Source organism: Psychroserpens algicola, from assembly GCF_014526325.1.
Lineage (GTDB): Bacteria > Bacteroidota > Bacteroidia > Flavobacteriales > Flavobacteriaceae > Psychroserpens > Psychroserpens algicola.
Window position 1 is genome coordinate 1,153,112 of sequence record NZ_JACNMJ010000001.1, and the last position, 57,671, is coordinate 1,210,782.

At 32.8% G+C, this 57,671-nt stretch carries 49 protein-coding genes, 1 tRNA gene and 1 pseudogene (2 of these 51 running past the window's edge); 38 read left to right on the top strand and 13 right to left on the bottom strand.

Annotation, left to right across the window (positions count from 1 at the left end; all coding sequences use genetic code 11):
• Positions 1-952 carry the 5' portion of an HTTM domain-containing protein gene (locus H7350_RS04855; protein ID WP_204344734.1) on the bottom strand. It extends 371 nt beyond the left edge of the window, so the window shows 952 of its 1,323 coding nt (coding positions 1-952); its start codon is at positions 950-952; the stop codon falls past the left edge of the window.
• Positions 945-1,943: a bifunctional riboflavin kinase/FAD synthetase gene (locus H7350_RS04860; RefSeq protein ID WP_204344735.1), complete on the bottom strand. Its 999-nt coding sequence runs from the start codon at positions 1,941-1,943 to the stop codon at positions 945-947. Before H7350_RS04860 ends, H7350_RS04855 begins: the two co-directional genes overlap by 8 nt.
• A 161-nt stretch (positions 1,944-2,104) precedes the next feature.
• On the opposite strand from H7350_RS04860, the gene H7350_RS04865 reads away from it, so the two are divergent.
• The gene (locus tag H7350_RS04865; protein WP_204344736.1) at positions 2,105-4,159 is read left to right on the top strand and encodes a T9SS type A sorting domain-containing protein; all 2,055 of its coding nucleotides are present in this window, start codon (positions 2,105-2,107) and stop codon (positions 4,157-4,159) included.
• 51 nt (positions 4,160-4,210) lie between these two features.
• Here the strand turns inward: H7350_RS04865 and pth are convergent, their stop codons facing one another.
• The 3 genes from pth to H7350_RS04880 form a co-directional block, all read right to left on the bottom strand.
• Positions 4,211-4,777, bottom strand: coding sequence for an aminoacyl-tRNA hydrolase (gene pth / locus H7350_RS04870; protein ID WP_204344737.1), 567 nt, complete (start codon positions 4,775-4,777; stop codon positions 4,211-4,213).
• A 159-nt stretch (positions 4,778-4,936) separates the two neighbouring features.
• Positions 4,937-5,596, bottom strand: coding sequence for a 50S ribosomal protein L25/general stress protein Ctc (locus H7350_RS04875; protein ID WP_204344738.1), 660 nt, complete (start codon positions 5,594-5,596; stop codon positions 4,937-4,939).
• 25 nt (positions 5,597-5,621) lie between these two features.
• On the bottom strand, positions 5,622-6,563 hold the full coding sequence (locus H7350_RS04880) for a ribose-phosphate pyrophosphokinase (protein WP_204344739.1): 942 nt from the start codon (positions 6,561-6,563) through the stop codon (positions 5,622-5,624).
• 144 nt (positions 6,564-6,707) lie between these two features.
• On the opposite strand from H7350_RS04880, the gene H7350_RS04885 reads away from it, so the two are divergent.
• A tRNA-Leu gene (locus H7350_RS04885) sits at positions 6,708-6,789 on the top strand.
• Between the two features lie 733 nt (positions 6,790-7,522).
• On the opposite strand, the pseudogene H7350_RS17160 reads toward H7350_RS04885, so the two are convergent.
• From H7350_RS17160 to H7350_RS04900, 3 genes and pseudogenes are all read right to left on the bottom strand, one after another.
• Positions 7,523-8,296, bottom strand: a pseudogene (locus H7350_RS17160) (recombinase family protein); the annotation flags it as partial.
• A gap of 4 nt (positions 8,297-8,300) precedes the next feature.
• On the bottom strand, positions 8,301-8,453 hold the full coding sequence (locus H7350_RS04895) for a hypothetical protein (protein ID WP_204344740.1): 153 nt from the start codon (positions 8,451-8,453) through the stop codon (positions 8,301-8,303).
• Positions 8,454-8,521: 68 nt separating this feature from the next.
• The gene (locus H7350_RS04900; protein WP_204344741.1) at positions 8,522-9,376 is read right to left on the bottom strand and encodes a hypothetical protein; all 855 of its coding nucleotides are present in this window, start codon (positions 9,374-9,376) and stop codon (positions 8,522-8,524) included.
• 95 nt (positions 9,377-9,471) lie between these two features.
• Between H7350_RS04900 and H7350_RS04905 the strand changes: the two genes are divergently transcribed.
• The 34 genes from H7350_RS04905 to H7350_RS05070 all read left to right on the top strand — a co-directional run bounded on the left by H7350_RS04905 (position 9,472) and on the right by H7350_RS05070 (position 52,492).
• Positions 9,472-9,843 carry a hypothetical protein gene (locus tag H7350_RS04905; protein ID WP_204344742.1) on the top strand — a complete coding sequence of 124 codons (372 nt, stop codon included), beginning with the start codon at positions 9,472-9,474 and terminating at the stop codon, positions 9,841-9,843.
• Entirely contained in the window at positions 9,836-10,039 is a 204-nt protein-coding gene (locus tag H7350_RS04910; RefSeq protein ID WP_204344743.1) for a hypothetical protein, read from the top strand. Before H7350_RS04905 ends, H7350_RS04910 begins: the two co-directional genes overlap by 8 nt.
• Before the next feature lie 78 nt (positions 10,040-10,117).
• Complete coding sequence (locus H7350_RS04915) at positions 10,118-12,805, top strand: DUF4365 domain-containing protein (RefSeq protein WP_204344744.1); 2,688 nt, start codon at positions 10,118-10,120, stop codon at positions 12,803-12,805.
• A gap of 198 nt (positions 12,806-13,003) precedes the next feature.
• Positions 13,004-13,246 carry a hypothetical protein gene (locus H7350_RS04920; protein WP_204344745.1) on the top strand — a complete coding sequence of 81 codons (243 nt, stop codon included), beginning with the start codon at positions 13,004-13,006 and terminating at the stop codon, positions 13,244-13,246.
• Between the two features lie 4 nt (positions 13,247-13,250).
• Positions 13,251-14,354 (top strand): DUF4238 domain-containing protein, encoded by a 1,104-nt coding sequence (locus H7350_RS04925; RefSeq protein WP_204344746.1) that lies wholly within the window; start codon positions 13,251-13,253, stop codon positions 14,352-14,354.
• An 89-nt stretch (positions 14,355-14,443) separates the two neighbouring features.
• The gene (locus tag H7350_RS04930) at positions 14,444-14,857 is read left to right on the top strand and encodes an HYC_CC_PP family protein (RefSeq protein ID WP_204344747.1); all 414 of its coding nucleotides are present in this window, start codon (positions 14,444-14,446) and stop codon (positions 14,855-14,857) included.
• Positions 14,858-14,968: 111 nt separating this feature from the next.
• Positions 14,969-18,697, top strand: coding sequence for an efflux RND transporter permease subunit (locus H7350_RS04935; protein WP_204344748.1), 3,729 nt, complete (start codon positions 14,969-14,971; stop codon positions 18,695-18,697).
• A complete protein-coding gene (locus H7350_RS04940) occupies positions 18,694-19,911 on the top strand; it encodes a TolC family protein (RefSeq protein ID WP_204344749.1) in 1,218 nt (405 codons plus the stop codon). The genes H7350_RS04935 and H7350_RS04940 overlap by 4 nt, the downstream gene beginning before the upstream one ends.
• 3 nt (positions 19,912-19,914) lie before the next feature.
• Positions 19,915-20,640 (top strand): acetolactate decarboxylase, encoded by a 726-nt coding sequence (locus H7350_RS04945; RefSeq protein WP_204344750.1) that lies wholly within the window; start codon positions 19,915-19,917, stop codon positions 20,638-20,640.
• Positions 20,637-22,970: a multicopper oxidase domain-containing protein gene (locus H7350_RS04950; protein WP_204344751.1), complete on the top strand. Its 2,334-nt coding sequence runs from the start codon at positions 20,637-20,639 to the stop codon at positions 22,968-22,970. Before H7350_RS04945 ends, H7350_RS04950 begins: the two co-directional genes overlap by 4 nt.
• A 32-nt stretch (positions 22,971-23,002) precedes the next feature.
• Positions 23,003-23,611: a DUF3347 domain-containing protein gene (locus H7350_RS04955; RefSeq protein ID WP_204344752.1), complete on the top strand. Its 609-nt coding sequence runs from the start codon at positions 23,003-23,005 to the stop codon at positions 23,609-23,611.
• Complete coding sequence (locus H7350_RS04960; RefSeq protein WP_204344753.1) at positions 23,612-24,067, top strand: heme-binding domain-containing protein; 456 nt, start codon at positions 23,612-23,614, stop codon at positions 24,065-24,067.
• 49 nt (positions 24,068-24,116) lie between these two features.
• Positions 24,117-24,626 (top strand): helix-turn-helix domain-containing protein, encoded by a 510-nt coding sequence (locus H7350_RS04965; protein ID WP_235989259.1) that lies wholly within the window; start codon positions 24,117-24,119, stop codon positions 24,624-24,626.
• Between the two features lie 76 nt (positions 24,627-24,702).
• Entirely contained in the window at positions 24,703-27,426 is a 2,724-nt protein-coding gene (locus tag H7350_RS04970; RefSeq protein WP_204344755.1) for a heavy metal translocating P-type ATPase, read from the top strand.
• Between the two features lie 2 nt (positions 27,427-27,428).
• Positions 27,429-28,013: a DUF2911 domain-containing protein gene (locus H7350_RS04975; RefSeq protein WP_204344756.1), complete on the top strand. Its 585-nt coding sequence runs from the start codon at positions 27,429-27,431 to the stop codon at positions 28,011-28,013.
• A gap of 1 nt (position 28,014) precedes the next feature.
• Positions 28,015-28,722, top strand: a complete 708-nt coding sequence (locus H7350_RS04980) for a PepSY domain-containing protein (protein ID WP_204344757.1) — start codon at positions 28,015-28,017, stop codon at positions 28,720-28,722.
• A 23-nt stretch (positions 28,723-28,745) separates the two neighbouring features.
• Positions 28,746-29,240, top strand: a complete 495-nt coding sequence (locus H7350_RS04985; RefSeq protein ID WP_204344758.1) for a DUF305 domain-containing protein — start codon at positions 28,746-28,748, stop codon at positions 29,238-29,240.
• Positions 29,230-31,008: an efflux RND transporter periplasmic adaptor subunit gene (locus H7350_RS04990; RefSeq protein ID WP_204344759.1), complete on the top strand. Its 1,779-nt coding sequence runs from the start codon at positions 29,230-29,232 to the stop codon at positions 31,006-31,008. Before H7350_RS04985 ends, H7350_RS04990 begins: the two co-directional genes overlap by 11 nt.
• Positions 31,009-31,044: 36 nt before the next feature.
• Positions 31,045-31,485 carry a heavy-metal-associated domain-containing protein gene (locus tag H7350_RS04995; RefSeq protein WP_204344760.1) on the top strand — a complete coding sequence of 147 codons (441 nt, stop codon included), beginning with the start codon at positions 31,045-31,047 and terminating at the stop codon, positions 31,483-31,485.
• A 175-nt stretch (positions 31,486-31,660) separates the two neighbouring features.
• Complete coding sequence (locus H7350_RS05000) at positions 31,661-31,993, top strand: hypothetical protein (protein ID WP_235989260.1); 333 nt, start codon at positions 31,661-31,663, stop codon at positions 31,991-31,993.
• A gap of 123 nt (positions 31,994-32,116) precedes the next feature.
• On the top strand, positions 32,117-36,451 hold the full coding sequence (locus H7350_RS05005; RefSeq protein WP_204344762.1) for a CusA/CzcA family heavy metal efflux RND transporter: 4,335 nt from the start codon (positions 32,117-32,119) through the stop codon (positions 36,449-36,451).
• Between the two features lie 65 nt (positions 36,452-36,516).
• Complete coding sequence (locus H7350_RS05010) at positions 36,517-37,722, top strand: efflux RND transporter periplasmic adaptor subunit (protein WP_204344763.1); 1,206 nt, start codon at positions 36,517-36,519, stop codon at positions 37,720-37,722.
• A 2-nt stretch (positions 37,723-37,724) separates the two neighbouring features.
• On the top strand, positions 37,725-38,138 hold the full coding sequence (locus tag H7350_RS05015) for a Fur family transcriptional regulator (RefSeq protein ID WP_204344764.1): 414 nt from the start codon (positions 37,725-37,727) through the stop codon (positions 38,136-38,138).
• A gap of 56 nt (positions 38,139-38,194) precedes the next feature.
• Positions 38,195-38,557 (top strand): DUF3703 domain-containing protein, encoded by a 363-nt coding sequence (locus tag H7350_RS05020; protein ID WP_204344765.1) that lies wholly within the window; start codon positions 38,195-38,197, stop codon positions 38,555-38,557.
• A complete protein-coding gene (locus H7350_RS05025; protein ID WP_204344766.1) occupies positions 38,554-40,506 on the top strand; it encodes a heavy metal translocating P-type ATPase in 1,953 nt (650 codons plus the stop codon). Before H7350_RS05020 ends, H7350_RS05025 begins: the two co-directional genes overlap by 4 nt.
• 311 nt (positions 40,507-40,817) lie before the next feature.
• Positions 40,818-43,064 (top strand): S8 family serine peptidase, encoded by a 2,247-nt coding sequence (locus H7350_RS05030; protein WP_204344767.1) that lies wholly within the window; start codon positions 40,818-40,820, stop codon positions 43,062-43,064.
• Between the two features lie 723 nt (positions 43,065-43,787).
• Positions 43,788-45,629, top strand: a complete 1,842-nt coding sequence (locus H7350_RS05035) for a KAP family P-loop NTPase fold protein (RefSeq protein ID WP_204344768.1) — start codon at positions 43,788-43,790, stop codon at positions 45,627-45,629.
• A 6-nt stretch (positions 45,630-45,635) separates the two neighbouring features.
• Complete coding sequence (gene qatB, locus H7350_RS05040) at positions 45,636-46,478, top strand: Qat anti-phage system associated protein QatB (RefSeq protein WP_204344769.1); 843 nt, start codon at positions 45,636-45,638, stop codon at positions 46,476-46,478.
• The gene (gene qatC, locus H7350_RS05045; protein WP_204344770.1) at positions 46,475-47,812 is read left to right on the top strand and encodes a Qat anti-phage system QueC-like protein QatC; all 1,338 of its coding nucleotides are present in this window, start codon (positions 46,475-46,477) and stop codon (positions 47,810-47,812) included. The genes qatB and qatC overlap by 4 nt, the downstream gene beginning before the upstream one ends.
• Positions 47,809-48,543, top strand: a complete 735-nt coding sequence (gene qatD / locus H7350_RS05050; protein ID WP_204344771.1) for a Qat anti-phage system TatD family nuclease QatD — start codon at positions 47,809-47,811, stop codon at positions 48,541-48,543. The genes qatC and qatD overlap by 4 nt, the downstream gene beginning before the upstream one ends.
• 211 nt (positions 48,544-48,754) lie before the next feature.
• Positions 48,755-49,522: an HNH endonuclease signature motif containing protein gene (locus H7350_RS05055; protein WP_204344772.1), complete on the top strand. Its 768-nt coding sequence runs from the start codon at positions 48,755-48,757 to the stop codon at positions 49,520-49,522.
• A 160-nt stretch (positions 49,523-49,682) separates the two neighbouring features.
• Positions 49,683-50,273, top strand: a complete 591-nt coding sequence (locus H7350_RS05060) for a HupE/UreJ family protein (RefSeq protein WP_204344773.1) — start codon at positions 49,683-49,685, stop codon at positions 50,271-50,273.
• 155 nt (positions 50,274-50,428) lie between these two features.
• Complete coding sequence (locus H7350_RS05065; RefSeq protein ID WP_204344774.1) at positions 50,429-50,860, top strand: deoxycytidylate deaminase; 432 nt, start codon at positions 50,429-50,431, stop codon at positions 50,858-50,860.
• Positions 50,861-52,492, top strand: a complete 1,632-nt coding sequence (locus H7350_RS05070) for a S41 family peptidase (protein ID WP_204344775.1) — start codon at positions 50,861-50,863, stop codon at positions 52,490-52,492.
• Here H7350_RS05070 and H7350_RS05075 read toward each other — a convergent pair.
• The 4 genes from H7350_RS05075 to H7350_RS05090 are packed head-to-tail and all read right to left on the bottom strand — an operon-like array spanning position 52,489 to position 54,383.
• Complete coding sequence (locus tag H7350_RS05075; protein ID WP_204344776.1) at positions 52,489-52,974, bottom strand: hypothetical protein; 486 nt, start codon at positions 52,972-52,974, stop codon at positions 52,489-52,491. The two genes, H7350_RS05070 and H7350_RS05075, sit on opposite strands and share 4 nt — an antisense overlap.
• On the bottom strand, positions 52,974-53,576 hold the full coding sequence (locus H7350_RS05080) for an NAD(P)-binding domain-containing protein (protein WP_204344777.1): 603 nt from the start codon (positions 53,574-53,576) through the stop codon (positions 52,974-52,976). Before H7350_RS05080 ends, H7350_RS05075 begins: the two co-directional genes overlap by 1 nt.
• Positions 53,576-53,779 carry a hypothetical protein gene (locus H7350_RS05085; RefSeq protein WP_204344778.1) on the bottom strand — a complete coding sequence of 68 codons (204 nt, stop codon included), beginning with the start codon at positions 53,777-53,779 and terminating at the stop codon, positions 53,576-53,578. The genes H7350_RS05080 and H7350_RS05085 overlap by 1 nt, the downstream gene beginning before the upstream one ends.
• A 16-nt stretch (positions 53,780-53,795) precedes the next feature.
• Positions 53,796-54,383 carry a MarC family protein gene (locus tag H7350_RS05090; RefSeq protein WP_204344958.1) on the bottom strand — a complete coding sequence of 196 codons (588 nt, stop codon included), beginning with the start codon at positions 54,381-54,383 and terminating at the stop codon, positions 53,796-53,798.
• A 111-nt stretch (positions 54,384-54,494) separates the two neighbouring features.
• On the opposite strand from H7350_RS05090, the gene H7350_RS05095 reads away from it, so the two are divergent.
• Positions 54,495-55,061: a DUF3109 family protein gene (locus H7350_RS05095; protein WP_204344779.1), complete on the top strand. Its 567-nt coding sequence runs from the start codon at positions 54,495-54,497 to the stop codon at positions 55,059-55,061.
• A 123-nt stretch (positions 55,062-55,184) separates the two neighbouring features.
• Positions 55,185-55,898 carry a DUF4412 domain-containing protein gene (locus H7350_RS05100; RefSeq protein ID WP_204344780.1) on the top strand — a complete coding sequence of 238 codons (714 nt, stop codon included), beginning with the start codon at positions 55,185-55,187 and terminating at the stop codon, positions 55,896-55,898.
• Here H7350_RS05100 and H7350_RS05105 read toward each other — a convergent pair.
• Positions 55,895-57,671, bottom strand: partial view of a tetratricopeptide repeat-containing sensor histidine kinase gene (locus tag H7350_RS05105; protein ID WP_235989262.1) — the 3' portion only. It continues 203 nt past the right edge of the window; the window shows 1,777 of its 1,980 coding nt (coding positions 204-1,980); its start codon lies beyond the right edge, outside the window; it ends in the stop codon at positions 55,895-55,897. The two genes, H7350_RS05100 and H7350_RS05105, sit on opposite strands and share 4 nt — an antisense overlap.

Sequence of the window (57,671 nt, forward strand, 5' to 3'; positions counted from 1 at the left end):
ATAAGACATCGTCTGCAATGACATGGTGACGTAAAGGCAATGCTATTTGAATAATAAAGTAGAGTACAAATACAACTTTAAACACTGAAGCGTAGCCAGGAACATTGATTTTATTATCAGTATATAGGGGTTTTTGTTTTAAAAATAGGCCTTTAATGACTTTTGGTTCAAAAAAGAAGACTGCAAATGCTAATGATAAATACGGAAATATGCCAACTTGAAAAACAATGGAGTTAAATAGATGGAAAAATATAGAAGCGAAAAAGGCAATTTTACGCGTACGTTTCCATAATAATAAAGGAATGATAAGACCGTCAAATAAAATACCGCCATAGGCAATAAGGTAATGCATAAATTTATGCTGAAGCAGATTTCCGATGAGCGCATAATGCTTTTTGGCTTTCATCAATAATTCAGGAACACTCAGGTCTAACCAGTCTGGGTACATTTTGGCTATAGAGGCATAACTGTATAAAATGAATAACTGGATAATAAATATCCAGCGACACCAATTAGGCATGGAAATGCTTTTTATTTTCGGGTTGAATTTTGCATCAAGAGAGGCATATCTATGAGCAGGTAAAATACACATGATTGCATTTAAAATCATTAAAAAATAATAATGATTATTGTATGAGGATTTTTGCATAAAATACGTGCCTGCCCACAACAATGTAAATCCGAGCATGCTCATTTTATACTTATATCCTAGCATAACGCCAATTCCAAATAATCCCATAATAACATAATAGACATACATCCATTGACCAGGAAGAGGCTGTAACCAATCAAAACCAATAAAGTTAAATGTAAATTGAGGTTCGATTAATGTTCGCCTGAGCCATCCAGTAAAGATTGCACCAACACTTTCTAGAAAAATTAAAGCACCAAAGAGGATTCTAAATACAATGAGAGCACTATTGTCGATATGTTTAAATAAGAATTTATTCATGGTGCGTTTTTATGTATGTTAGAGCATTAATTTTGTCGTTTTCAAGTTGTGACTGAAGTTGCTTTACAGATTCAAATTTTTGTTCATCACGTAAACGATGTAGGATTTCAATTTTTAATACAGCATTATAAAGATCTTTGTCAAAGTTGAAAAAATGAACTTCAATAGATCGTTTGGTTTCGTTAAATGTTGGATTAGTTCCAATATTCATCATACCAAAAACAGTGCGCTTATCGATGGTTGACTTGACAACATAAACACCGTGTTTAGGAATAAGTTTATAAGATTTTTCGATAGCGATGTTAGCCGTTGGAAACATGATGGTTTTTCCAAGTCCTTTACCTTTAATGACTTTACCTGTTAAAAAATAAGGGTATCCTAAATAGGTGTTTGTGGTTTTTATATCACCATGTTGAAGGGCTTGTCTGATTTTGGTAGAACTCACAGCAACATCAGCAATATCCTGAGCAGAAATTTCTTCGACAGTAAAGTTAAATACTTTGCCAAAAGATTTGAGGTCATCTATATTTGCGGTTCTGTCTTTTCCAAAGTGATGGTCATATCCAATGATTATATGTTTGGCATTGAGTTCATCAACAAGCACTTTTTTCACATAATCGTAGGCAGACAAATTAGCAAAGTCTTTAGTGAATTCTTTGATAACTAAATCATCTAAACCAAATTGAGATAAAATATCTTGCCGCTCTTCAATAGTGTGGAGTAATTGTAACTTAAAGTCGGGTTGTAAAACCATTCTGGGATGTGGGAAAAAAGTTAAAACCACAGATTTTAGGTGTTTTTCTAATCCGGTTTTGACTAATCGCTTAATAATTTTTTGGTGTCCGATATGAACACCATCAAAAGTTCCAATGGTTATAACAGAGCCATTTTTATATTTAGTATTGGGAGCGTTTAAATTCAATCCTTGTTTTTTTGGTAAAAATAACGATAAACCTATAATCCATAAAAAAAAGGTCAGTTTTAAGGTCATAATAAATTTTAAAGAAAACAATGCCCAATAAGTCTCAGTTTGAGGTGCTTATTTATTGTTAATGTTCTGTTTTTGTTAAAGAAAACCTAATAAAATCTCTAATTTTCATTAGATTTGGAAAAATTTTATACCTATTACAGTTTAATTTATTCGTTTATAATATGAAAAAGAACTTTACTTTTAAATCAATTTTCGCTGTGATTATGCTTGTTTGCGCTATGAGTAGCTATTCTCAAAATAGAACTTGTGGAATGGATGAGTATATGGAAGAGATGCTGAAAGATCCAGTATTAGCGAAGGAATACAAAGAAAATCAAAAGAAGTTTAAAGCAGAACTTACTAGACGTCAAAATGGCGATTTAAGTAAAAGAGGTGTAGGCACTATTGTAATTCCTGTTGCAGTACACTTTCCTTCTGGAAACGAAGCCGACAGAGCTTGTTTAGTTGCTCTTGCTCAAAGCCAGGTAGATGTTTTAAACGCTGATTATTCAGCAACTAATGCTGATATCTCTCAATGGGCTTCAGCGAGTGCATTTTATCCAGGGTTACAACCAGGATCTGCAAATATTCAATTTTGTTTGGCTGTATCTAACCATCCAGTTGATGGAAGCACAGGTATGATTGTTGACCCAGAGTTGCTTGAAGGCGAGCCTGCAGTTACAATAGGTTATAATTTTGCAAATGGATCTGGTTTCCCTGAGCAAGATTCAAACTGGATTGGATATATGAATTTTGTAGTAAAAAATATCGGCGGCCTTTTAGGATATTCTCCAGGAGGAGGTAGCCTTGCTAATGGTGGCGCAGTTGTTATGAATTTAGGTGCTTTTGGTACAGGTTCTGGATGTTTTGGGTCTGGTATTGTACCACAAGCTCCATTTAACTTAGGACGTACTGTAACGCATGAATTAGGACATTTTTATAGTTTAAATCATCCTTGGGGACCTGGAGGGCCTTCTTGTGCAGCAGATGATGGTTTTACTGATACACCTAACACAGGTCAGGAAACATATAACTGTCCATCTGCAGGATCTTTAACTGCATGCGTCCCTACGGAAAATATTTTATCGATGAATTATATGGATTATGTAAACGACGCCTGTATGTATATGTTTACGCCTCAGCAAATGGTAGCTGTAGATGCTTATGTAGCTAGTGTTATTGCCCCAGCAATCAAACCAGGTGTATGTGATCCAGTAGAGCCAACATTTATTATTGCTGCCAATGATAGTGAAGTGTATAGTTGTCCTGCGACAGATACTGAAGCGGTGTTTAATTTTTCTTATACCACTATACAAGATTTTGCAGAGAATACGACATTTTCAGCAACAGGTGAACCTGCAGGAACTACTGTGACATTTAATCCAACGTCACGAAGTGATGATGGTGATTTCACAATGACCATTAATAATTTATCTGGAAGTGCTTTAGGGGATTACGTTATTACAGTTACAGGAACTTCAAATACAGTAACAAAATCAATAGATGTATTACTATCTAATAACTGTGTTGAATGTAACACATATACAGCGACTGATACGCCTATAGCAATTTCAGCCTCTGGAACACCTACGATTACTTCGACAATTACTGTTGTGCCTGATGCACCAATATTAGATGTAAATGTAACGATTGATATTACGCATACTTGGGTCAACGATTTAGATATAACTTTAACTAGTCCAAACGGAACAGTTGTAGAATTAACCTCTGATAATGGTGCTGCTGGTGCTGACGACTATACCAATACGGTTTTTGATCAGGAAGCTGCAACTCCAATCACAAGTGGGACAGCTCCTTTTACAGGTTCATTTATTCCTGAAGGAGACTTATCACTGATTTATGGTGAAATGTCTGCAGGTGATTGGGTTTTAACTGTTTTTGATGATGCTAATCAGGATGGTGGTTCATTGATGAATTTTGAGTTGGAAATATGTACGGAACAAGAGTTAAGTGTTTCTGATTTTTCAAGCGATGAGTTCTCAATATTCCCTAATCCAAATAAGGGAGAATTTACAATTTTACTAAACTCGTCTTCTACCGAAGATATTAATATTGATGTATTTGATATTAGAGGACGACAAATTTTTTCTAATAGCTATGTAAACACTTCTGAATTTAGAGAAGTAGTGAATTTAAATAGCGTACAATCTGGAATGTATCTAGTTACTGTTAGTGATGGATTAAAGAAAACTACCAGAAAAATTATTGTCGAATAGTGTTATGACTTAATTCGAAGATAAAAAAAGAGAGGCAATTGCCTCTCTTTTTTATTTTCCATTAAATGAGTTCATGGTATTGTTTACACCTGCTGTGCCAAATGATTTTATAAGCTCAATAGATTTATCCAATCGTTCGGGTAATTTTTCTGACTCAAGCTCTGTCCATTCACCCAAAACGTAGTCTACTTGTCTGCCTTTACTAAATTGGTCGCTAATACCAAATCTAAATCGGTTATACTTAGTAGTTTGTAGTTTGTCTTGAATATCCTTTAAGCCATTATGACCACCATCGCTACCTTTGCTTTTTAATCTGATATTTCCGAAGGGAAGATTGAGATCATCTGTAATGATGAGTAAGTTTTCTAAAGGGATTTTTTCTTTTGTTAACCAGTAGAGTACAGCTTTGCCACTCAAATTCATATAGGTGCTCGGTTTTAAAAGTATAAAAGTTCGTCCTTTAAATCTATAGGTGGAAACATCTCCAAGTTTAAGTGTTTCAAATTTTAAATCTTCTTTTTCAGCTAAAGCATCTAAAACTTTAAAGCCAATATTATGTCTGGTATTGGCATATTTTTCACCAATATTCCCAAGTCCGACGATAAGAAATTTTTTCATAGGATTTTCATGCGCAATAGGATGAGGTGTTGCGTTCCAATTAAACAGGTTACATATAAACGTCCAGATAGCAGAATGTATTAATAATTTATGTATTCAAAAATAAAAAAGCATTCTAAATAAATAGAATGCTTTTGTATTTAAAAGAATGTAAGTGATTTATTCCTGAGTTTCAGACCCTTCTGCCGCAGGAGCATCTCCTCCATCAGTTGCAGTAGTTTCTGCTCCTTCTTCTAATTCATCTTCATCTTCATCTTCATCATCAACAATAGCAGTTCTAGCAGTTTTAATTTGTACTACAACTGTATTATCTGTATGAAGTAATTTATAGCCTTCACCTTCTAAGGCTGTTACATAAAGTTTTCCACCGATTTTAAGAGGCGTAATATCTGCTTCTAAGAAATCTGGTAAGTTTTTAGGTAAAGCTTTAACTCTTAATTTACGTCTGTTTCTACGAAGAACACCACCATTAAGAACACCTCTAGAAGTACCAATGATATGTACAGGAATGTCCATAGCAATTTCTTTGTCTTCAAATAAACGGTAGAAATCTATGTGTAAGATTCTATCGGTTACAGGGTGAAACTGGATGTCTTGTAAAACAGCATCGTAAGTGTCTCCATTGTCTAAGGCAATCACAACTGTATGCGCATTAGGCGTGTATACAAGTTTTGAGAAAGCCAATTCTGGTGCAGAGAAATGCACGTTTTGGTCTCCTCCGTATAATACGCAAGGAACCTGACCAGCATTACGTAAGGCCTTTGTTGACTTTTTGCCCACGCTTTCTCTTTGAGATCCATTGATTGTAATTGATTTCATTGTTTGTGTTTATATTAATATTAAATTACATTAAAAATTTAGAACTAATTGACTTGTTGTAATGCACATTATGCATGACTTCGGCAAATAAATTAGCACAACTTAAAACTCTTATCTTTTCACTTTTTTGTTTAAGAGGAATAGAATCAGTCACTATTAATTCCTGAAGTTTAGAGTTCTCAAGTTTCTTATAAGCATCTCCAGATAAGATAGGATGCGTACAAATAGCTCTCACACTAAGTGCTCCTTTTTCTATCATTAAATCTGCAGCTTTCGTTAAAGTTCCCGCTGTGTCAACCATATCATCAACAAGCACCACATTTTTCCCCGTAACATCACCAATTAATTCCATATGAGAAATTACATTAGCTTTTGCACGTTGTTTGTAACAAATAACAACATCGCTTTCTAATGCCTTAGAATAGGCATAAGCTCTTTTTGATCCACCCATATCAGGTGATGCAATCGTTAAGTTGTCTAGTGCTAAAGATTTTAAATAAGGTAAAAAGATGGTTGATGCAAATAAGTGATCTACAGGTTTTTCAAAGAACCCTTGAATCTGATCGGCATGCAAATCCATTGTAATGATACGTGTAGCACCTGCAGCTTCTAGCATTTTAGCTACTAATTTTGCAGCAATGGGCACTCTGGGCTTGTCTTTACGATCTTGTCTTGCCCAACCAAAATATGGAAGTACAGCTGTAATATGTCTTGCCGATGCACGTTTTGCAGCATCAATCATTAACAACATTTCCATTAAATTTTCTGGACCAGGATGCGTTGAGCCAATAATAAAAATTCGTGTACCTCTTATAGATTCTTCATAAGACGGTTGGAATTCTCCATCACTATAAGTTGAGGTAATTACATTACCTAACGGCGCACCAAAAGTCACTGCTATTTTCTCAGCAAGTTCTTTACTTTGTCCGCATGCAAAAATTTTTGCTTCTGTAGCTCCGCTTGGCATTGGTAATAAATTATTTGTGTTTACTAAACACGCTTTATTTTAACGAGGTGCAAATTTAGGAATTTATTTGGACTGAAAAAGCATAAAACCTACTATTTTTAATTGATTCTAATAAATTATTTTATAATTTTGCAGTCCGAAATTGCTCAAGTGGCGGAATTGGTAGACGCGCTGGATTCAAAATCCAGTTTCTTCGGAAGTGTGGGTTCGATTCCCACCTTGAGTACTTCATGGGACAAATCAGATTTATTTGATTTGTCCCTTTTTTTATTCCCTTTCAAACCTTTGTTAATAATAGAAATCTTTAAAAGTATAGGATTGACATCTTCGGTTCGAACCTCATGATTCACAAATTGGAATTTTTCGGGGAAGATTGAACCCAAGAGTTTTCTTTTGAGATCTATATCGCTATTAATGAATTGATTATCAAAATTTTCAAGTTTCTCTAAGCCATTTTTATAAATAGATAAAACCTTATTTGACTTATTCAAATTTTCCTGCTTTTCTTTGAGTTGGTTGAGTTTCTTTGAATAACGCTCTTTAGCATTTCGGTATTCTGTATTATCAAATTCACCATCTAAATAAAGATCTTGTAACTTAATTAACTTTTGCTCTAATGAATCTACTTCCTGATAATGCTTAGGACTAAGCCTACTCGATTTAGTTTGTTCCTTAAATCGTTTTTCTATCATTTTAAATAATAATTTTCGAGCATTAGTATTCAATGAAATACCTCCAAGAAAATTATTGAACCAATTTTCAACATCTTCGGCTTTATATCTTGTATTGCATGGTTTTGCACAGTGATAATAAGAATAGTATTGATTGCGACCTTTTGAACTACTTGCTTTCAGTGGCTTATGGCAACTCGGACATAAAACGAAATCTTTTAAAGGGAATTTTTCGTTCACTTTTTTATGAGCGACTTTATATTGTTTTTTACCACCATCAATATGATATTGAACCATATTAAATATGGTTTTTGAAATCAAAGGTTCGTGAATACCTTTAATAACCTGTTCAGGCTCATCTTTAAAAGCTTTTAAGTGAATATCGCCATGATATATAGGATTTCTGATAATTCTTCCAAATGCGGATTTACTAGTATTGAACCCTTTGTCTTTCAATCTTTGAAGTACTTCTCTCTGGGAATATATGCCCTTGCTTAGTAGCTCAAAACCTTCTTTAATAAAGATAGCATCATTGTTAGGAATTAATATAGGCTTGCTTTGGTCATCTCGACCCATATCGTAGCCTTTAGGAGGGGAAACCACATAGCGACCTTCTTTGAAGGCACGTCGCATACCAGCTATCACATTTAAAGAACGTCTATGATTTTCAACCTCTGGCATAGATAGATATACGGCTAACATCAAACCTTGCTCTGGGATCGATAGGTCCAATGGTTGTTCAATGGCGTTTACAATAATCCCTAGTTCGTTAAATTCCTTAATCTTATTATAAGATTCAGTAGTGTTTCTTGAAAAACGATCCCATTTGGTGAATAGAATTTGGTCAGCTTTGAGCTTGTTAGCTTTTAAATATTGAATGAGTTTTTTAATCTCAGGTCTATTGAATGTTTTGGCTGAATGGTCTTCTCTAAAAATTGAAAGTACATTCAGGTTATTGGTATTGCAATAGTTCAATAGTTTCTGTTCTTGATCTCTCAAAGAAAACCCTTTATCAGCTTGTTCATCTGTTGAGACTCTTACATAAAGAATTGCGTTTTTCATAAGACTATCTATTTTGTGTCATATTATGATAAATGATATCAGTAAACACCTCTAATACTTCTAAAACTTGAATGACTTCGAGGTCTGTATATGGTTCTGGATTATTATCGTTTAGTATTTGTTTTGCTTCTAAATGAAAACTTGATTTCTGGTCCATCTCTGTTCGGGATAAAACCAGGCTGTGTTTTCAGGGACTGATTGAGTGCTACATTTATATTCATTTCTTTATTTGGTAATTAAAGTTAATTTGTAATTGTCTTGGGATCTGACATCTATTAATAGTTTTGTACCCTTTGGTATTTTATTTTTCAAGAAAAAGTCTGCTATTTCGTCCTGCTTAATATGCTTTTCGGTAATAACTCTTGGCTTGATATGATTGTCATCAAAAGCAATCTCTACAATTTTTGGGCGTTTAAAAATGACAATATCTCTTATCTGATTTTCAATATCTGAGAGATACTTAAGATTTTTTTCTGGAGAGTTTAAATCAAAACTAACAACTTTAGATAGTTTACCTAAAATGGGAATACAAATAATTGAATCGTTTGAATATAAGCTGTTTAGCTTTACTAAGATCTCATTATTATTTTGTAAAAAATGATGTTCACCAGTATTTGGGATATAGATTATAGAGTGTGGCTCTTTACTATTCATGAGGCAAGACTTTAGCATATCTGTAAAAGGGTTTAATTCTTTTCTCAAAGTATCCATTAAGATATCATCTGAAAGCTGACTTTCTAAAACCGCTTTAGCAGAAGTTGATAATCCACTTCTTTTTGATTTTAAGTTTTTCTTTATAACATCATCAGCATATTTATCTTCTTTTGGCTGAAACCAAACATCTTTTGATAATATAGCTAACCTTTTAGAGTCTATTCCTATATCTGATAATTCTTTGATAATAGCCATCCAAATAGCTTGAGGGATATTCATTTTACCATGTTTTTGATCATCAAAGTAAGGTAGTATATGTTTGCTTTTCCAATACGTTACTTGTCTTGAAGCGATGTTTAAATGCTTAGGGAGTATATATTTTTTATAGAGTAGTTCCCCAAATCGAACATAGGATTCGTCATTCATAAATTGTAAATTTACACAAATGTAAATATTATATATCAAAAATGACTGTATTGTAAATATAAATTTTTAATTTTACATTAATTATTTAAAGTCAGATGAAAACAGATATTGAAAAACGGATATGTCCATATAGCGGCGTTGAGTTTGCTCCCAAGCGAACGAATCAAGTTTTTGCTAATGATAGATATAGAATTGCTTATCACAATCAAAAAAACAATTCAAAACGAAAACGTTTAGCATCCATAAATAAACCCTTATTAAAGAACTATGATATTCTTAATCAAATTCTTGGTGATGAACAAGAAAAGATAGTTCACAAAGAATATTTGAGAGGAGCAGGTTTTTCATTTTCTGTTTTTACTCATTTACATAACGACCCAAATAAAGATAAATACTATTATGCGATTTATGACTTTTATTATATCAATTTGGACGAGAACTACTATAAAATTATAAAAAATGGTTGATATAGATTTACATAATATTCAAATTTTGACTTCTCAAGATATTGATTTGGTACAAGTGTCTCATGTTAAAGAGATAGAATCACAGAATGTGTATTTGAAATATGGATTGATTGCTAGCGGTGTTTTTGTTTGTGGAATTTTATTGTACTTATATTATCATAAAATCACTGATAAATCAACAGAAACTAAAAACTAAAGTGAGCTAATAACATAACTCGCTTTTGTTTTTTGAGTAGAGAGTTTTCTTTTGATTAAAGGTCTTTATATTTGTCTAATGAAACGAGATAATAGAGAGATACAAAAAGATGCAGATGATCTTCTAAAAGGGCAATTAAGAAAGCTTTTCAAAGAGAATAATTTAAAACTAGGTGAGAATCCGTCAACTGAAGGAGAAGAGAAAGGTATTGACTTTTTCTTTGAGGTATTTAGTAGAACAACTGATTCACATGAATTTCTACTTTTAAATCAAAATAAGGGAACTGACACAGAAGTATCACCAATCACAAAAAAAGGACATCCCGAAATTAATAAAATTTCGTTTCAACTTGAAGTTCGACACGCTAAATACTTTTATTTTGAACTTAATGAGCCTCTTATCTTTACTCTTTGTGATATAAATAAAGGCTTGGTTTATTGGTATTCAATACAGCTTGATAACCTAATTCCTGAAAGAATTGAAAAACAAGTCAAAGAAGAAAAAGAGACACTTCAGATATACATATCGCCAGAAAACATTTTAAATTCTAAAAACTTCTCTTTATTTCTGAAAGACATTAGTTACTCTAAAGGAAGTCAAATTAGAAAACATAAGGAAAAGTTCAACTTTAAAGCAGATTACAATTGGATAAAAACTAAAACAGAAGGCCTACACATTATTGATAGTGTATACGAAACTCTTCAGCTTTTTCAATTACCTGTTATTCCTACTAGTATTATAAGAAGAATTCCAACAATTAGTGGTTCTTATTACAAAAGTTATATTAATGATTCTACTTTTAAAACAGATAATGAAGATTTTTTTAATTTAATTTATGAAATAAAATTAGTCAAAGATGAACTAAGATTTAGTGAAGGAAGTCTTGTAGAGAATCAAGAAGAAAAACTAAAAGCTATAATAGACTTTTTTAAATTAAATACTATTTATCATTTAGAATGGAACGGGAAAAAACGTAAGGAAAGAATATGCGTTCATTACCTTTTTACATATGGTGATTGTAATTGTGAACGTTGTAATTATGATAGATTAAATTTCGCTGAAGCAAAATCTATACTTGAAAATACTATAGAAGATAGAGATAATTTAGAAAGACTAAGGGAGGGTTATACTTATTATCTTCTTGGAGATCTTAAAAAATCTATAAACATCTTTAAGAAATTAAATAATGATTCTCATAAAGAGAATAACCCAATTATTTACACTGTTACTAAATACAACTTAATCCATTTAAAGAGGTTCTTGAAATATAATTATTCTGGTAGTGATAGTGATGATATCGAAAAAGAGCTTGATGGAGTGAATTTTGAACTTGATGAGTTATTTGTATCTAATTATGCACCTCATTTCTTAGAGTTTTTTAATCAATTTAAGAATGATGCATATTTCGATAATTCATTTAGAAAAGTTGACAACCTTTTAACCGAAATTCAAAAAATCTCTTTTCAAGATAAACTGGGAGGTCGTTTTTCCAATTCTAAAGTTTCAGAATTAAAAGTAGGTTTTTTAAGGGCCTTGTGTTTTTTAGAATTTAATTATGTTATATTTAATAGCTTTCATGAGTATAAGATTTTAGCTAATAAGGTGTTAGAAGGCTTTATTGCCTTGTACACATTAAAAAATCCTGCATCTTCAAATTACAAAGAATTCGACATAATAATTATGATTATGTGGCTATTCCATGCAGATTTTAAGCAAACAAATCACTTACTACATAAATACCAACTCAAAAGTCTCAATGTTGTTAAAGAAGACAATTTCTATATTAAATTTAGTAAATATACTAACAACATAGTTCAATCAAGCGAACATATAAAAAACGCAATAACTGAAAAGAATTACTTGTTTACAGATAAGGTAGAACTTATAACATCTAACATGATTCTAATACTATCCAGAGTAGAATTAAATTCAAAAAACATAAATAGTTTAATTGAAACTTTACTAGATTTTATTGAAACAATGGATAGCAGAAGTTTCTTAAATGATGATGCTATTTATCAATTAGTGAATTTTCAGAGAGATATAAATAAGGAAAATGTGAGTAGAATAATATCACTACTTAAAACACACGATTACATTTATTCATCAGCATTTTCTTCGAGCATTAGATTATTCTCAGAAATAGGCACTGAAGAAGAGGTTGGAAACCTATTGATAGAGTTTGTAGGGACATCAGATTTTAGCAAGGATGAATTATTGAAAGATGATGATACTGCCCAAGCAATAGGATTAATAATTGACAATTTAGATAGTGGTACTCAAAAAAACATTAGAAAAATTATTAAAGAGGAACTAAAATTAATTTTTAACCCAGATTTCTTCTATTTATATACAATTTATGAAGTTATAGATTTTGATAGTGAATTATTTAATAAGTTTATAGAGAATGTTCCTGACGACACTAAAAAGGACGAAAGAATAAAATCATTTATTGGGGACTCATGGTATTATAATTACAGACTTGATCAAGTCATAAACTTAATGTATCATTTTGACATGCCCTTTGATAAAAAGTTAAGAAAGCTCTCAAAAAAAACTAATTCTAAAAATTATTATGATTGGCTAATGAACTTAGAGGGATATGATTACACAAACTTTGATGTTTACTGGATCTTAAAACATAAAACGGATTCCTATTTTAAGGCTTTTAATAAATCAAAAAAAATGAAAAAAATTATTCAAAAATCTTTAAAAGAAAACTACATTGAAGGTGTGGCAAAAATTTATTTTAATATGCTAGCATAAGCAATTCTATATTTAACAAATTTATCTCAATCATTCTATTCTTAATTAGATTACTAGTTTTCAATACACTTTAATTCAAGTTAATGCATTTAGAAAACGTTTTAAAATGTTTTGAATTAGTATTAAAATAGTAAAAGCGCCTATTACTATTCATTTGATTGTTAGTTTTATTAGTAGTTTGTTGTAAATTAGACTTATATGTTTGAAAATCAACAAAAAGGGCAATACAATATAGACTTTGGAAAGGAAAGAATTAAACCACTTGAAAATTGGCCAAAACAAGAACATTTTCCACTTAATTTAAAAGAGTATAGCAGGAATGTCCAAAAGGTTATTCAAGAAGATATTGTTGCTCACGTTGCAAGTAGGCACTACAAAAGCCAACCTTTTCCTTTAACGTGGCGAGTTTTAATGAAACAAGAAGTCTCAACAAAAGAATAGAATAATGTCAAATCCAATAAAGCAACATTATATACCACGTTCATATTTAAAGAACTTTGCAGTTGAAGGAAGAAAAAGAAATCATTTTGTCGATGTTTATAAAATGGACAATGATATGCTTTTAGAGCAAATAAGCACAAAAGATATTTGTTTTGAAAAAAACATTTATACAATTCCTGCTGAATCAGATGAAGTAAAATACGCCTTAGAAAAACATTATGCTGAAAATGTTGATAGCGAGTTTCCAAAAATATATAAATTACTTGTTGATGAAAAGGTATTGACAGTTAGTCAAGAGCAAAAAATTCAAATACTATATGTATGTCTATCATTATATTTTCGTACACCAAGAATTTTAAATCTTCAAAAAGGTATGAATAAACAAATCTTTGATAGGGCAGTTCATACAGCAAATGAACATGGTTTGATAAAAATGAATTTATTTGGAGAGAAAATGAAATTTCATATTGATGAAATAGAGGAGGTTAAAAAACAGTACGATGAACGTTCAAGAACTGCCTTCTTAGTTAACCACCTTGAACAATGGGGAAACTTTGTTAAATACAAATACGATTGTACAATAAATGTAATTAAAATAGAAGATTCAAATGCGCCAATAATTACTTGCGATAATCCAGTTTCAATTAGGCATTTTGAAACTAATAAATTTCAAGGTTTATATGATCCCAAAGCAGTTATTACTTTACCCTTGGATCGTACACATTATTTAGAGATTCATCCTAATGATTACGCAGATGGACAAACGAGAATTAATAGACTTACTCAAGACAGAGACTATGTATTTACAACAAATGGCGTTACACAACAGAATGCTGAAAACTTATTAGTAGCATACAAAGGAGATATTGATAAACATTTTGATATTCAAAACCATTATGAAAACCCAGACAATGGAGAAGAGTTTTTGAAAAAAGCTAAATACAGGGCAGAGCAAGCCCTCGTTTTATTTGATGTTTTAAAGAAAAAAGGGTTTGTTTCAAAAGAGTTTATAGGTAAACTTAAAGAACTTTTAGAACATCCATATTGTAAAGACGATATCCAAATGTTGAAGTACAAAAAGGTGCTATCAAAAATGGGTAAGTGGTAAATTGGTTATTTGTTTTTTGCAGTTTTATATCTAAACTTCTGTTAAACAAAATTTAGGAGTTGTTAAAATTTTATACCTTTGTACTCAATATGAAACAAGTATTCCATAAAGCAATGTCTTTGGCAATGGCTTTTGTAGTGTTACTCTCTACAATGTCATTTACGCTCAATATGCATTATTGTGGAGATACTTTGGTAGAAACTGCTATGTTCCATAAAGCTGAAGGATGCGGAATGGAAATGGATAATCCTTCAACTGAAGGTTGTTCTATTACAAAAAAGAATTGTTGTAATGATGAACAATTGGTAGTTGATGGTCAAGACGAACTACAATTACAAGTTGACAAAATTTCTTTTGAACAACAAGTATTCATCGCTTCATTTGTTTATACCTATATTAACCTTTTTGAAGGTTTAGATAACAATGTATCTTCTTTTGAAGAATACGAACCACCACTCGTCATAAAGGAAATCTTCAAGATTGACGAGACTTATTTAATTTGATTTTTAAACAATAGATTGTTTTATCCTATGATTTTATAATATCATAAGGATAATTTGCTGTATTCGGTGTTTTCCTAACGCCAATGTCTAACTGTTTAATAATCAAAGCTAATGCTAAATAAAAGCATCAAATTTTTAATAGAAAACAAACTCGTAGCAGTTCTGCTACTCGTCCTTTTTGTTGGATGGGGAACTGTAAACGCACCATTTAATTGGGATACAGGATTTTTGCCAAGCAACCCTGTAGCGGTTGACGCCATTCCAGATATTGGAGAAAACCAACAAATTGTATTCACAAAGTGGGATGGTCGTTCGCCACAAGATATAGAAGACCAAATCACTTATCCATTAACGACTTCTTTACTCGGTATTCCAGGAGTAAAAACCATTCGTAGTTCTTCTATGTTTGGGTTTTCAAGTATCTATATCATTTTTGAAGAAGATATAGAATTCTATTGGAGTCGCAGTCGTATTCTAGAAAAACTCAATTCATTACCAAGTGGATTATTACCAGAAGGTGTTAATCCTGCATTGGGACCAGATGCGACAGGTTTGGGACAAATATTTTGGTACACTCTTGAAGGTAGAGATGAAAATGGAAATGTTACTGGTGGTTGGGATTTACACGAACTGCGTAGCATTCAAGATTACTATGTGAAATATGCTTTAACTACTGCAAGCGGTGTTTCTGAAGTCGCTTCCATTGGTGGTTATGTACAGGAGTATCAGGTGGATGTCAATCCAGAGCTGATGCGTCAATATAACATTAGTTTAAACCAGATTGTAAAAGCGGTTAAAAGTAGTAATCAAGATATTGGTGCGCAGACTATAGAAATTAATCAAGCTGAATATTTAGTACGTGGTTTGGGTTATGTGAAATCTGTTGAAGATATTGAAAATGCTGTAGTTACTTCAGAGAATTTTACTTCAATTAAGATTAAAGACATTGGTAAAGTATCATTAGGTCCAGCAACACGAAGAGGTTTATTGGATAAAGAAGGTGCGGAAGTCGTTGGTGGTGTTGTAGTGGCACGATATGGTGCAAATCCAATGGAAGTCATTAATAATGTAAAGGCGCAAATTGAGGAGCTGAAAGGCGGATTACCTTCAAAGGTATTGGCAGATGGACGAACATCTCAATTAACTGTTGTTCCTTTCTATGATCGTACCGAGCTTATTGAAGAAACATTAGACACGCTTAATGAAGCGTTGACACTAGAAATATTAATTACCATTTTGGTTATTATTGTTATGGTTTTCAATTTAAGAGCTTCTATTTTAATTTCTGGATTGTTGCCTGTTGCAGTATTAATGGTATTTGTTACCATGAAACTGTTTAACGTAGATGCCAATATTGTAGCACTTTCTGGTATTGCTATTGCAATTGGAACTATGGTAGATGTAGGCGTCATTCTCGCAGAAAATATGATTCGCCATCTCGATGATGACAAATTACGATTACGAGAAGATGGCACAGAGTTAACTACGAATGAAGTAGTTTATAATGCGACTGCCGAAGTTTCTGGAGCAATTTTAACTGCGGTATTAACTACAATTATAAGCTTTGTTCCTGTATTTACAATGATTGGTGCAGAAGGAAAATTGTTTAGACCATTAGCATTTACCAAAACGATGGCGTTATCAGCATCTTTGGTTATTGCCTTATTCCTAATCCCACCATTAGCAGCTTATTTATTCAGAAAAACATCATTTAAAAAGTCATTTAAATACATCATAAATGGTGCTTTAATAATTGCTGGAATAGCAATTATGGTTACTGGATATTGGTTAGGGATTATTTTAATTGCTTTTGGTATTACAGGTTTACTTGGAGTTTTGGGTAAACTAAATAAGAAAAACAGCAATCTTGTAAATATTATTATTTCGTGTACTGCCATTATTTTTTTACTTGCCGAATATTGGAGACCACTAGGCTTTGACAGAAGTATTTTAGTCAATCTTATTTTTGTAGCTATTATTTGCTTCGGAATTTTAGGAATATTTTCAATTTTTAGAAGTTATTATGGACAGATTTTAAACTGGGCTTTAGCAAACAAACTTTTGTTTTTAATTATTCCAGCAACTGTGCTTGTTTCTGGAGGATGGATTATGAACAATACAGGAAAAGAATTTATGCCATCTTTAAACGAAGGCTCTTTTCTATTAATGCCAACCTCATTACCACATTCAGGTGTTGAGGAAAATAAACGTGTGCTTCAGCAATTAGATATGGCTGTAGCCACCATTCCAGAAATTGAAACCGTAGTAGGAAAGTCTGGTAGAACAGAATCTGCATTAGATCCTGCACCTTTATCTATGTACGAAAACATGATTCAGTATAAGTCTGAATACATGCGTAACTCAAAAGGAAAAAGACAACGTTACAAAGTAAATGACGATGGTGCTTTTGAGTTGAAAGATGGAACATTTATCGCCAATCCTAATAATTCCGAAAATGTTGTTTTTACAAAAGTTAGACATGCTCAACTTATCGAAGATAATGATGGCGAATTCTATCGTAATTGGCGACCAGAAATTAATAGTCCTGATGATATTTGGAATGAAATAGTTAGAGTTACCAAATTACCAGGAGTTACTTCTGCACCTAAATTACAACCGATAGAAACCAGATTGGTAATGCTTCAAACAGGAATGCGTGCACCAATGGGAATAAAAGTAAAAGGACAAGATTTAAAACAAATTGAAGCGTTTGGATTGCAGCTAGAAACCATTCTTAAACAAGCAGAAGGTGTAAAAGAGCAAGCTGTTTTTGCAGATAGAATTGTAGGGAAACCTTATTTACTTATTGATATTGATAGAGAAAAAATAGCACGTTATGGTGTATCTATAGAAGATGTACAAAGTGTGCTGAAAGTAGCAATTGGCGGTATGGCTATTACTCAAACTGTAGAAGGAAGAGAACGCTATGCTGTTAGAGTGCGATACCCTAGAGAGCTACGAGGTAATCCAGAAGATATAAAAGGCATCTATATTCCTGTTGAAAAAGGAAGTCCTATTCCATTAAGTGAATTAGCGACGATTCGGTATGAGCAAGGTCCACAAGTCATAAAAAGTGAAGACACCTTTTTAGTTGGCTATGTGTTGTTTGATAAATTAGATGGGTTTGCAGAAGTTGATGTTGTTGAAAATGCGCAAGCTTTATTTCAACAGAAAATAGATTCAGGAGAATTATCTGTTCCAAAGGGCATCAGCTATAAATTTACAGGCACTTATGAAAATCAGTTACGAGCAGAAAAAACGCTTTCTGTTGTCGTTCCATTAGCACTTGCTATTATTTTCTTGATTCTATATTTCCAATTCAAATCTGTTACTACGTCACTCATGGTTTTTACAGGAATAACAGTTGCTTTTGCAGGTGGTTTTATAATGATATGGTTATACGGTCAAGATTGGTTTTTCAATTTTAGTTTGTTTGGAGAGAATATGCGAGACCTTTTCAATATGAAAACCATCAATTTAAGTGTGGCGGTTTGGGTAGGTTTCATAGCCCTATTCGGTATTGCAACAGATGATGGTGTCGTTATGGCAACATACCTCACGCAAACTTTTGAGCGTGAAAAACCTTTGGATAAAAAGAGCATAAGAACTTCCGCTTTACAAGCAGCCGAAAAACGTATTCGTCCGTGTTTAATGACTACTGTAACTACCATTTTGGCGCTGTTACCAGTATTGACATCCACAGGAAAAGGAAGTGATATTATGATCCCTATGGCAATTCCAATATTTGGAGGCATGGTTATAGACATTACCTCTTATTTTATTGTACCAGTATTATATAGCTGGAGAGAAGAGTTTAAATTGAAAAGAGCAAACAAATGAAAAGAATAATTTATATACTCATAGGTTTATTAACTTTTAGTGTCTCTAATGCACAGCAATTAGAAACACTTATTAATGAAGCTCTAACTAATAATCCTGAAATTCAAAAATTTGAATTGCAATACAAAAGAGCTTCTGAAAAAGTAAATGAAGTCAATACCATTCCTAATACCGAATTTGGCGTGGGTTACTTCGTAAGCGAACCAGAAACCCGAACAGGAGCACAACGCTTTAAAGTATCGGCTAAACAAATGTTACCGTGGTTTGGTACAATTGCTTCACGAGAAAATTATGTGAGTTCATTGGCTGATGCAAAATATGAAGACATTGTTATTGCAAAGCGAAAATTGATGGCTTCTGTATCACAATCCTATTATAATCTTTACGCTAATAAAGCAAAACAAGAGGTTTTAAGCGAGAATATTAAACTATTGGAAACCTACGAAACGTTAGCATTAACCTCGGTTGAAGTTGGCAAAGCTTCAGCTGTAGATGTATTGCGATTGCAAATGCGTCAAAATGAAATGCAACAACTAAAAGATGTTTTAAGTCAACAGTTTTTAGCGGAACAAACGAATTTGAATAATCTTTTGAACAGGAAAAATGATACTGCTGTTACTGTGGTAGATAGTTTAATGATGCCTTCAGAAGACTTTGAAATTAATTCTGAAAATTTAGCATTACATCCTGAATTACTAAAATTCGATAAACTTTATCAGTCGGTAGAGCAATCCGAATTATTAAACCAAAAAGAAAGCAGTCCTATGATTGGTTTTGGCTTAGACTATATCAATGTTTCCGAAAGACCTGATATGAATTTCTCGGATAACGGTAAAGATATTGTAATGCCAATGGTTTCGGTGTCAATCCCAATTTTTAATAAAAAATATAAATCTCAAACCAAGCAAAATGAGTTGCAACAGCAAGAAATAACAGCTCAAAAACAAGAACGATTAAACACTTTGGAAACGCTTTTAAGCAAGGCGATTAATGAACGTATTTCTGCAAGAATAAGTTATAAGACTCAAACCAAGAACCTAAAACAAGCTAAAGATGCAGAGGACATTTTAATCAAAAGCTACGAAACAGGAACGATTGATTTTAATGATGTTTTGGATATTCAAGAACTACAATTAAAGTTTCAAATGAACCAGATTGAATCTGTGAGGACCTACTATGTTCAGAGTACTATAATTAATTATTTAATACAATAAGCAATGAAAAGATTAACATATATAATCGTATTAGTGTTTTTTACAATTGCCTTTTTGTCTTGTCGAGATAAAGAAAGTAAAACTCTTTCAACAGAAGTAAAACATTCAGGTGCTTTACGAACAATAATGTCTGGTAATATTCAATCTGTAATCAGTTTAGACACACTTTCAAAAATGAAAAACCTTTACGCTCTTGGTGCTGTGGATAACCTCAAGGGCGAAATTCAAATATTTGATAGTCAACCAAGTAACAGTTTTGTGGTTGATAGTAGTTTACAGATTAAAGATTCTTACAACCTAAAAGCATCTCTATTAGTATATGCAGAAATTGAAGCGTGGGATTCTTTTCAAATTGAGAATAGTAAAACAAAAAGTGATTTAGAAAAGCAAATTTTTGAAATAGCTACAGCTAATGGAACAGACACAGAAAAATCATTTCCTTTCCTTTTAGAAGGTACTATCGCTTCTATAGATTGGCACGTTATAAATTGGAAAGATGACGATAGTATACATAATCATAAAAAGCATAAAGAGTCTGGTTTAAATGGAACTTTACAAAATCAAGGAGTTCAAATTATTGGGTTCTATTCTACAAAACATAAAGCAATTTTTACTCATCATACTACTAATATGCATATGCATTTTAAAACCAATGATGGTGCTGTTGCAGGCCATATTGATGACTTATTATTAGATAATTCAATAACACTAAGATTACCAAAGCGATGAAAACATTAAACACAATACTTCTTTTATTCCTAACGTCAATCGTATTTGCCCAAGTAGGAACAAATGGCGAGGACAGAAACGAAGAAGGAAGGAATATAAAAGAATATAACCTCACTATAGAGGAAAATGAAATGACACTTGCTGATGTAACTGCAAAAGGTATGACTATCAATGGTAGTATTCCTGGGCCAGTTTTAGAATTTAATGAAGGAGACCTTGCTATTATTAATGTTACCAACAAAATGGATGAAGAAACTTCTGTGCATTGGCACGGATTAATACTTCCTAATTTTTATGATGGTGTGCCTTATTTAACAACGCCGCCTATAAAACCAGGTACAACATTTCAATATAGAATCCCTATCAACCAATCTGGTACGTATTGGTATCATTCCCATACAATGTTACAAGAGCAGAAAGGTGTGTATGGCTCAATTGTTATTCATCCTAAAGAAAAAACCTTGGACTACGACACAGATTTAGTTGTGGTGCTGTCAGATTGGACAAATGAAAAGCCAATGAATGTGCTTCGTAATCTTAAACGAGGTAACGAATGGTATCAAATTAAAAAAGGAACAGCTGTACCATTAAGTAGAGTTGTAAAAGAAGGTGCATTGGGCGCGCAATTTAAGTTTTGGCGCGATAGAATGGAAGGCGCAGATATTGCTGATATTTATTACCCAGCTTTTCTGTCTAATGGTAAAAAGCTTGCTGAATATCCAGAGTTTAAATCTGGAGAAAAAGTAAGAATTCGCTTTATTAATGCTTCTGCCTCATCTTATTATTGGATGGATTTTGGAGCAGGCAATCCTACAATCGTTTCAAGCGATGGTGTTGATGTAACACCAGTTAATAAAAGCAGGTTTCTCTTTGGTATAGCGGAAACCTATGACGTAATAGTTACTATTCCAGATGGTGCACTGGAAGTTACAGCAACAGCACAAGATGGCTCTGGTAACACATCAATTCGTTTAGGAAGTGGCAAACTTTTTCCTGCAACTGTAATAGACAGACCAGACAAAGTTGACATGATGAAGCAAATGGCTAAAATGGACATGAAAATGGGAGCGCCTGCAATGGCAGGTAGTCAAAAGAAAAACACGCCTGAAGCTTTAATGAAAAGGTATGGTATGCAGATGGATATGAAAGATGGCAAGATGAATATGGATATGAATAATAAGATGTCAATGAATGGTGGTAAGATGGATAACCAAACGAGTATGAAGATGAAAATGAATGATACGATGAAAATGGATGACCATATGAAACATAATATGTTTATAATGCCCAAAGACAGTACATTGTTTAATTACAATACACGTAAAACATATTTCAACTATGATTTTTTAAAGGCAAAAGAAAGTACAGAGTTTAAAAAAGACGTTTCTGTAAACGAACTATTGCTTAATCTAACAGGCAATATGCAACGTTATGTGTGGAGTATTAATGGTGTACCATTATCAGAAACCGATAAGATTAAAATTAAAGGTGGTGAGGTTACCAGAATAACCTTAAATAACTTAACAATGATGCACCATCCAATGCATCTTCATGGTCATTATTTTAGGGTTATTAATGAAAATGGAGAACGTTCGCCTTTAAAACATACGGTCAATGTGCCACCTATGCAAAAAGTGGTTATTGAATTTTATAACGAAGAATATGGTGATTGGTTTTTTCATTGTCACGTATTATATCATATGATGGGTGGAATGGCAAGAGTATTTAGTTATGATACACCAAGGGATGAAAGAATGGAAGCCTATCCAGTTCAAAAATTAATTGATGAAACAGACCATTATTATTCTTGGGGAATGGCACGCGCAGGTTCAAATTTCACAGAATTAAACCTTATGTCTAGTAACATTAGAAATGAATTTGGCTTGCGTGCCGAATTTGACTATGACCAAAATGCTGAAGTAGAAGTAAATTACAACCGATACTTAAATGATTGGGTGCGCGTGTATGCAGGTGTAAACACCGAAACATCAACACCAAATTCTTTTGATACATTTAATACCGTAGGATTAGTTGGTGTTAAATATTTTACACCCTATAGATTTAATGTAGATGTGAGTATGGACCATCAATTGCGTCCAAGAATCCGTTTAGATAGAGAACTTTTGCTTTTTCCAAGACTTTTTATAGAAGGCGAATATGAATACAGAGCAGACTTTGGTTGGGTTAATGATTTAGAAAATAATAATTCATACGAAGGTGAAACACAATGGTTGGTTGGAGCCTCCTATATTCTGTCACGAAATATTTCAATCCAAGGCAACTACAATAACCGATATGGTTGGGGTGGCGGACTTTTGGTAAGATTTTAAACAATAAACATTAATAAATAAATAACAAAACAATGAAAAATTTAAAAGTAATAACAGGAATTTTAGCAATGACATTTTTAACATTAACGGCAATGTCGTGTAAAGACGCAAAAAAAGAACAAAACAACGATGAAGGTCATAATACAGAAATGAATCACGACAATAGTGATGGTCATCACGATAGTGACAAAAAAGAAATGGCAATGAATAGCAATCAAGACGGAAATGCAGAAATGATACTTAAAGATTATTTTAATCTAAAAGATGCTTTAGTTTCTGATGATGAAGCAAAAGCAAAAGAATTTGGCGCAGTATTGAAAAAAAGTTTAGAAAATTTAGATGTTTCTAAATATACAGAGGAGCAACAAACAGAATTAAAAGAAATTGTTGAAGATGCAATAGAACACGCAGAACATATTTCAGAAAGTCCAATGGCACATCAAAGAGAACATTTTAAAGTTTTAAGTAAAGATGTTACAGATATGGTTGCTATTACAGGAACAGCAAATACTTTATACGAGCAATTTTGCCCGATGTACGATAAAGGTAGTGCTTGGTTAAGTAAAAGTGAAGAAGTACGTAACCCTTACTACGGAAGTAAAATGCTAAAATGTGGTAAAGTACAGAAAGAGATTAACTAAATGAAAATTGTTAAAAATATAATGTTGGTTTTATTAGTTGTTTTTGTGGGCATACAATTTATTCCCACAGAAGGCAACCAAAGCGATATAGTCCCAAAAACCGATTTTATGTTAGTTAACAACGTTCCAAATGACATTAAAAATAAGTTACAAGTATCTTGTTATGATTGCCATAGTAACAACACAAACTACCCTTGGTATAATAAGATACAACCAGTTGCTTGGTTTTTAGAAGACCATATTAAAGAAGGTAAAGCCGAATTGAATTTTAGTGAATGGGACTCTTTATCAAACCGAAGAAAGGCAAGCAAGCTACGGTCAATTATTAAACAAATTGAAAGTGATAAAATGCCATTGGATAGTTATACATTAATTCATAGTGATGCTATTTTAACAGATTCTGAAAAGCAAGAAATAATACAATTTCTAACACAGATAAATGAAAATTTAAATTAAAATGACACACACTTTGTTTATTAAAAATATGGTCTGTAATCGATGTAAAATGTCAATTCTTAGACTTTTAAATGATGAAGGCATCGAAGTAGAAGCTATTCAACTTGGAAAAATAACAGTTAAAGAAAATCCAGATAATGATTATTTAAAATTTGAAAAGAATTTAAATGAATTAGGTTTTGAATTGATTAAAGATCCTACAAAGGCATTGGTAGAAAAGATTAAGGTGAATCTTATTGAATACATAGAAAAGAATGATACAAATGTTATTCTCGCTAAACTTGAAAGTGAGATGGGTAAGAGCTATTCCATATTGAGTAAAACCTTCAGTAAGTCAGAAGGAATAACAATAGAAAAATACTTTATAAACCTAAAAATTGAAAAGGTTAAGGAATATATCCAGTTACAAGAGCTGAATTTTTCAGAAATAGCTTATAGTCTCAATTATAAAAATAGTAGTCACTTAGCAAAACAGTTTAAGCAGGTCACAGGAATGTCTATGACTGATTTTAAAAACCTACAAATTGATAACAGAAAACCATTAGACCAAATTGTATAAATATTATCCAATATTAGGAAAACTATACTGGCAAGTGAAAGGTAGTTTTGTGGGTTAACTTTAAAATATAAAAATAATGAAACACAAATATCAAATTCAGGGAATGACCTGTAAAGGTTGTATGAGAACTGTTAATAATGCTTTATCAGAAGTTGAGGGTGTAAAAAATGTAGAGATTGATTTTGAAGCATCAACAGCAATCATAGAAATGCAAGAGCACATATCAATAGATAATTTTGAAAATGCGTTGCAAGAAAAAAATGCAAAATATCATATACATCCAGATAACGGAGATGGTTTAATCACAAGAACTTTTCCTGTTAAAGGAATGACCTGTAGTGGCTGTAAAGCTCACGTAGAAAAAACACTTTCTTCAGTTGATGGAGTTCAAAGAGTTTCTGTTGATTTGAAAAAAGCAGAAGCAACCATTGAAATGAAATTTGATATATCGATTGAAAAATTTCAAGAAGTTTTAGAAAATGATGGTGGTACATACAGTATTCACAAAGCAGGTCAGCGTCCAGAATCGAACCAAGTTGAAAAACAGAAACCAAAAGGCAAAGGTACAGGCACTTTTTATTGCCCAATGCATTGCGAGGGCGATAAAACTTATGAAAAACCAGGCGATTGTCCTGTTTGCGGAATGGATTTGGTTGAAGAACAAAATCTATCATCGGCTACAACAGAACAATGGACGTGTCCAATGCACCCACAAGTTATAAAGGATGAGGCAGGTTCGTGTCCTATTTGCGGTATGGATTTAGTACCAATGAAACCTGACCTTTCAGCTGAAGAAAAGACCTATAAAAAATTATTGAAGAAGTTTTGGATAGCAACTGCATTCACATTACCAATATTCTTAATGGCAATGAGCGAAATGCTCAACAACAACCCATTATACGATATAATGGAACAGAAATATTGGAATTGGATTCAGTTTGCATTATCTATTCCAGTTGTATTTTATGCCACTTGGATGTTCTTTGAACGTGCTTATAGAAGTATAAAAACGTGGAATCTCAATATGTTCACACTCATTGGGATTGGTGCAGGTGTGGCTTGGTTATTTAGTGTTGTAGGTATGTTGTTTCCAGATGTGTTTCCGGCACAGTTTAAAACTGAATCAGGTGCTGTACACGTTTATTTTGAAGCAGCAACGGTAATTCTAACTTTGGTGCTTTTAGGTCAGTTGTTAGAAGCGCGTGCACATAGCAAAACCAATTCAGCAGTTAAAGAATTATTAAAGTTAGCACCTAATAAAGCTATAAAAATAATAGATGGTGAAGAAGTTGAAGTTAGTATAGATAATATCGAATTAAATGATATTCTAAAAGTAAAACCAGGCGATAAAATTCCTGTAGATGGAATGATAACTGAAGGCGAAACAACCATTGACGAATCTATGATTACAGGAGAACCTATTCCTGTAAACAAATCACAAGACGATAAAGTAAGTAGTGGAACAATTAATGGGAATCAATCCTTTTTAATGAAAGCCGAAAAAGTAGGAAGTGATACGTTACTTTCACAAATCATTCACATGGTTAATGATGCGAGTAGAAGTCGCGCACCTATTCAAAATTTAGCAGATAAGGTATCAGGATATTTTGTGCCTGTCGTAGTTATTATATCGATAATCACATTTATTGTTTGGACAATTTGGGGACCAGAACCTGCTTATGTCTATGCATTAGTCAATGCAATTGCAGTTCTAATTATTGCGTGTCCTTGTGCTTTAGGTTTAGCAACACCGATGTCTGTAATGGTTGGTGTGGGCAAAGGTGCTCAAAATGGTGTATTGATAAAAAATGCCGAAGCTCTTGAAAAAATGGATAAAGTAAATACACTTATAGTTGACAAAACTGGAACTATTACAGAAGGAAAACCAACGGTAGAAACAGTAGGTGTTTTTAGTGATATTTTAAATGAAAGAGAGCTACTACAATATATCGTTTCATTAAATACCAATAGCGAACACCCATTAGCAGAAGCAACTGTTAAATATGGAAAGGAACATAACGCTGAAATAATAAAATCTGAAAACTTTAGTGCTGTCACAGGAAAAGGTGTTGAAGCTATAATAAATGATAAAAAAGTAGCATTAGGGAATCCTAAAATGATGGAATATGCCAAAGCAGATATTACTTCTACAATGAAAGACGAAGCTAAATCTTACCAAAAACAGGGTAAAACAGTTTCTTATTTATCATTAAATGAAACCGTTGTTGGGTATGTAGTTATAGGCGATAAAATAAAAGAAACAAGTGCCAAAGCGATTAAAGTACTTCAAGATAAAGGTATTGATGTTATAATGCTAACAGGTGATAATCACGATACAGCACAAGCAGTAGCATCAGAGCTTAATCTTGCAGATTTTAAAGCCAGTATGCTACCAGAAAATAAACTCAAAGAAGTAGAGAAACTGCAAGAAAATGGAAAGGTGGTTGCTATGGCAGGTGATGGTATTAATGATGCACCAGCATTGGCAAAAAGTGATGTAGGTATTGCAATGGGAACAGGAACAGATGTAGCGATAGAAAGTGCAATGATAACCTTGGTAAAAGGTGATTTACACGGAATAGTAAAGGCTAAAAATTTAAGTCATTCCGTAATGAGAAACATAAAGCAAAATTTATTTTTTGCTCTTATCTATAATACATTAGGTGTACCAGTTGCAGCAGGCGTATTATTCCCATTCTTTGGCATTTTATTGTCGCCAATGATAGCTGCGTTAGCTATGAGTTTTAGCTCTGTGTCTGTAATAGTAAACGCATTAAGATTAAGAAATATTAAAATATAATTATGAAGAAATTAATAGTAGTATTTGTGTTAACAATTTCAGTTTTAAGCTGTAAAAATCAGGAACAGAAAAAGGAAGAACACAACCATCAAGAGACTCAAACTCAACAAGAAGATGTTCCTAAAAAGAAACCTTTAAGTCCACATACATCTACAATGGCAATGATTGGTGATGCTCATATTCATATAGACTATTCATCACCAGGAGTTAGAGGACGAATCATTTTTGGTGGATTAGTTGGTTTTGATAATGTCTGGCAAGCTGGAGCACATATGGCAACGTGGATTGAAACAAATAAGGATTTAATTATAAATGGTGAGGTGCTTCCAAAAGGGAAATATGGATTTTTCACGATTCCTTCAAAAGAGGATTGGACTATAATGATTAATAAAAACTGGAATCAGCACGGGAAAGACGATTATGATGCAAATGATGATGTGATAAGATTTAAAGTGACGCCAAGTATTTCAGATAAAATTACAGAGCATTTAGAGTATAAAGTAAATAAGATTAGTGAAACTGAAGGAAGTATTTCTCTTGCTTGGGAGAAGGTAACAATTAGCTTTCCATTCAAAATAAATCAATAAAATGGTAAACAGGCATACAGCATTAAAAATAAGGAAAACACATCGCTATTTAGGGTTGTTTTTGGGTATTCAGTTTTTGTTTTGGACTATTAGTGGTTTATATTTTAGTTGGACAGATATTGATGAGATACACGGTGACCATTTTAAAAATATGGAATACCAACCTAAAGCATTTAACAACCTCATTAGTCCATCACAGCTTAATGTTTCAAAAGGCATCAATACTATTGAATTGAGAGATATTGATAATTCACCATACTATTGGATTAACAAAGAACAATTATACAATGCCATCAATGGTAGTTTAAAATCTAATATAACAAAAGAAGAGGCTTTGTATATCGCAAGACTCAATATGAAAAATGGCTTAAAGGTAGAATCTATAGAACAGATTAATGAAACAGGGAAACATCACGAGTATAGAGAAAAATTGTTACCTGCTTATGTAATATCCTATGAATCTGATGAAGCTCTTAAAGCCTATGTATCTATTACTGATGGGAAGTTTCAAACGGTAAGACATCGCAGTTGGCGTTGGTTTGATTTTTTATGGATGACGCACACTATGGATTATGAAGGTAGAGACAACTTTAATACAATAGTTTTAAGAGCCTTTTCTCTATTAGGCTTAATTACTGTATTAAGCGGATTTTTACTTTGGTTTACTTCCTCACCTACGATTAGAAAATTTAAAAAGAAAAGAAAATAATATTAATACTAAAAAAAGAAATTATGAACACACAAGAACACAAAAACAACGATAATAAAGGTATGAGCAATTACACTAAATTCTTTTTGATGTTAGGCTCATCATTTGTTGCAATGTATATCACAATGTACTTAAATACTTATGAATTTGACCACGTATGGTTTAGTCTAACACGATTTTATATGGTCTGTTTAGGTATTGCAGCTATGGCCTTAATTATGTTTTTCTTTATGAAGAATATGTACAAGAATAAAAGGAAAAATTTGGGTATTGTATTAGGTAGCATCGTCCTTTTCCTTGGTGCTTTAGGTTTAGTACGTGACCAAAAATCAACCGTAGGTGATGTACTTTGGATGAAGGGTATGATACCACATCATTCCATAGCAATTCTAACAAGCGAAAGAGCAGATATAAAAGACCCAGAAGTTAAACAATTAGCAGAGGATATTATTAAAGCACAGAAAAAGGAAATAGAAGAAATGAAAGCAATGATAAAACGATTAGAAAATGAAAAATAATAAAATAGTCATATACATAGGATTACTCGCAGTAGGCTTACTCTTGGGTTGGTTGCTATTTGGAGGTTCGTCCAATGAAAGCGCAGAACACAATCATACGGAAACAACAGAAACCAATCAAATGTGGACGTGTTCAATGCATCCACAAATTATGCAACCAGAATCAGGTGATTGTCCTATTTGTGGGATGGATTTAATTCCTGCCGCAAGTAGTGCAGATGGTTTGTTGGCAGACCAATTCAAGTTAACTGAAAATGCGATGGCATTGGCGAATATTCAAACAACTGTTGTAGGCAAAGGAAATGTTGATGGCAACACCCTTAAATTATCTGGCAAAATTGCTGAAAATGAAGAAGCAAACGCAGTACAAGTCAGTTATTTTTCGGGTAGAATAGAACGATTGAATGTCAGTTTTACAGGTGAAGAAGTACGTAAAGGTCAGCTATTAGCAACTATTTATTCGCCAGAATTGTATGCGGCACAACAAGAGTTAATTACAGCATCATCTTTAAAGGAATCGCAACCTGCATTATATAAGGCAGTTCGTAATAAATTGAAGTTGTGGAAACTTTCTGAAAGTCAAATCAATCAGATTGAAGAAACCCAAAAAGTAAAAGAAAACTTTCCAGTTTATGCAACCGTTTCAGGTACAGTTACCGAAAAATTAGTAGAACAAGGCGACTACATCAAACAAGGTCAGCCATTGCTTAAAATTGCAAATCTCAATACAGTTTGGGCAAACTTTGATGTCTATGAAAATCAAATAGATTTATTTGAAAAGGGACAAGAAGTTTTAGTGACTACAAACGCTTATGCTAATAAGGAATTTAAAGGGAAAGTAGATTTCATTGACCCAATATTAAATACCAGAACAAGAACAGTAACCTTACGTGTGGTGCTTAATAATAAGAACGATGTATTTAAACCAGGAATGTTTGTAACCGCTAATATTGAACGAGTATCAAATAATAATGATGAAGTGTTAACAATCCCAGCATCTGCTGTACTTTGGACAGGTGAACGTTCTGTTGTCTATTTAAAAACCAATCCAGACCAAACCGTTTTTGAAATGCGTGAAGTTGTTTTAGGTAATCAAAATGGTAATGAATATGAAGTTTTAGAAGGATTATTTGTTGGAAATGAAATCGTAACTAACGGAACTTTTACGGTTGATGCAGCAGCTCAATTACAAGGTAAAAAATCAATGATGAATAAAGATGGTGGCAAAGTAATGACTGGTCACGAAGGACATTTAGGAATGGATAATAATGCATCAAAAAAAGAAAGTGACCATACTAATATGAACGAAAGATTGACAGTATCAGAGAAATTTCAAGAACAACTAAAAGTTGTTTACAATGACTATATCAATTTAAAAGATGCTTTAGTTAAAGAAGATTCAAAAAATACTTCAGTTAATGCAACAAGTTTATTAAACAATTTAAGTAAAGTGGATATGAAATTATTATCAGACAATAATGCTCATACACATTGGATGTCATTAGTAAAAGAAATACAATCTTCTGCGACATCTATTTCTAAAACCTCTGATATAAAGGCTCAAAGAGACCATTTCAAGCATTTATCATCGCATCTAATCAATGCGGTTCAATTATTTGGTGTCAATGAAAAAGTGTATGTAGAATTTTGTCCAATGGCAGATAACAACAATGGTGCTTATTGGTTGAGTAAACAAGAAAAAGTAATCAATCCATATTTTGGTGCAGCAATGCTAACTTGTGGAGAAGTAAAACAAGTAATAGAATAATAATAAATCAAGTAATAACAATTAAATTTTAAAACAATGAAGAAAGTAATTTTAAGTGTAGTTGCAATAGCAGCATTAGGTTTAACAAGTTGTAAAAACGAAACTAAAAAAGTTGAAGATACTACAACAACAGAAGTGTCAAAAGAAATCGCAATGACAGATTTATCTTTTGGAGTAAGAGGAAATTGTGGTATGTGTAAAAGTACCATTGAAAAAGCAGCCAATAGTGTTGAAGGTGTTGCAAGTGCCAATTGGGATGTCGATAAAAAGAAAATTGATGTCTCTTTTGATGATTCAAAAACGGATGCAATGGCAATTCATAAAGCAATAGCAGCTTCAGGTTACGACACCGAAAAAGTTGCAGGAAGTGAAGAAGCCTATAAAGATTTACCAGGTTGTTGTAAATACGACCACGAAATGATGATGAATCAATCTGGTGAGGAAAAAGAAGAAGATCATTCAGATCATGATCATTAATATTAAACAAAGAAGAGCCTTTTTAAAAAGGCTCTTCTATTAAAAAAAGCTATATGCTCATTTTATTTGCACAACCATTGCATTAAATAATTTATATATTTGTCTTTATTATATGAAAATATTCTTTTCCATATCAATGTCTATTTTATTCTTTTTTCAAGGAATAAGTATAGATATGGACTTTTGTGGTCCAATTAAAGAAATTTCAAGTGTTATTACCCATTATCAAGAACATAAAGTCTATGGCGACTCTTTCCTTGAATATGTAGTTGAAGATTACATTGATAATGATGCTCAAAATAAAGAGCATCATCATAACCCAGATAAGGAAAATACACCTATTCATTCCCATAATCAATGTTGTCACCCATTGGTATTAATTATTGCCAACAATACTTTGGCTTTAACCAATCGACTAAATTTTGAAGAGAAAAAACAGTATAATTTACATAAAGTAAACTTCACTTCCAGATATTTGGAATCGCTTTTCCAGCCACCAAGGGCATAATTCAGTTTTTTTAAAGGATAACTATATCCAATTTTGAACCTATATGGTTCTTTTCATTTCGTGTAATTCTATTTTCTATATCAGAATTGTATCGAATAGTTTAACTGAATTAAAACATTTTCTATGATTAATAAAATCATTGATTTTTCAATCAATAACAAATTCATTATTGGTTTGCTAACGCTTACCATTGTTGGAGCAGGTATTTGGAGTATGACCCAAGTGCCCATCGATGCTGTTCCAGATATTACCAACAACCAAGTACAGGTTATTACACAAGCACCCAATTTAGGTACAGAGGACATTGAACAATTTGTAACCTATCCAGTAGAAGTTGCAATGAGCAACCTACCTGATGTAAAGGAAATCCGTTCCATTTCTCGTTTTGGTTTATCTGTGGTTACTATTGTTTTTGACGATGATATGGGAACCTATCTACCACGTCAATTAGTAGCTGAAAAGCTAAACGAAGTTAAAGAACAAATTCCAAGTGGTTTTGGCGAACCTGCTATGGGACCTATCTCTTCTGGATTAGGAGAAATCTATCAATACACACTTAAAGTAAAACCAGAGTATAAAGACAAATATTCAGTTACTGATTTGCGCACAATGCAAGATTGGATTGTACAACGTCAAATGTCAATGGTAGAAGGTGTAGTTGAAGTAAATGCCATAGGTGGAAAAATTAAACAGTACGAAGTTGCTGTCGACCCAAACGAACTAAAAGCTATTGGTTTAACAATTACCGATGTTTTTGAAGCTCTTGAAGCTAATAATCAAAACACAGGTGGAGCATACATTGAAAAGAACCATCAAGCCAATTTTATTCGTGGAGAAGGTTTGGTGCGTAGTTTAGAGGATATTAAAAAGATTACGGTTAAAAACACAAACAATATTCCAATTACCGTTGGCGACATTGCAACAGTACAATTTGGTGCTGCCATTCGCTATGGTGCTTTAACTCAAGATGGAGAAGGCGAAGTAGTTGGTGGTTTGGTAATGATGCTTAAAGGCGCTAATTCAAACGATGTTATTGAGAATGTTAAAGTACGAATGACTCAAATTGAAAAATCGCTGCCAGAAGGAGTCATTATCGAACCTTTGTTAGACCGAAGTAAATTAATAGCAGAAACGACTTCAACGGTTGCTACTAATCTCATTGAAGGCGCATTAATAGTTATTTTTGTTCTTATTTTCTTATTAGGAAATTGGCGAGGTGGTTTAATAGTAGCTTCAACAATTCCATTATCACTACTATTCGCATTTATACTAATGAATGTTTTTGACGTTTGGGCTAATTTAATGAGTCTGGGAGCCATAGATTTCGGAATTATTGTTGATGGTGCAGTAATTATTGTAGAAAGTACCGTTTTTCTAATTGCTTCGAAAGTCCTAAAGAAAAGGAAACTGTCATCCAAAGAACGTGACGGTGTAGCAGCAGATGCCTCAAAAAAAATGATGAATGCTGCCTTTTTTGGTCAGCTGATTATTTTAATTGTATTTCTACCAATATTGGCATTAGAAGGTATTGAAGGAAAAATGTTTAAGCCAATGGCATTGACCTTTATTTTTGCTATGATTGGTGCAATGGTACTCTGTTTAACCTATGTTCCAATGATGTCTGCATTGGTATTAAGAGCACCAAAAAGCGACAAAAAATCTTATGGCGATAGATTTGTGCATTGGGTTGAAAACAAGTATCAACCTTTATTGGTAAAAGCATTGAAAAAAGGAAAATGGATTATTGGTATTGCAGTTGTGTTATTCGGAATTACAGTCTTTATGTTTACGAGAATGGGCGGCGAATTTATACCGCAATTGGATGAAGGAGACATTGCGTTTCACGCCATTTTAAAACCAGGTAGTTCACTAACTGAAACGATTGAAACGACTACAAAAATTGAGCAAATTGTAAAAGCTAAATTTCCTGAAGTTGAAAAAATAGTTAGTCGTATTGGTGTTGCAGAAATTCCAACAGACCCAATGCCAATGGATTTAGCCGATGTTTTTGTAATTCTAAAGCCAAAAAGCGAATGGACAACTGTAGAGACAAAAGATGAACTCATCGAAAAAATGAAGGAAGCTGTGGAAATCATTCCTGGTGTGAACTATGAATTTACCCAACCCATTGAAATGCGATTTAATGAACTACTTGAAGGTGTTCGTGAAGATATTGCAATTAAACTTTATGGTGAAGATATAGAGGTGCTATCTCAAAAGGCAGAAGAAATATCTAAAATTATTGCTGGTACAGAAGGTATTGGTGATATGAAAGCGGAAGCTACAACAGGTTTGCCGCAAATGACCATTTCGTATAACAGAAATAAATTAGCACAATACGGACTTCAAATAAATACCTTAAACCAAATTGTACAATCAGCATTTGCAGGAGGAACAGCAGGCGTTATTTTTGAAGGTGAAAAACGGTTTGATTTAGTGGTTAGGTTAAGTTCTCATAATCGTAAGGACATAACAGATGTTCAAAATTTGTTTGTCAACTTACCTTCTGGTGAACAAATTCCGCTTCGTGAAGTAGCTGATGTAAGTTATAAAGGTGGTCCAATGCAAATCAGTAGAGACAATACCAACAGAAGAACCTATGTAGGTATTAATGTAAGAGGTCGTGATGTCAAATCATTAGTAGGCGAAATCAAAACTAAATTGGATGCACAATTAGAACTACCATCAGGTTATTTCATTCGTTATGGTGGTGCTTTTGAAAATCTGGAACGTGCTAGTAACCGTTTACAAACCGTTGTCCCTATTGCCTTGTTACTCATTTTTGTACTGATTTATTTTGCATTAAAATCCTTACCACAAACCTTGATGATTTATATAGCAATCCCAATGGCAACCATTGGAGGTGTTGTAGCGTTATGGTTGCGTGATATGCCTTTTAGTATTTCGGCAGGAGTCGGTTTTATTGTGTTGTTTGGTGTTGCAGTATTAAACGGATTAGTAATGATTAGTGGTTTGAATGAGTTAAAAGAAGAAGGAGTTACCAATCTAAAAGATAGAATTATAGAAGGTACAAAGCGAAGAATTAGACCTATAATGTTAACTGCTTTTACAGATGTTTTAGGCTTTCTGCCTATGGCAATTTCAGCATCGGCTGGTGCAGAAGTTCAGCGACCTTTAGCAACTGTTGTAATTGGTGGTTTGTTAACCTCTACACTATTAACATTATTCGTTTTACCTATATTATATCATTGGGTAGAAAACAAATCATTCAATTTTAGGGCTAACAAAAAGGTAATTACAGTTACTGCTATGGTGGCTTTTATGTTTTTGTTGCCAATAACAGGAAATGCGCAAAAAATAAATGATTCGTTACCAATTATTTCGATGCAAGAAGCTGTAAAATTGGCTAAAGAAAACTATCCAAGTTTAAAACAACAACAACTCGAAATTGATAAGCAACTACAATTAAAAGGAACGGCTTTCGATTTTGGTACTACTCAAATTTTTACTGGTGGTGAAGAAATCAATAATGGATCAGGTATTTACACCACTATTGGAGTTGGTCAATCAAATATAGACGTGTTTGGTATAGCACCAAAGAGAAAATTACTGAAGCAACGTATTCAGTTAGCCCAAAAAGCCTATCAGCTTTCAGAATTAGATTTAGAACTGGAAGTAAAAAAAGCGTGGGCAAATGCTTTACAGAGTAAAAGGAATTGTAATTTATACAAAGAGTTAGATTCTATTTACACCAACTTTGAAAAAGCAGTAGCATTAAATTATGAAGTCGAAGCCATTTCTAAACTGGAATATGCAGCAGCCAAAAATCAAGCTTTACAGATTCAGAATAAATTTAAGCAATCAAAAAGTGTATATACTATTGCATTACAACAATTAAACCTTTGGTTAGTTGCAGATGAATTTTATACGGTTTCAGATGAAATTGATATAGAGAACGAAATAAATGTAGAATCCTTTACTTTAGAAGCACACCCTTTATATAGTTTTTCTCAACTTCAACTTGCAGAGGCAGAAGCAAACTTTAAAGCTGCCAAAGCTGAAAATTTACCAAAGTTTAACCTTCAAGGTGGTTTGCAAAAAGTAAGCGGAAATTCAGGGTTTTATACCTATCAAGCTGGTATTTCCATACCATTTTTATCTGGTACAACAAAAGCACAAGTTAGAACAGCAAAAATTGATAGGCAAATTGCCGAAACTAATATGCAGTTCAAGCAAAAGGAGGTGCAATCTAAATTTAATCAAGCTAAAGAGAATTACCAAAAATGGAAAACATCTTGGCTGTTCTATAAGAATGAAGTATTACCACTTATTAAAGAACAAAAAACAGGTGCTTTGTTTGCTTATGAAGAAGGAGAGATTGATTACACAGCGTTTACACAACTTATAAAAGAAGCTATTCAATCAGAACTGGAAGCACAAACAGCATTAGTGAACTATTTAGAAAGTACATTCCAATTACAATATTTTAATCAATAAGACAATGAAAGCCCATAATAGGCATTTGGCAAATAATGGTCAATACACATACAAAATTTTAGACAATGAAAAATATAACAAATAAATTCCTTATACTTTTTATAGTATCAATTGTAGCAACCGCGTGCGGAAATAAAGAAAATCATAAAGAAGGTGATGGTCATTCTCATGATGAAGTACAAAAAACTGAAGAAAACGATGACCATAACGATGGCGAAGAAGTGATGCTTTCACAGCAACAGTTTGAAGCCTTAAAAATGAAAATAGATAGTATTGCCTTGCGCAACATGAGTGGTTATGTAGAAGCCAATGGGACATTGGAAGTGCCACCACAAAGTGAAGCAGCAATAACTTCTGTAGTTGGTGCAAATGTATTATCCATAAAAGTGATTGAAGGTGATAAAGTGAATAAAGGTCAAGTTGTGGCATATCTTTCACATCCAAATATTATTCAAATGCAAACCGACTATTTGAATGCTTTTAGCAATAGTAATTTTTTAAAGAAGAACTTTGAGCGTCAGCAAAAATTATATGATGCAGGAGTTGGCTCTGGTGCAAATTTTCAAAAAGCCGAAGCCGAATATGATGCCTCTAAAGCTATGGTAAATGGATTGGAAGCCCAATTGAAACTATTAAATATAAACACGTCATCAGTACGAAATGGAACAATTGCTCAAAGTATATCATTACGAAGTCCTATTGAAGGCTATGTGCAAAAGGTAGAAGTAAAAACAGGACAGTATGTTGAACCACAAACCGAACTCTTTGAAATTGTAAATACACATCACGTTCACGCTGATTTAATGGTCTTTGAAAAAGATGTGTATAAAGTTAAGAAAGGTCAAAAAGTAAGCTTTAATATACAAACAATGCAAGATGAAGAATTAACAGCAGAAATCTATTCCGTAAGCAAAACATTTGAAGATGACCCTAAAGCAGTACACGTACACGCTGAAATTGAAAACAAGAAAGGTAACTTAATTCCTGGAATGTATATCCAAGGTAAAATTCAAGTAGAGAACACCAAAACAAAAGCACTTCCTGAAAGTGCGATAGTAAAAGAAGGTGATAGATTTTTCGTGTTTTCGGCAGAAAAAGAAAATGACGATTGGAGTTTTAAACCTATTGAAGTGCTTTTAGGAGCAAAAGATGGCAATTGGATAGCTGTTCAATTTACTGAAGAACAAGATAAAATCACAAAATTCGCTTATAACAATGCGTATTATTTAATAGCCGAAATGAAAAAAGGCGAAGCAGAACACGAACATTAATTATGCAAACAATAGAACAATTATTAGAGTCAAAAGATATACGTGTTACGGTAATGCGTTTATTGATTTATAAGTTTCTTGCAGAGAAACAAGTAGCAGTAACATTAAGTGATATAGAAAATGCTTTTGAAAAAGCAGATAGAACCACATTGTACAGAACTATTAAAACATTCGAGGAAAAGGATATTGTGCATCAAATAGATGATGGCACTGGAATCACTAAATATGCATTGTGTGAAAAGGGCTGTAATTGCGAGATTGAAACCGATTTGCATTTGCATTTTCATTGCAATAACTGTAATGAAACCATTTGTTTAACAGAGCATAAAATTCCCCAAATTAAAGTACCTGATGGCTTTGTTTCGGAAAATGTAAACTTGGTTGTAAAAGGTATTTGTGATAAGTGTAGTAGATAACAAATGCACTTCCATTGCACTTACTATTAGATTATTTTTATAAAAAATTAGTGGATATGAAGTTTAATACTAAAATACCTAAACCTCTTAAACAGGCTTATAACGAAGAATTAAAACGATATAGTTTCTGTTTAGAAAATAAGCAGTATAGTAATGCTTGGTATCATTTAGAACGCAGTCATATCATAGGGCAATCTTACCCAATAGAACATACCTATTCACATTGGTTAATGCTAAAGTTTGGATTTATGCAAAAAGATACTAAAGAAGTACTCGGTCAAATTATTAGGTTACTTGTTGGTGGTTGGAAATCATTTATTGACCACGTGCCACTTGGTAACACAGGCGGTGCAAACGTACCACCATTAAAATCTATGCCTATACCTAATGATATTAAAAATTTATTCAATTCAAAATGAAGAAAAAGAAAGTCAATTTAAGAGATTTAAAACTAAATTCAGAAGAACAACATTCTCACGATGATGGTCACGACTACGGAGATGGTAGCGCATTCAAAACATACATTCCTGCTATCATAAGTTTTGTAATGTTAATTGTAGGTATCGCTGTAGATTATTTTGATGCGCTTCCTCAATTTAAAGGATGGATTCGAGTAGTTTGGTATACTTTAGCATATATACCAGTTGGATTTCCAGTAATTAAAGAAGGATGGAAAAGCCTTATAAAAGGCGATGTTTTTACCGAGTTCTTTTTAATGTCTATTGCCACGATTGGTGCATTTATAATTGGTGAATATCCAGAAGGTGTTGCAGTAATGTTGTTTTACGCAGTTGGCGAATTGTTTCAAAATGCAGCAGTTAACAGAGCAAAAGGAAATATAAAAGCCTTACTTGATGTAAGACCAAATGAAGCTCTGGTATATCGCAACAATAATTATGTGTCTGTAAGTCCAGAAACGGTTGAAATTGGTGAAAAAGTGCAAGTACGTGTTGGAGAAAAAATCCCTTTAGATGGTATTCTACTTTCCGAAAAAGGTTCATTCAACACAGCAGCATTAACAGGCGAAAGCAAACCTAATACGATTGTAAAAGGCGAAAAAGTATTTGCAGGGAGCATTAATTTGGATGGAGTAATTGAAATTGAAACCACCAAAGAATTTAAAGATAGTTCCATAGCAAGAATTTTGGATATGGTACAGAATGCCACAGCTCGAAAATCTAAAACAGAATTATTCATTAGACAATTTGCAAGAATTTACACGCCAATCGTTGTGTTTTTAGCCATAGGTGTTACGTTTCTTCCATACTTTTTTGTAGATGATTATGTCTTTAGAGATTGGTTGTATCGTGCCTTGATTTTTCTTGTAATTTCGTGTCCTTGTGCTTTGGTAATATCAATTCCATTAGGTTATTTCGGTGGCCTGGGAGCAGCTTCAAAAAACGGTATATTATTTAAAGGAGCTTCCTTTTTAGATGCAATGACTAAAGTAAATACTTTGGTAATGGATAAGACAGGAACAGTTACTAAAGGTGTCTTTAAAATCAAAGAAGTCAAAGCTATTGGTTGGGAAGAATCCGAATTTATGAAGTATCTAATGGCAATGGAAGAACAATCCACGCATCCAATCGCAAAAGCCATTCTGGAATATAAAGATGAAGGTGCAGACTATGAGGCTTCCGAAGTATCTGAAATAGCAGGAAAAGGTTTAAAAGGTATTGTAAATGGTAAGACTGTTTTAGTTGGTAATAAAGCCCTAATGACAGCAAATAAAATTAATGTTTTAGAGGAAACAGAAACTATTGTAGAATCGATTGTTTTGGTTGCTATTGATGGCACATTCGCAGGCTATGTTGTTATTGCAGATGAATTAAAAGATGATGCAAAAGAAACGATTACTTCATTGCATAAAGTTGGTGTCAAAAATATAATGATGCTCTCTGGCGATAAGGATTCCATTACTCAAAAAGTAGCTTCCGAATTAAAAATCGAAATAGCTAAAGGCGGTTTGTTACCAGAAGATAAATTAAATGAAGTTGAGCTTTTAAAACAGAATCCAGAAAACAAAATTGCATTTATTGGCGATGGTATTAATGACGCACCAGTTTTAGCAGCAAGTGATGTAGGTATTGCTATGGGTGGCTTAGGAAGTGATGTAGCTATTGAAACAGCAGATGTTATTATTCAAACAGATCAACCTTCAAAAGTGGTAAAAGCCATTAAGATAAGTCGTTCTACCCGAAAGATTGTATGGCAAAATATCATATTAGCATTCGGTGTAAAATTGATTGTTCTAATTTTAGGAGCAGGCGGTTTGGCTACAATGTGGGAAGCTGTATTTGCGGACGTAGGCGTAGCATTATTAGCAATATTGAATGCCGTTAGACTACAACGAATGGAATGGAACTAAATATAAAGAAATCAATAGAAGCGGTTATATAATCAATAAGTTTTGATGTAGTTTTTCTAATTATTTAATCTCAATAAATAAATGTAAATTAGCAATGAAAATATAGTATAGCGTTAGCTATTTAATCTTGTTCGAAAAAACTGGTAATTTTTGAATGTGTACGAGATAAATAGACGATACGCTCACGTTACGGCGTGGGCTTAGTTTATTTGTGCACAGGTATACCAGTACCCTTCGAACAGTAAGCTACAGTTCCACGCTTATCGTTTGTACTAACATCATTTTGGAACTGGGTGAGTAAAAAAATACTTATGAAAACCTACTCATTAAAAAATGTATCTACATTTCTATTTGTTTTATTAGCAATTAATCTTTTTGGACAAAAACGATTGTCAGACAAACCAATTATTCATGAGAAAATTGTTGTTAATTCAAAGAAAATCAGTTCAAATATTTCAGCAACTACAGTAATGTTTTTAGATGACAATAGAAATCTAAAGACAGCTATTATTCAAAAAAATGGATTGAGTTATGTGAATACCATTTTACTTCTTAATGACAATTGCTCAATAGATGATATTGGTGATTTACCAATTCTCATAAACTCAGGAAATAAAAGTGTGATAACTGCTTTAATTCCGTTAGATCGTTTTGAAGAAGTTATTGCCAATAACTGTGTGAAGTATTTAGACGTTGGAGTTCCTTTTGAAAGTACATTAGATGAAGCGAGAAACTTGACTAATGTTGATTTAGTGCATTCTGGTTCTGGTTTAGATTCTAGCTATGATGGCTCAGGAGTTGTCGTAGGAGTCATAGATGAAGGGTTTGATTTTACTCATCCTACGTTTAGAGATACAAATGGAGATTCTAGAATAAGTCGTGTTTGGATACAAGGAGATAATTCAGGGGTAAACCCCAATGGTTATAATTATGGTTCCGAATACGTTGGAGGGGCACAAATATTAGCAAAACAAAGCGACATGAATGATAAATCTCATGGAACACATGTCGCAGGCATTGCTGCTGGCTCTGGAATTGATGGAGGTAATGATAGTTTTCAAGGAATGGCATATAATAGTGAAATAGTATTAGTGTCCTATAATTTGCCTGTTAATCAAACAGGACCAAACACTAACACAAATGTTATAGATGCACTAAATTACCTAGTGAATTATGCAAATTCAGTAAATAAACCTTTAGTGATAAATATGAGTTTTGGGACTCACTTTGGTCCACATGATGGAAGCTCAATTTTGGATCAAGAAATAGATAATTTAGTTGATGAGGGAATAATCATTGTAGGAGCAGCAGGTAATGAAGGAGCTAGAAAGATTCATGTGTCATCTGATTTTAATCTGAATGAATCAAAATTCTATTTTGTTGAGAACAATGAAAGTCAAATGCCTTTTATTGATATATGGGGAAATGCCAATACGGATTTCAATGTGAGTTTCAATATTTACAATACAATTACTGATACATGGATTGATGTATTGCCTTATATAAATACTAATACATCAATTATCGGTCAAGAATTACTTAGTGATGCTATAGATAATGATCAGTGGAGTATAAACTATGTTGTTTCAAATGAACTTAACCAAAAACCACGGGTAACGCTTAATGTTGATTTTGCAGGCGACTTATCATTAAATGATGGAGATATTTTTGTATTAGAAGTGAATGCAGAGAACACATCTATTGATGCATGGTGTACGTCTTCAGGTTTTACCTCTGAATTCGAGAATTATGGTTATAACAATGTTGTAGATGGAGATAGTAATATCACCTTACGTGAAATTGGAGGTACAGCAAATGAAATTATAACGGTTGGAGCTTATACTTCAAAGAATAACTACAATGATTTTTTTGGTAATAACCACAATGCCAATTTTTTTACTGCTATTGGAGAGATTGCACCATTTTCTAGTTTGGGTTCTACAGTAGATGGCAGAATGAAACCAGACATAACGGCTCCAGGAAATACTATAGTGTCATCTGTGAGTTCTTTTGATTCTAATTATATGGCTTCTAGTTCATCTGTTGTGAATGGTGTAACAGATGGATCACAAGAATGGTGGTACGCAACTTTAGAAGGGACTTCTATGGCTGCTCCAGTAGTGACAGGAATTATTGCATTATGGCTACAGGCTAATCCAAACCTTACGCCAAATGATATAAAGCAATTACTAGACAACACGTCAATTCAAGATGCATTTACAGGAACTAGTGCTAACAATATTTGGGGAAGAGGAAAGATTGATGCTTTATCTGGTATGTCTTTAATTGAGCAAACATTAAGTATTGATGACCATACACAAAATAGTAATCTTATTTTATATCCAAACCCAACTTATGGTATTATTAATATTAGGACTACTCATGTCTATTCTGATTTTAAATTATTTAATGTTCTGGGTCAAGAGTTTAAGAATTTCGAAGTAAAAAGCACTTCTCAAGGTTATGTTTTGGATGTATCAAATTTGAGTTCTGATGTTTATTATTTGCAGGTAATAAATAATAATGTAACTGAAGTATTGAAGGTTGTTAAGAGCTAGTTATAATTCAGAATATAGTCCGAACTTATTAGAATAAAGTGTAATAAAACAGAATAAAAGAGAACAAAAGAGAACAAAAGTGTGATTTTTAGTAATAAAGCGAACTTTTTAGGAACAATTGTTCGGTTTGTTCGAAAAATGTCGATTATTCAAATAATATTCTGATTATTGGATTTTTTTTATATCTAAAGAATAAGGTTCAAAACCTCTATTTCTTAATTCAAAATTCATTAAAACCTCAAGGTGGTTTCGTGAATTTCGAATGAGTTTTTTGATATGAATAGAATTTTTTAAAAAAGAGTATAAAATGACAAATAGCATTCCCAATAGAAAAGAAATTCCATCAGAAAGCACATTAATTATTATGTCATATACTATTTCCATTGCTTAAATATACAAAAAAAGCGAATAAATTGACCTCAGGGTTCATAACCCAGAGGTCAGATTCTGGGGTTCGAATCCCTTACTCTCCGCAAAGCTTCAACCGTCTCCTTAGAAGGGAGGTGGTCAAACGTTATGGTAAACCATAAATATCTTTTTTTTATAAATTGTATTTTTCAATTTATGTTACTTAATAATGGTGCTTTTCTAATTCATTACTTATTAATTTATGTATATTTAGATTCTCCCTATTATTAATTAATAAGCTTTTAATTAAGTTTTTACTATGTTGTATTATCGTGCAACTATGTTTCTATATATAAATTTTGAAAAACGTTTTAAATGTGGAATGATAATGAAACTAATTCTGACTTCATAGACTATCAGCATCTAGTGAATGCAGTTACAAGTATTGTGAATAATAATAGTTTGTTGCCTTGTAGTATAGGCGTTTTTGGCGATTGGGGGAGCGGAAAATCTAGTCTTATGAAAATGGTAGAGGAAACCTACTTGGAAGACAAAGATGTCCTAATCATTAATTTTAATGGATGGTTGTTTGAAGGTTATGAAGATACCAAAACAGTACTAATGGGAAGGATAGTTAATGAAATTATCAAAAAAAGAAAGCCTCAAGACAAAGCATTAAAAATAGCAGCAAAACTACTTCGAAAAATAGATTTATTAAAAATAGGGCAATCTGCAGTAAAACATGGTGCGGGATTTATGTTGATGGGGCCTGCTGGTCTTGCTTTAACCACTACTTCAGATGTTTTGGGTAAATTATCCAATGCAAATTATGAAGACTATATAAAAAAGCAAAACGAAAATGCTGATCCAGATGAGATTCTAAAAAATGATATTCAAGAATTTCATTTAGCATTTGAGGAATTAATTGAAGAGACCAATATTGAAAAAATAATAGTTTTTATTGATGATTTGGATAGGTGTTCTCACGATACAGTTATAGGAACTCTTGAAGCAATAAAACTATTTTTGTTTGCAAAAAAAACGGCTTTTGTAATTGGAGCAGATGAAAGGCTTATTAAACATGCGGTCAGAAGAAGGTTTCCTGAAATACCAGGGGATAATACAGAAGTAGGACGTGATTATCTAGAAAAACTTATACAGTATCCAATACGAATACCTCCACTTAGTGATTTAGAATTAACTACATATGTTAATTTGTTATTTACTAATCTATATACGGATGTGGGCGAGTTTGAGCATATAAGAATCGGTGTTTTAGAAGAAAAAAATAAAGATCAATTTGGTTTTACATTTAGACTCGAAAATGCTGGCGATTTTATTAATGAGGTAAATGATGATTTAAAGGAGGCTTTACTTCTTTCTGCTCAATTAGTATCTGTTTTAGCGGTAGGTCTTAATGGTAATCCAAGGCAAACAAAAAGGTTTTTAAATACACTTTTGCTAAGACATCAAATGGCAAAATCTAAAGGAGAGAACCTTGACAAGCGTATATTAGCAAAACTAATGTTGTTAGAATACTTCAAATCTGAAACTTTTAAAAGCTTTTACCAGAAACAAGCAAAAAATCAAGGCATAATTTCCGAATTAAAATTGATGGAAGAAGTTGTGCTAAAAGATGATGAAGAGAAATTTGAGGAGTTATCTGTTGAATATCAAAGCTATTTGCAAGATTCTTGGATTAGAAAATGGGTGTCGTCAGAACCTAACCTATCGGATGTAAATTTACAATCTTATTTTTATTATTCAAGAGATAAATTATCTGTATCGGGAACGAATATTCAAAGAATGAGTTCTCAAGCTCAAGATTTATATATTAAAATTCTTAATGATTCCGAAACGATAAGAACTTTAGCTTTAAAGGAGTCAGGTTCTCTTAGTGATGGAGATTCTTCAGCTATATTTGAATCACTTGCAGATAAAATGAAAAATGAAGGTGAACAGTCAGGTGAATCACCGACTATTAAGCGCTTGATAGACTTCTGCAATGTTAGAAATGAACTCATTTCTCAATTATTAAGTTTAATAGATAAATTGCCACATCAAGTTTTGCCGTTAAGTATTAATACATGGTTACTAGAAATATCGGAAGGTACTTCGCATCAACCAACAGTAATTAAGATGGTACAAGACTGGAGTCTAAGTTCAACGAATAAACGTTTAGCAGGAATTGCTAAACGTAAATTAAAAAGTATATAATAGATTATGGGAACTTCTGCATCAGGTACAGGTCCAAAAGGAAAAACACCACTATTGCCTAGTTGGGCAAACAGTCCAGACGGCTCGCCAGAAATGGAACAAGACGATGAAATTAGCCAACAAGTTGAAGATACTCCAAATGTAACATCAGATTCAGCTCTTGATATGATTCCGTCCCAAAAATTGACAGGCACCAAAAGTATTCTTACTAGAATTTCAAATGGAGGTGGAGGGTCTAGCTTTAAGACTTTCGCGAAATCTTATATAAAATCATCAGGAGGTAGTAGAGCCGCTACAAAGGCATCAATAGCAGGAATTAATGTTGGTAGAAGCTATCTTGGATTTTTATCAGGTGTTTCTAAAGATGGTTTTAATGAAACTTTACAGAAATATGATCTTTCAGATTGTGTAGGCAAATCTAGTGAGGAAGTCATGGCAAAAATTGCTGATAGAATAGCTCCAACAGGAAGTACTAACGATGAGGCTATAGCTCGTGCTGCCGTAATGATAGCATTTGATAAACTTTACGAGAAAATTCTTGATAGTGGAAAAGATATTAATTCACTTGATAGTATTGATTCTGAAACATTATCAGATACAGTAATTGAGTTTGTTAGTGCATATATATTTAAAAAATGGGTATATGAAGCAGGAATTGCTCTCGAACGAAATGATTTATCTGAAAGTGAAGCAATAAAATTAGAAAATGAAATGCGCTTTTTTATCCAAGATGAAGTAAAAAACGGATTCAAAAAAACTGACATTTCGAAAATTGATTTAGCTCAAGGTCAAGGGCGTAAACTAATTGAGGACATATTTGAACTCGCATATTCAACACTAGAAAAATGAGTATTTGGCACATAATTATAAAAAACAACGAGAACGATATTTTTGATAAGAAAATATCTAGTTCGGAAGAAAAATATATTCTTAATACGGTTCAATTACCAGATATTCCATCCGCATTTGGAACTAATATTTTTAAAGAATTTAGATTATCTAAAATTGAACCTAGAGATGCTGTTGAGGATTTGTTGCACTTGTCTCTTGGAGTTTATACAACTGACCAAGTTGTTTCAAGAAAAATATATGGCTTCCAAGAATGGAGCCGTCATTTTAAACTTTATATGCCAGTTACTTCTCTTGAAAAATGGGAAAATGCAAAAGAAGATTTAGAAAAACTACTTTCATTCCTTAGTGGAGATAAATGGGAGATTTATTTTAGACAAAAAATAATAGCAGACGGAAAACAAATTAAACTTCTTAACGATAGTAACCCTAAAAAAATAGAAAAAGTAGCTTTGTTTTCAGGAGGAATGGATTCTTTCATTGGAGCGATTGATTTACTAGAAAGCAAGAATAAAGTGTCTTTTGTTAGTCACTATAAGAGAGGTGCAGATAAAAGTGCTCAAACTAAATTGTATGATTCCTTGAGGAAGAAATATGGCGATGATTCTTTTATAAATTATCAATTTTATTTACAACCTAATCAGCAACATGAAAATGCAACAAAAGAAGAAACCTCAAGGGCTAGGTCGTTTTTGTTTTTATGTCTTGGATTAATAATAGCAAATACTCTAGATGAAAAAATCGATTTCATAGTTCCAGAAAACGGTTTGATTTCCTTAAATGTTCCTTTGACAGGAACTAGACTGAGTAGTCATAGCACAAGAACTACCCATCCATATTACTTGTCTACTTTTAAAAAAGTTATTCTTGAATTAGGAATAAATAATAAAGTTATCAACCCATATCAGTGGAAGACGAAAGGAGAAATGATGATTGAGTGCGATAATCAAAATCTTCTTAAAAGCCTTAATGCAGAAACACTTTCCTGCTCTCATTCAGAGAATAGTAGATACTCAGGGATGAGGCCAGGTATTCAATGCGGATATTGTGTGCCTTGCATTATAAGACAAGCTGCTGAGAAAAAAGGCGGAATAATGGGGACAAAATATGTTCATAATATATCTCAAAGCGTCCCATCACAAAAATTGGTTTCAGGGAGTGATATTAGGGCATTCAAGCTGTCTCTTAAGCGCTTAGAAACGAAATCAATAAGAAATATAATATTTGATATTCTAAGTTCTGGTCCCTTACCATTCGAAAATAGAAATCAACTAAATGAATATATAAATGTATATCAGCGTGGTATGAAGGAGGTAAAAGAATTTTTAGAATGAAATACCACGATACACATTTTCATTTAGATTTAATGCCTAACCCTATTGAAGTTGTAAAACAAATAGAAAAATCAAAGATTTATACAATTGCTGTTACCAATAGCCCCGAAGTATTTCACTATACTGAAAGTATTGCAAAAAACACTAAATACATAAGACCAGCCCTTGGTTTACACCCTGAATTAGTTGGTGAGCGATATAAGGAAATTAAAAGATTTATCGAATTAATTGATAGAACAAAATACATAGGAGAAATTGGATTAGATAATTCTGATAAGCCTTTATCGGATTATAAAAAACAGATAGAAGTTTTTGAGAAAATTATTGCATCGTGTGCAGATTATGAGGATAAGATATTAACTGTCCATAGTAGAAGAGCAGAAAGTGATTTGCTTGATATATTAGGTAATGATTTTCCAGGAAGAGTTATTTTACACTGGTACTCAGGTTCTATTAAAAATCTTGAAAAAGCTATCTCAAGAGGATATTTCATTTCGGTAAATTATCAAATGACAAAATCTATAAAGGGACAAAAAATTATTGATTGTATTCCTAGTAATCAAATTTTATTGGAATCAGATGGTCCATTTATATCCAGAGGAAATAATAAGTTTACACCCATGATGGTCAATATTGTATTAGATAATCTTTGTGTTTTAAAGAAATCTAACAATGATGAATTAAAGAATATTATTTTGCAAAATTTTTATGACTTAATCAGAGATAAATAATTAATCTACAGAAATAGCGAAAGTGTCTATAGTAAGAAACATTTAAAATCATATATACCTTATTACGGAATTAGCGATTGGGTTATGATATTTGATTATTTAAAAGATAAAATAAATCACAAGCTAAGTAATTAGATGCTATTTCAATGAGTAGTTAAAATGAGGTTCGAAATCACTTAAGTTCTCTTAATTAGAAATGAAATAAATACCTATGCCAAAGAAAAACCGTCCAAACATTCCACAAAAAAATAAGGTTAGAGCAGAACTTCAAAAAGAGACTAATTCAGTTTGCCCTTTTTGTGATAATGATGATGTAGGTCATTTTGAAATTCATCACATAGATGAAAATCCTTCCAACAATGAAAATACTAATCTAATTTTAATATGCCCTACTTGCCATTCTAAAATAACGAAAGGAGATATTTCAAGGATGGAGGTAGTTAAACATAAGCAGGATTTATATGTTAAAACTCTAAAAGTTCAATTTATATCTACAGGAGTAGACTCGGTCAATTGCAGTTGGAAGCCTATAAAAGATGTCCCGAATGCTTTTGAAGCATTAGAAATGAAATCACTTTTTCCAATATTCAACTTTAGTTTTATTAACGAATATGATAGAACTATACTATTGACGAATGCTACTATTAAAGTCAAAAGGTTACCGATTGGATTAGCTGGACCAGATATTCCTTTGCCAAATATTTTAAGGCCTGTCATAAAATATAAGCTCAAAATTCCATCTGATGGGAAAAAAGTCAACTATAGATTAGAAGAGGAAATTGAAATCCCGCAAGGAAGGGCTTTTAAATTTCAGTTAGAGCTTTTTGATGAATCTATGGAACGATTCAAACTACCATTTAATAAATACGTATTGTATTTTGAATTTGGGTTTAATAATGATTTTTATGTCAAAATTCCAGATGTTTTATTAAATACTAAAGAGGATTATGATAAATTATCATATTATGGGCTAGATTAAATTCAATCACAAGAAATTAAATTCTTAAATAAGTTTAACAATTGGTTCGAGAATAGGTCAATGTAGTGTACTAAAGGCTTTAACAAATATGTTGAAGCCTTTTTATTTTCAATATCAATTAAATCCCGTAACTTTGATTTAACCCAAATATAAAGTTATTATGATTGACAATTTTCTGTCAAATTTTCAAGACGGTGTTTATCATGTCATGAACATCAAAGCCTACGATCACATCTTATTTTTAATTGTACTCGCTGTTCCGTATGTATTTAAAGACTGGAAGCGCATTTTATTGCTCGTTACAATATTTACACTCGGACATTGTATATCATTAGGACTAACAACATACGATGTTATTAATGTTAATGCCAGGTTGATTGAATTTCTAATCCCACTCACTATTTTAGTCGTTGCATTGTTTAATGTGTTTACAGCTGGAAAAAAATCACACGGAACTAAAGTCGGACTCCTGTTTTTTGTCACCTTATTTTTTGGATTAATTCACGGACTAGGATTCGTTGGTACATTTGAAAAGATGATTTCAAGTTCAGAAAACAAAATTCTGGCACTTCTAGAAATAGGGTTAGGAATTGAAGTCGGACAACTTGTTATGGTGTTTATCGTAATCTTCTTAGGGTTTTTATGTCAAACTATTTTTAGATTTTCTAAACGCGATTGGGTTATGGTAATTTCAGCAATAGTTGTTGGTTTTGTGTTACCAATGTTAATTCATAATAATGTTTTCAATTAATATTTATCAGAGAACATATAAGTTTTGATAAAACTTTAACGTTATCAAAGTCTTAAAAGACATAAAACATTTTTAATAATTATTACATTTGAAATTAGAGTCTTAATGGTAACGTGATGTTTCTATAGGAAGGCTTCACAATATGAAACCTAAACATGTCTAAAAAAAAACAATTAAGATACGATAAAGCTTACTTAAGAATAGCCAAAGAATGGGGAAAGTTATCACACTGTAAGCGTAAGCAGGTTGGTGCTTTAATCGTAAGAGATCGTATGATTATTTCAGATGGATATAATGGCACACCAACAGGTTTTGAAAACTATTGCGAAGATGATGAAGGCTATACAAAATGGTATGTGTTGCATGCCGAAGCTAATGCAATATTAAAAGTAGCCTCGTCTACACAATCTTGTAAAGGCGCAACATTATACATTACTTTATCACCATGTAAAGAGTGTAGTAAATTAATCCATCAGGCAGGTATTATAAGAGTCGTATATCACGAGGCTTATAAGGATGATTCAGGAATCGCTTTTCTAGAAAAAGCTGGAATATCATTAGAGTTAATAGAAGATTTAACCGTATAGATGACATTTGATAAAAAATACATACCACTAATCATTGGTGTTGCAATTGCAGCTGGAGTTTTTATTGGTGGAAAGTTAAATTTTTCTGATACTTCAGATCGTTTGTTTAGCTCTAACAGTAAAAAAGACAAACTTAACCGGCTTATAGATTATATAGATTACGAGTATGTTGATGATATCAATACCGATAGTATTGTTGATGTAACAGTAAACGGTATTTTAGATAATCTCGATCCGCATTCAACTTATATTCCTAAAAGCGAATTAGAGCGTGTTACCAATAACATGAAAGGTGATTTTGTAGGACTTGGTGTTAATTTTTATACCTACAATGACACTATTACTGTAATTAGAACCATTGAAGGAGGGCCGAGTGAAAAAGCAGGAATTAAAGCAGGTGACCGAATTTTAATGGCTGATGGTGATTCAATCTTCGGAAGAGAATGGAGTAATGCCGATATCATTGCTAAATTAAAAGGCGAAAAAGGCTCTAAAGTGAAGCTTTCCGTATTTAGAAAAGGAGAAGATAAACTCTTAGAATTTAAAGTTAAGCGTGATGTGGTACCTATAAAAAGTGTTGATGCTGCCTATATGCTTACTGATAATTTAGGGTACATAAAAATTAATCGTTTTGCCGAATCGACCTATAAAGAATTTAAGCGTGCTTTAGATCAACTTCAAGATGAAGGTGCTACTCAATTAGCATTAGATTTACGAGATAATCCTGGTGGGTTTTTAGATATAGCACAACAAATTGTTGATGAGTTTCTAGAAGATGATAAACTTATCCTATTTACTAAAAACAAAACAGGAAAAATTGAAAAACGATTTGCAACACGTCGAGGCGATTTTGAAGAAGGTGATGTCTATATTTTAATTAACGAAAGTTCTGCTTCAGCAAGTGAAATTGTAGCTGGTGCTTTGCAGGATAACGATAAAGGGACTATTGTTGGACGACGTAGTTATGGCAAAGGCTTAGTACAACGTGAAATGTCTTTAGGAGACGGCAGCGCTGTACGATTAACAGTTTCCAGATATTATACACCTACAGGGCGCTCTATTCAAAGGCCGTATGACAATGGTAGAAGCAATGACTATTATAACGATTATTACAAAAGGCTAAGTAGTGGAGAGTTAGACAATGCGGAGAGTATTGAAATAGCCGATTCTTTAAAATTTAAAACACCTCAGGGAAAGATTGTGTATGGTGGCGGAGGAATTATCCCAGACATATTTGTGCCTCTAAATACCAATGCTAAAAATGAAACTCTTAATTATTTAAAGCGTCGGGAATACATCAGTAATTTTGTGTTTGAAGAATTAGATAAAGACCGCACTATTTATGAAGGGGTCGAGGCTGATGATTTTGTAGCTAATTTTGAAGTCAGTGACGATGTTGTTGTGAAATTTCAGGATTTTGTAAATCAGAAAGAAAGGACAAATATAACTTTTGTGGCTTATTATGATCAGATGCAGCGACTTATAAAATCGGAGCTAGCGCAACAACTCTACGGAAGTAATATCGCTGAAAAAATCCTGAATGAAACCGACGATATCATTGAAGAAGTCATTTTACTCAGTCGTGGCGATGACTATCTCAATATTGAAGTTTCCGAAGAACAGAATGATTAATTAAGCTTGGCATAAACAAATGTCAGGTAAACTGCACCTGCTAAAAATAAACAGCCTAAAATTAAACCTGCAAAGTCATTAGATTCGACTTCCTCTTTTAATGTATAAGGATCAATATAATTGGTGTTTGCTTTTGTGATTTGATATATCGATTTGCTATCATCGATAGTCAAGGTAATTTGGTCTCCTTTGGTTACTTCAGATAAGAAGGGTTTTTTATCTAAGGCATTAATATAAATTCTGGGAATGTTGTATCTAATGTCATCTAAATAAATGTAATAATACCGCTTTGTGGATTTATTACTCCGTCGCTTTTTTTCTTCATATTTTTCGAAAACACCACTTACGTTTGTGGTTTCAATTGTGTCTTCAGAAAAGTAAGTATATAATCCTGCCGAAGCCAATAAGATACTTAATACTATGAGAAGCAGTATTTCTTTCTTGCTGGTTTTTTTTGTCCTTTTGTCTTTTTTCTTTCCCATTATACCTTATCATGAACTTTGGTGTGTTTGCCGTCATTCCAAAGGGTAAGAATATCGGTAGCAACTTGCGCACCACTTCCAGATGCAATTGCAAACTGACTTCTCCAGCCTGCCAAAGTACCAGCAACATAGAGTCCGTTTGCAACAAGATGATTCTCATTTTTTAGCCATATGCGTTCTTTTTCAATTACAGCTCTAGGATGAGGTTCAACGTAAGATTCTAGTCCTTTAATAGTGAGAAGGTTTGTGTATCCAACAGCGATAACCACAATTTTAGATTTGTAAACCCCTTTGTTGGTAGTCACAGTAAACCCATCTTCAGATTTGTCAACGGCACTCACCTTTTCGTTGTCTATTTGCTCAACATGAGGATACATGGTGTCGAGTTGCGTTTTTCCGCTTTCTAAAATATCAGCGCCTAATGTTCCTGGAGTTAAGCCCAAAACGTTATTGAATAAGGCGTTTTGCAAGTGCGAACTACGTTGGTGCATCACAATAGCAATGCGTTTATCTTCTGCAAAAGGTTTTGACTTTGCCGAACCAAGGACTAAAGCACATGACATGCCAGCTGCTCCACCACCAATAATTAAAGCGTCATACATTAATTGCGGCCTTTAAGTTTTTGATCTACACGTTTAGATAAGCGTAATATTTGCAATAATGCAATAGCACAAAGCGATGCTAATATTGTAATTAGTGCAACAATACTCTTGCCTTCAAACAGGTTATTAAAATCTAATCTGGTCGCATTAAAAATGATGAGTCCTATGGCAACAATAGTGACTAAAATGGTGAAATATTTCATTTGTTAAAATTCAAAATTAAGCCAGCTCAAAAAGTGCTTTGATGTTATGAGCAAATAATTTTACTGCAATTGCAAGTAGAATAACACCAAAGATTTTACGAATAATGTTAATTCCGTTTTGTCCAATTAAACGTTCAATTCTAGCTGAGGTTTTCAATACAATAAATATAATAATAACATTTAGTATTACCGCTATAATGATGTTTTCAATCCTAAACTCGGCTCTAAGTGATAATAAGGTTGTTAAACTTCCTGGTCCTGCAATTAAAGGAAATGCCAAAGGAAATACTGATGCTGTTAACGAGGCATCTTCATCTTGTTTGTATAAGGTAATCCCTAAAATCATTTCAAGAGCTATAAAAAATAAAATAAAAGCTCCGGCAACTGCAAAAGAGTTAACACCTACGCCTAAAAACGATAAAATAGTTTTTCCAAGAAATAAAAAGAAGACCATAATAACACCAGCAATTATGGAGGCTTTTTCACTTTGTATATGACCTACTTTTTTTCGTAAATCAATGATAATAGGAATATTTCCAATAATATCAATTACTGCAAACAAAATCATAAACGCCGTAAATATCTCTTTTATATTGAATTGAATATCCATGAGTTCTATATTTTCGGCAAAAGTAGTTCTTTATTACAGATTTATAACATTAAATAATGGTAAAGTTTAATTACTTTTGTCACCTGTATTTTCAGTATAAAAATCATGTTTCAGTTAGGTAAAACAATAGTTTCAGAAGATATCATAGAGAAAGACTTTGTATGTAATTTGTCGGCTTGTAAAGGTGCTTGTTGTATAGATGGTGATGCTGGTGCTCCCTTAGATGCCGAAGAAGTAGAAACCCTTAAAGCTATTTATCCAAAAGTAAAACCCTTTTTGCGTAAGGAAGGTATAGAAGCTATTGAAAATCAAGGGACTTCAATTACGACTGAGTTTGGTGACTTTGAAACTCCCTTAATCAATGGTGCTGATTGCGCTTATGTGATTTTTGATGATAAGAAAACAGCACTTTGCGGTATAGAAGAAGCTTATAATCAAGGAGAAGTTTCCTGGAAAAAGCCCGTGTCTTGTCATTTATATCCTATTCGTGTTAAGGATTACTCCGAATTTTCAGCTGTAAATTATGATAAATGGGATATTTGTGATGATGCCTGTACTTTAGGGCAAGAATTACAAGTGCCGATTTATAAATTTGTAAAAGAAGCACTTATCAGAAAATTTGGAGAAGATTGGTATTCAGAATTAGAAAAAGTGGCTAAAACTTACCGCTGATTTTTTTGCACGCATCCAACTACACATATTTTTAAACCACACATACAATCTAATTGTAAATAGTGTTTTTGTTTAGCTAAATTGTAGGTTTACAGATGTTTAATTAATAAATCTTCAGAAACAATGAAAACACAATACGCTACAAGACTTACAATTACTTTCTTACTTTTAATGGTGTTTCAGTTGGGCTTTGCTCAAAAAAAATCTAACTCCGAATTACCTCCAGTTTATGACTTTGATTATATCTATAAACTTAAAATGACTCATAAAAAGGGTGAAATGAGTTTTGATTATTATTTAAAGAAAGGGGAAAAGTATTTTGGTTTTGATTCTGCTGAAATGAGCAAATCTAGTCCAGATACAAAAATGTTTATGGTTATGGATAATGATCTTGGTGTTACCGCAATGTTTATGGAAATGATGGGAAAGAAAATCGTTCAGAAATCAAAATTGAAAGGGTCTGACATGATAGGCGATGAGGATAGTTCAAAATACACTTTCACAAAAATAGATTCTAAGACCATTCTAGGTCACGAGTGTGAAGGTTTTCAGAGTGAAAACGACGATATTAAAGTTACTTTTTATATTACCGATGATGTTCCGGTAAGCTTTAATGAGATTTGGGGTGCAAATATTAAGAAACTTCCGAAGGGGTTTGATCCTGCCTGGATGAAAAAATACGAAGAAAACGGACTCATGATGGAAATGATTTTTGTAGATAAGAAGAAATCAAAAAACAATATGACTATGGAGTGTGTTGGACTTGATACTACTGATTTTTCTATTTCTACTTCAGAGTACGGGTCGATGATGTCTGCGCTTGGAGGTGGTAACTAAGCTGTTCGTAATACACTGGATTGTGTGGGAATTTCTACGATAACTTTTGTGCCAGTAGGCTGATGGCTGGCATTATATAAATCCTCAATAGTAATACTGTAATCGTTGGTGTAGCCTTTAGAAAAATTTGCTAATCGTGCTTTTGTAATGGCTATACCAACTGATTTTCTTTTCAAAAGTTTATCCTCATTAATCTTATGAGCCTCTTTTCTGCCAATACCATTATCTGTAATAGTTATAGTTACAAAATCATCAGCTTTACGGTAAACATGCAATACAATATGTTTATCATCTTTTTTGGAAGACAAACCATGCCACAGAGCATTTTCAAGAAAAGGTTGTAAGATTAACGAAGGGACTTTTATGCTGGCTGTATTAATGTTTTCATCGATTTTAATTTCAAAATTGATTTCATTCGAAAATCTAATATTTTCAATATTCATATACAGTTGCATGGTGTCTAACTCATCTTCTAAAGAAATTTCTTTTTCCGAAGAGGCTACTAATATTTTACGAATAAGCTTAGAAAATTTATTGAGATAATAGACCGCATTCTCCTTTTCATTATTGATGATATATAGCTTGATAGAGTTGAGCGAATTAAATATAAAATGTGGATTCATTTGACTACGTAGCATATCTTGTTCTAAAGTCAGAATCTGCTTCTCTTGTTGTAATTGTCGGTGTCTATAAAGTCCAACCAAAACACCTCCAATAAGGGCAAGTGCCAGCATTGAATACCAAAATATTTTTTTATTACGCTCTAATTTAGATCTTACAATAGTATTTTCATTAGCAAGAGCTTTGATTTCCTTGTTTTTAGCTTCATTTTCGTACTGTATGATTACATCATTTACATAGCGAAGATTACGTTCATTATTTATAGTTTTTTCTATTTCTATAGCCTCTTTATAATGATTTAAAGCTAGTTTATGTTCATTGGTTTTAGTGTATAAATCTGAAAGATGTTTGTTAGCTTCAACGATAGAGGAATTAAGATTGTATGCCTTAGCGACCTCAAGCCCTTTTTTTAAATTTTGTTCTGAAGTGTCTAAACTTTCCATTTTTTCCTGAGCCCAGCCCAAGTTAATGTAAGACGATGCAATATAGAATTGATCTCCAATTTGAAGTGCTTTCTCCAGAGCCTTTTCAATAATCACTTTAGCATCTGGATATTTTTTTTGCTTGATATAGACTTGTCCAATGCTATTGTAACAAATTACACGGCCTAGGTTTGAATTAATCTGATCATTGTATTCTAGTGATAACTTATAATTCCTAATGGCATTATCTAAATCGCCAGTGGCCTCGTAAGCGTATCCTATATTTTGATAATTAATAGCCATGCCTAACCGGTTGCCCGATTTCTTTTCTATAATCAGTGATTTTTGAAATTGTTTTGTAGCTAAATCATACTGTTCTAAAATAAGGTAGATATTACCAATACTATTTTGTGATACAGCTATATTATAGGATATGGTTTCTGAAGGGTTTTCGATAGATCGAGAAATGTCTAATGCTTTGGTGTGGTAATCTAAAGCAGGTTTTACTAAATCCATTCGGCGATAGGCTACACCTATATTATTTAAACTAACGACCTTTAATTCGTTATTATCTACAATATCTGCAAACTCTTTTGCTTTCTTATGCGTTTTGATAGATTGCTCGTAAAATGAAACATTTCTGTAAATGACACCTAAAGCATTGAGCGCATAACTTTCTCCTTCAGAATAGTTAATGGCATGGCACGCTTGTATAAGCGTTTTCATTTTT

What these genes read in the sequence shown, in the direction of transcription:
- H7350_RS04970 (WP_204344755.1), top strand. Translation starts at nt 24,703, where the DNA reads ATGAAACACAAATATCAAATTCAGGGAATGACCTGTAAAGGTTGTATG.
- H7350_RS04930 (WP_204344747.1), top strand. Translation starts at nt 14,444, where the DNA reads ATGAAACAAGTATTCCATAAAGCAATGTCTTTGGCAATGGCTTTTGTA.
- H7350_RS04935 (WP_204344748.1), top strand. Translation starts at nt 14,969, where the DNA reads ATGCTAAATAAAAGCATCAAATTTTTAATAGAAAACAAACTCGTAGCA.
- H7350_RS05005 (WP_204344762.1), top strand. Translation starts at nt 32,117, where the DNA reads ATGATTAATAAAATCATTGATTTTTCAATCAATAACAAATTCATTATT.
- H7350_RS05025 (WP_204344766.1), top strand. Translation starts at nt 38,554, where the DNA reads ATGAAGAAAAAGAAAGTCAATTTAAGAGATTTAAAACTAAATTCAGAA.
- H7350_RS05060 (WP_204344773.1), top strand. Translation starts at nt 49,683, where the DNA reads ATGATTGACAATTTTCTGTCAAATTTTCAAGACGGTGTTTATCATGTC.
- pth (WP_204344737.1), bottom strand. Translation starts at nt 4,777, where the DNA reads ATGAAAAAATTTCTTATCGTCGGACTTGGGAATATTGGTGAAAAATAT.
- H7350_RS04915 (WP_204344744.1), top strand. Translation starts at nt 10,118, where the DNA reads ATGAAACGAGATAATAGAGAGATACAAAAAGATGCAGATGATCTTCTA.
- qatB (WP_204344769.1), top strand. Translation starts at nt 45,636, where the DNA reads ATGGGAACTTCTGCATCAGGTACAGGTCCAAAAGGAAAAACACCACTA.
- H7350_RS04925 (WP_204344746.1), top strand. Translation starts at nt 13,251, where the DNA reads ATGTCAAATCCAATAAAGCAACATTATATACCACGTTCATATTTAAAG.
- H7350_RS05010 (WP_204344763.1), top strand. Translation starts at nt 36,517, where the DNA reads ATGAAAAATATAACAAATAAATTCCTTATACTTTTTATAGTATCAATT.
- H7350_RS04880 (WP_204344739.1), bottom strand. Translation starts at nt 6,563, where the DNA reads ATGCCAAGCGGAGCTACAGAAGCAAAAATTTTTGCATGCGGACAAAGT.
- H7350_RS04860 (WP_204344735.1), bottom strand. Translation starts at nt 1,943, where the DNA reads ATGACCTTAAAACTGACCTTTTTTTTATGGATTATAGGTTTATCGTTA.
- H7350_RS05015 (WP_204344764.1), top strand. Translation starts at nt 37,725, where the DNA reads ATGCAAACAATAGAACAATTATTAGAGTCAAAAGATATACGTGTTACG.
- H7350_RS04875 (WP_204344738.1), bottom strand. Translation starts at nt 5,596, where the DNA reads ATGAAATCAATTACAATCAATGGATCTCAAAGAGAAAGCGTGGGCAAA.
- H7350_RS05030 (WP_204344767.1), top strand. Translation starts at nt 40,818, where the DNA reads ATGAAAACCTACTCATTAAAAAATGTATCTACATTTCTATTTGTTTTA.
- H7350_RS05100 (WP_204344780.1), top strand. Translation starts at nt 55,185, where the DNA reads ATGAAAACACAATACGCTACAAGACTTACAATTACTTTCTTACTTTTA.
- H7350_RS05095 (WP_204344779.1), top strand. Translation starts at nt 54,495, where the DNA reads ATGTTTCAGTTAGGTAAAACAATAGTTTCAGAAGATATCATAGAGAAA.
- H7350_RS04950 (WP_204344751.1), top strand. Translation starts at nt 20,637, where the DNA reads ATGAAAACATTAAACACAATACTTCTTTTATTCCTAACGTCAATCGTA.
- H7350_RS04865 (WP_204344736.1), top strand. Translation starts at nt 2,105, where the DNA reads ATGAAAAAGAACTTTACTTTTAAATCAATTTTCGCTGTGATTATGCTT.
- H7350_RS04910 (WP_204344743.1), top strand. Translation starts at nt 9,836, where the DNA reads ATGGTTGATATAGATTTACATAATATTCAAATTTTGACTTCTCAAGAT.
- H7350_RS05035 (WP_204344768.1), top strand. Translation starts at nt 43,788, where the DNA reads ATGTGGAATGATAATGAAACTAATTCTGACTTCATAGACTATCAGCAT.
- H7350_RS05085 (WP_204344778.1), bottom strand. Translation starts at nt 53,779, where the DNA reads ATGAAATATTTCACCATTTTAGTCACTATTGTTGCCATAGGACTCATC.
- H7350_RS04975 (WP_204344756.1), top strand. Translation starts at nt 27,429, where the DNA reads ATGAAGAAATTAATAGTAGTATTTGTGTTAACAATTTCAGTTTTAAGC.
- H7350_RS04985 (WP_204344758.1), top strand. Translation starts at nt 28,746, where the DNA reads ATGAACACACAAGAACACAAAAACAACGATAATAAAGGTATGAGCAAT.
- H7350_RS04945 (WP_204344750.1), top strand. Translation starts at nt 19,915, where the DNA reads ATGAAAAGATTAACATATATAATCGTATTAGTGTTTTTTACAATTGCC.
- H7350_RS04995 (WP_204344760.1), top strand. Translation starts at nt 31,045, where the DNA reads ATGAAGAAAGTAATTTTAAGTGTAGTTGCAATAGCAGCATTAGGTTTA.
- H7350_RS05020 (WP_204344765.1), top strand. Translation starts at nt 38,195, where the DNA reads ATGAAGTTTAATACTAAAATACCTAAACCTCTTAAACAGGCTTATAAC.
- H7350_RS04895 (WP_204344740.1), bottom strand. Translation starts at nt 8,453, where the DNA reads ATGGACCAGAAATCAAGTTTTCATTTAGAAGCAAAACAAATACTAAAC.
- H7350_RS05000 (WP_235989260.1), top strand. Translation starts at nt 31,661, where the DNA reads ATGGACTTTTGTGGTCCAATTAAAGAAATTTCAAGTGTTATTACCCAT.
- H7350_RS04920 (WP_204344745.1), top strand. Translation starts at nt 13,004, where the DNA reads ATGTTTGAAAATCAACAAAAAGGGCAATACAATATAGACTTTGGAAAG.
- H7350_RS05075 (WP_204344776.1), bottom strand. Translation starts at nt 52,974, where the DNA reads ATGGGAAAGAAAAAAGACAAAAGGACAAAAAAAACCAGCAAGAAAGAA.
- qatD (WP_204344771.1), top strand. Translation starts at nt 47,809, where the DNA reads ATGAAATACCACGATACACATTTTCATTTAGATTTAATGCCTAACCCT.
- H7350_RS04980 (WP_204344757.1), top strand. Translation starts at nt 28,015, where the DNA reads ATGGTAAACAGGCATACAGCATTAAAAATAAGGAAAACACATCGCTAT.
- H7350_RS05065 (WP_204344774.1), top strand. Translation starts at nt 50,429, where the DNA reads ATGTCTAAAAAAAAACAATTAAGATACGATAAAGCTTACTTAAGAATA.
- H7350_RS04940 (WP_204344749.1), top strand. Translation starts at nt 18,694, where the DNA reads ATGAAAAGAATAATTTATATACTCATAGGTTTATTAACTTTTAGTGTC.
- qatC (WP_204344770.1), top strand. Translation starts at nt 46,475, where the DNA reads ATGAGTATTTGGCACATAATTATAAAAAACAACGAGAACGATATTTTT.
- H7350_RS05070 (WP_204344775.1), top strand. Translation starts at nt 50,861, where the DNA reads ATGACATTTGATAAAAAATACATACCACTAATCATTGGTGTTGCAATT.
- H7350_RS05080 (WP_204344777.1), bottom strand. Translation starts at nt 53,576, where the DNA reads ATGTATGACGCTTTAATTATTGGTGGTGGAGCAGCTGGCATGTCATGT.
- H7350_RS04990 (WP_204344759.1), top strand. Translation starts at nt 29,230, where the DNA reads ATGAAAAATAATAAAATAGTCATATACATAGGATTACTCGCAGTAGGC.
- H7350_RS04965 (WP_235989259.1), top strand. Translation starts at nt 24,117, where the DNA reads ATGTCAATTCTTAGACTTTTAAATGATGAAGGCATCGAAGTAGAAGCT.
- H7350_RS04960 (WP_204344753.1), top strand. Translation starts at nt 23,612, where the DNA reads ATGAAAATTGTTAAAAATATAATGTTGGTTTTATTAGTTGTTTTTGTG.
- H7350_RS04955 (WP_204344752.1), top strand. Translation starts at nt 23,003, where the DNA reads ATGAAAAATTTAAAAGTAATAACAGGAATTTTAGCAATGACATTTTTA.
- H7350_RS04905 (WP_204344742.1), top strand. Translation starts at nt 9,472, where the DNA reads ATGAAAACAGATATTGAAAAACGGATATGTCCATATAGCGGCGTTGAG.
- H7350_RS05055 (WP_204344772.1), top strand. Translation starts at nt 48,755, where the DNA reads ATGCCAAAGAAAAACCGTCCAAACATTCCACAAAAAAATAAGGTTAGA.
- H7350_RS04900 (WP_204344741.1), bottom strand. Translation starts at nt 9,376, where the DNA reads ATGAATGACGAATCCTATGTTCGATTTGGGGAACTACTCTATAAAAAA.